46 protein-coding genes and 1 tRNA gene (1 of these 47 running past the window's edge) are annotated in these 57671 nt (G+C 51.1%); 33 read left to right on the forward strand and 14 right to left on the reverse strand.

Annotated elements, in window-relative coordinates:
* Window positions 1-119 precede the first annotated feature (119 nt).
* A tRNA-Phe gene (locus ACTZWV_RS12305) sits at window positions 120-195 on the reverse strand.
* 229 nt (window positions 196-424) lie between these two features.
* Between ACTZWV_RS12305 and ACTZWV_RS12310 the strand changes: the two genes are divergently transcribed.
* The gene (locus ACTZWV_RS12310) at window positions 425-3184 is read left to right on the forward strand and encodes an ATP-binding protein (RefSeq protein WP_444786827.1); all 2760 of its coding nucleotides are present in this window, start codon (window positions 425-427) and stop codon (window positions 3182-3184) included.
* 52 nt (window positions 3185-3236) lie between these two features.
* On the opposite strand, the gene ACTZWV_RS12315 is transcribed toward ACTZWV_RS12310, so the two are convergent.
* The 3 genes from ACTZWV_RS12315 to ACTZWV_RS12325 all read right to left on the reverse strand — a co-directional run bounded on the left by ACTZWV_RS12315 (window position 3237) and on the right by ACTZWV_RS12325 (window position 9545).
* Window positions 3237-5867 carry a PKD domain-containing protein gene (locus ACTZWV_RS12315; RefSeq protein ID WP_444786828.1) on the reverse strand — a complete coding sequence of 877 codons (2631 nt, stop codon included), beginning with the start codon at window positions 5865-5867 and terminating at the stop codon, window positions 3237-3239.
* A gap of 268 nt (window positions 5868-6135) precedes the next feature.
* On the reverse strand, window positions 6136-7743 hold the full coding sequence (locus ACTZWV_RS12320) for an endonuclease (protein WP_444786829.1): 1608 nt from the start codon (window positions 7741-7743) through the stop codon (window positions 6136-6138).
* A 206-nt stretch (window positions 7744-7949) separates the two neighbouring features.
* Window positions 7950-9545, reverse strand: a complete 1596-nt coding sequence (locus ACTZWV_RS12325) for an isocitrate lyase (protein ID WP_444786830.1) — start codon at window positions 9543-9545, stop codon at window positions 7950-7952.
* A 228-nt stretch (window positions 9546-9773) separates the two neighbouring features.
* Here ACTZWV_RS12325 and ACTZWV_RS12330 point away from each other — a divergent pair, with 228 nt between their 5' ends.
* Window positions 9774-10712 carry a LysR family transcriptional regulator gene (locus ACTZWV_RS12330; RefSeq protein ID WP_444786831.1) on the forward strand — a complete coding sequence of 313 codons (939 nt, stop codon included), beginning with the start codon at window positions 9774-9776 and terminating at the stop codon, window positions 10710-10712.
* Window positions 10713-10764: 52 nt separating this feature from the next.
* Here ACTZWV_RS12330 and aceB read toward each other — a convergent pair whose 3' ends face one another.
* The gene (aceB, locus tag ACTZWV_RS12335) at window positions 10765-12369 is read right to left on the reverse strand and encodes a malate synthase A (RefSeq protein ID WP_444786832.1); all 1605 of its coding nucleotides are present in this window, start codon (window positions 12367-12369) and stop codon (window positions 10765-10767) included.
* A gap of 238 nt (window positions 12370-12607) precedes the next feature.
* Between aceB and ACTZWV_RS12340 the strand changes: the two genes are divergently transcribed.
* The gene (locus ACTZWV_RS12340; RefSeq protein ID WP_444786833.1) at window positions 12608-13261 is read left to right on the forward strand and encodes a DUF2726 domain-containing protein; all 654 of its coding nucleotides are present in this window, start codon (window positions 12608-12610) and stop codon (window positions 13259-13261) included.
* 152 nt (window positions 13262-13413) lie between these two features.
* Window positions 13414-13608: a hypothetical protein gene (locus tag ACTZWV_RS12345; RefSeq protein WP_305555012.1), complete on the forward strand. Its 195-nt coding sequence runs from the start codon at window positions 13414-13416 to the stop codon at window positions 13606-13608.
* A gap of 83 nt (window positions 13609-13691) precedes the next feature.
* Here the strand turns inward: ACTZWV_RS12345 and ACTZWV_RS12350 are convergent, their stop codons facing one another.
* Window positions 13692-15245 carry a methyl-accepting chemotaxis protein gene (locus tag ACTZWV_RS12350; protein ID WP_444786834.1) on the reverse strand — a complete coding sequence of 518 codons (1554 nt, stop codon included), beginning with the start codon at window positions 15243-15245 and terminating at the stop codon, window positions 13692-13694.
* Between the two features lie 220 nt (window positions 15246-15465).
* On the opposite strand from ACTZWV_RS12350, the gene ACTZWV_RS12355 reads away from it, so the two are divergent.
* From ACTZWV_RS12355 to ACTZWV_RS12370, 4 genes are all read left to right on the forward strand, one after another.
* Window positions 15466-16812 (forward strand): hypothetical protein, encoded by a 1347-nt coding sequence (locus ACTZWV_RS12355; RefSeq protein ID WP_444786835.1) that lies wholly within the window; start codon window positions 15466-15468, stop codon window positions 16810-16812.
* A 19-nt stretch (window positions 16813-16831) separates the two neighbouring features.
* Window positions 16832-17524: a response regulator gene (locus ACTZWV_RS12360; protein WP_444786836.1), complete on the forward strand. Its 693-nt coding sequence runs from the start codon at window positions 16832-16834 to the stop codon at window positions 17522-17524.
* A gap of 4 nt (window positions 17525-17528) precedes the next feature.
* Entirely contained in the window at window positions 17529-18683 is a 1155-nt protein-coding gene (locus tag ACTZWV_RS12365) for a sensor histidine kinase (RefSeq protein WP_444786837.1), read from the forward strand.
* A gap of 82 nt (window positions 18684-18765) precedes the next feature.
* Entirely contained in the window at window positions 18766-19149 is a 384-nt protein-coding gene (locus ACTZWV_RS12370) for a response regulator (protein ID WP_444786838.1), read from the forward strand.
* Window positions 19150-19193: 44 nt separating this feature from the next.
* Here the strand turns inward: ACTZWV_RS12370 and ACTZWV_RS12375 are convergent, their stop codons facing one another.
* Window positions 19194-21116: a phytase gene (locus ACTZWV_RS12375; protein WP_444786839.1), complete on the reverse strand. Its 1923-nt coding sequence runs from the start codon at window positions 21114-21116 to the stop codon at window positions 19194-19196.
* A gap of 14 nt (window positions 21117-21130) precedes the next feature.
* Window positions 21131-23896, reverse strand: a complete 2766-nt coding sequence (locus ACTZWV_RS12380) for a TonB-dependent receptor (protein ID WP_444786840.1) — start codon at window positions 23894-23896, stop codon at window positions 21131-21133.
* A gap of 202 nt (window positions 23897-24098) precedes the next feature.
* Between ACTZWV_RS12380 and ACTZWV_RS12385 the strand changes: the two genes are divergently transcribed.
* The 5 genes from ACTZWV_RS12385 (at window position 24099) to ACTZWV_RS12405 (ending at window position 28955) form a co-directional block, all read left to right on the forward strand.
* Entirely contained in the window at window positions 24099-24995 is an 897-nt protein-coding gene (locus ACTZWV_RS12385) for a GGDEF domain-containing protein (RefSeq protein WP_444786841.1), read from the forward strand.
* Window positions 24996-25000: 5 nt separating this feature from the next.
* Complete coding sequence (locus tag ACTZWV_RS12390) at window positions 25001-26026, forward strand: helix-turn-helix domain-containing protein (protein WP_444786842.1); 1026 nt, start codon at window positions 25001-25003, stop codon at window positions 26024-26026.
* A gap of 27 nt (window positions 26027-26053) precedes the next feature.
* The gene (locus ACTZWV_RS12395; protein WP_444786843.1) at window positions 26054-26959 is read left to right on the forward strand and encodes a metallophosphoesterase family protein; all 906 of its coding nucleotides are present in this window, start codon (window positions 26054-26056) and stop codon (window positions 26957-26959) included.
* Between the two features lie 107 nt (window positions 26960-27066).
* A complete protein-coding gene (locus ACTZWV_RS12400) occupies window positions 27067-28479 on the forward strand; it encodes a tetratricopeptide repeat protein (RefSeq protein ID WP_444786844.1) in 1413 nt (470 codons plus the stop codon).
* A 17-nt stretch (window positions 28480-28496) separates the two neighbouring features.
* The gene (locus tag ACTZWV_RS12405) at window positions 28497-28955 is read left to right on the forward strand and encodes a hypothetical protein (protein WP_444786845.1); all 459 of its coding nucleotides are present in this window, start codon (window positions 28497-28499) and stop codon (window positions 28953-28955) included.
* 34 nt (window positions 28956-28989) lie between these two features.
* Here ACTZWV_RS12405 and ACTZWV_RS12410 read toward each other — a convergent pair whose 3' ends face one another.
* The 3 genes from ACTZWV_RS12410 to ACTZWV_RS12420 all read right to left on the reverse strand — a co-directional run bounded on the left by ACTZWV_RS12410 (window position 28990) and on the right by ACTZWV_RS12420 (window position 31873).
* On the reverse strand, window positions 28990-30075 hold the full coding sequence (locus tag ACTZWV_RS12410) for an AI-2E family transporter (protein ID WP_444786846.1): 1086 nt from the start codon (window positions 30073-30075) through the stop codon (window positions 28990-28992).
* Between the two features lie 42 nt (window positions 30076-30117).
* Window positions 30118-31356: a DUF819 family protein gene (locus ACTZWV_RS12415; protein WP_444786847.1), complete on the reverse strand. Its 1239-nt coding sequence runs from the start codon at window positions 31354-31356 to the stop codon at window positions 30118-30120.
* Between the two features lie 169 nt (window positions 31357-31525).
* Window positions 31526-31873, reverse strand: coding sequence for a HopJ type III effector protein (locus tag ACTZWV_RS12420; RefSeq protein WP_444786848.1), 348 nt, complete (start codon window positions 31871-31873; stop codon window positions 31526-31528).
* Window positions 31874-32061: 188 nt separating this feature from the next.
* Between ACTZWV_RS12420 and ACTZWV_RS12425 the strand changes: the two genes are divergently transcribed.
* Both ACTZWV_RS12425 and ACTZWV_RS12430 read left to right on the forward strand, forming a co-directional pair.
* Window positions 32062-33429 carry an AlkA N-terminal domain-containing protein gene (locus tag ACTZWV_RS12425; RefSeq protein WP_444786849.1) on the forward strand — a complete coding sequence of 456 codons (1368 nt, stop codon included), beginning with the start codon at window positions 32062-32064 and terminating at the stop codon, window positions 33427-33429.
* Window positions 33430-33431: 2 nt separating this feature from the next.
* Complete coding sequence (locus ACTZWV_RS12430; RefSeq protein ID WP_444786850.1) at window positions 33432-33881, forward strand: methylated-DNA--[protein]-cysteine S-methyltransferase; 450 nt, start codon at window positions 33432-33434, stop codon at window positions 33879-33881.
* Window positions 33882-33909: 28 nt separating this feature from the next.
* Here the strand turns inward: ACTZWV_RS12430 and ACTZWV_RS12435 are convergent, their stop codons facing one another.
* A complete protein-coding gene (locus ACTZWV_RS12435; protein WP_444786851.1) occupies window positions 33910-34446 on the reverse strand; it encodes an outer membrane beta-barrel protein in 537 nt (178 codons plus the stop codon).
* A 207-nt stretch (window positions 34447-34653) separates the two neighbouring features.
* Here ACTZWV_RS12435 and ACTZWV_RS12440 point away from each other — a divergent pair, with 207 nt between their 5' ends.
* From ACTZWV_RS12440 to ACTZWV_RS12495, 12 genes are all read left to right on the forward strand, one after another.
* Window positions 34654-35544, forward strand: a complete 891-nt coding sequence (locus ACTZWV_RS12440; RefSeq protein ID WP_444786852.1) for a pirin family protein — start codon at window positions 34654-34656, stop codon at window positions 35542-35544.
* Between the two features lie 77 nt (window positions 35545-35621).
* On the forward strand, window positions 35622-36332 hold the full coding sequence (mtnN, locus tag ACTZWV_RS12445; protein ID WP_444786853.1) for a 5'-methylthioadenosine/S-adenosylhomocysteine nucleosidase: 711 nt from the start codon (window positions 35622-35624) through the stop codon (window positions 36330-36332).
* A 1-nt stretch (window position 36333) separates the two neighbouring features.
* Window positions 36334-37290: a cobalamin biosynthesis protein gene (locus tag ACTZWV_RS12450; protein ID WP_444786854.1), complete on the forward strand. Its 957-nt coding sequence runs from the start codon at window positions 36334-36336 to the stop codon at window positions 37288-37290.
* 140 nt (window positions 37291-37430) lie between these two features.
* Entirely contained in the window at window positions 37431-41921 is a 4491-nt protein-coding gene (locus ACTZWV_RS12455; RefSeq protein WP_444787223.1) for an EAL domain-containing protein, read from the forward strand.
* Between the two features lie 110 nt (window positions 41922-42031).
* The gene (locus tag ACTZWV_RS12460) at window positions 42032-42880 is read left to right on the forward strand and encodes a DMT family transporter (protein WP_444786855.1); all 849 of its coding nucleotides are present in this window, start codon (window positions 42032-42034) and stop codon (window positions 42878-42880) included.
* Between the two features lie 89 nt (window positions 42881-42969).
* Window positions 42970-44403 (forward strand): tRNA (N6-isopentenyl adenosine(37)-C2)-methylthiotransferase MiaB, encoded by a 1434-nt coding sequence (miaB, locus tag ACTZWV_RS12465; RefSeq protein WP_444786856.1) that lies wholly within the window; start codon window positions 42970-42972, stop codon window positions 44401-44403.
* Between the two features lie 45 nt (window positions 44404-44448).
* The gene (locus ACTZWV_RS12470) at window positions 44449-45453 is read left to right on the forward strand and encodes a PhoH family protein (RefSeq protein WP_444786857.1); all 1005 of its coding nucleotides are present in this window, start codon (window positions 44449-44451) and stop codon (window positions 45451-45453) included.
* The gene (gene ybeY, locus ACTZWV_RS12475; protein ID WP_444786858.1) at window positions 45453-45914 is read left to right on the forward strand and encodes an rRNA maturation RNase YbeY; all 462 of its coding nucleotides are present in this window, start codon (window positions 45453-45455) and stop codon (window positions 45912-45914) included. The genes ACTZWV_RS12470 and ybeY overlap by 1 nt, the downstream gene beginning before the upstream one ends.
* A gap of 33 nt (window positions 45915-45947) precedes the next feature.
* Window positions 45948-46820 (forward strand): HlyC/CorC family transporter, encoded by an 873-nt coding sequence (locus ACTZWV_RS12480; protein ID WP_444786859.1) that lies wholly within the window; start codon window positions 45948-45950, stop codon window positions 46818-46820.
* Between the two features lie 5 nt (window positions 46821-46825).
* The gene (gene lnt / locus ACTZWV_RS12485; protein ID WP_444786860.1) at window positions 46826-48373 is read left to right on the forward strand and encodes an apolipoprotein N-acyltransferase; all 1548 of its coding nucleotides are present in this window, start codon (window positions 46826-46828) and stop codon (window positions 48371-48373) included.
* Between the two features lie 300 nt (window positions 48374-48673).
* Window positions 48674-50323 carry a S8 family serine peptidase gene (locus tag ACTZWV_RS12490; protein ID WP_444786861.1) on the forward strand — a complete coding sequence of 550 codons (1650 nt, stop codon included), beginning with the start codon at window positions 48674-48676 and terminating at the stop codon, window positions 50321-50323.
* A 112-nt stretch (window positions 50324-50435) separates the two neighbouring features.
* Window positions 50436-51014 carry a GNAT family N-acetyltransferase gene (locus ACTZWV_RS12495; protein ID WP_444786862.1) on the forward strand — a complete coding sequence of 193 codons (579 nt, stop codon included), beginning with the start codon at window positions 50436-50438 and terminating at the stop codon, window positions 51012-51014.
* A 137-nt stretch (window positions 51015-51151) separates the two neighbouring features.
* On the opposite strand, the gene ACTZWV_RS12500 is transcribed toward ACTZWV_RS12495, so the two are convergent.
* Window positions 51152-53545, reverse strand: a complete 2394-nt coding sequence (locus ACTZWV_RS12500) for a Lon protease family protein (RefSeq protein ID WP_444786863.1) — start codon at window positions 53543-53545, stop codon at window positions 51152-51154.
* A gap of 146 nt (window positions 53546-53691) precedes the next feature.
* Here ACTZWV_RS12500 and ACTZWV_RS12505 point away from each other — a divergent pair, with 146 nt between their 5' ends.
* The 6 genes from ACTZWV_RS12505 (at window position 53692) to ACTZWV_RS12530 (ending at window position 57406) form a co-directional block, all read left to right on the forward strand.
* Window positions 53692-53967 (forward strand): hypothetical protein, encoded by a 276-nt coding sequence (locus ACTZWV_RS12505; protein ID WP_444786864.1) that lies wholly within the window; start codon window positions 53692-53694, stop codon window positions 53965-53967.
* Between the two features lie 107 nt (window positions 53968-54074).
* A complete protein-coding gene (locus ACTZWV_RS12510) occupies window positions 54075-54677 on the forward strand; it encodes an HvfX family Cu-binding RiPP maturation protein (protein ID WP_444786865.1) in 603 nt (200 codons plus the stop codon).
* Window positions 54677-55351 carry a sigma-70 family RNA polymerase sigma factor gene (locus tag ACTZWV_RS12515; RefSeq protein WP_444786866.1) on the forward strand — a complete coding sequence of 225 codons (675 nt, stop codon included), beginning with the start codon at window positions 54677-54679 and terminating at the stop codon, window positions 55349-55351. The genes ACTZWV_RS12510 and ACTZWV_RS12515 overlap by 1 nt, the downstream gene beginning before the upstream one ends.
* A complete protein-coding gene (locus ACTZWV_RS12520; protein WP_444786867.1) occupies window positions 55344-56042 on the forward strand; it encodes a DUF3379 family protein in 699 nt (232 codons plus the stop codon). Before ACTZWV_RS12515 ends, ACTZWV_RS12520 begins: the two co-directional genes overlap by 8 nt.
* A gap of 13 nt (window positions 56043-56055) precedes the next feature.
* Window positions 56056-56889 (forward strand): helix-turn-helix domain-containing protein, encoded by an 834-nt coding sequence (locus ACTZWV_RS12525; protein WP_444786868.1) that lies wholly within the window; start codon window positions 56056-56058, stop codon window positions 56887-56889.
* Between the two features lie 61 nt (window positions 56890-56950).
* Window positions 56951-57406: a carboxymuconolactone decarboxylase family protein gene (locus tag ACTZWV_RS12530; RefSeq protein ID WP_444786869.1), complete on the forward strand. Its 456-nt coding sequence runs from the start codon at window positions 56951-56953 to the stop codon at window positions 57404-57406.
* A 13-nt stretch (window positions 57407-57419) separates the two neighbouring features.
* On the opposite strand, the gene pnuC is transcribed toward ACTZWV_RS12530, so the two are convergent.
* Window positions 57420-57671, reverse strand: the 3' portion of a protein-coding gene (gene pnuC, locus ACTZWV_RS12535) for a nicotinamide riboside transporter PnuC (protein ID WP_444786870.1). The gene runs 318 nt beyond the window's last position; 252 of the gene's 570 nt are visible here — the last part of the coding sequence; its start codon lies beyond the right edge, outside the window; it ends in the stop codon at window positions 57420-57422.

Consider the following 57671-nt stretch of genomic DNA (forward strand, 5'->3'; position numbering starts at 1 on the left):
AACGGATGACCTACTGATTACAAGTCAGTTGCTCTACCAACTGAGCTAAAGCGGCTGCGACAACATGGAAAAAGTTATTTAAGTTTGATACTTTACAACAACTTTAGCACCGAAATTAATGGTGCCCAGACCCGGAATCGAACCAGGGACACGCGGATTTTCAATCCGCTGCTCTACCGACTGAGCTATCTGGGCAACGCGGGTCGTATTAAACGGATTTTACGATCCTAAGTCAACAGATATTTTAGTGCACAAGGTGCGTTAGCTTATTAGTTGAACAAAAGCCCGCAAGATCTGTATCACGGCTGAAAAATGCGGCTACTTTTTGCTTAAAAACCAGGCCGCTACCTTATTTAGCAAAAGTTGTTAGAATGCCGGCTATCAGTGTTAATCTGCGCTGTCGGCAGCTATTATTGGATCACTAATGGAAAACACGTCGTTTAGTAAACCGATTTTTAAACGCCTGGCTTTATTGTCAGTGCTACTGTTGTTAGTCCAGGCTGCACTGTTGCTGCTATGGCATAAACCTGAGCCGGGCCTGGTTAATAAACAGCTGGAACGGCTGGCAGCCGATACCCGGTTAGTTGGCCGCGTAGTGCAACCTTTACTGCGCCGAAACGATTACAGTGCTATAGAACAAATACTGGCGCAAGCGCGCGATGGCAACACCGACAGAGCTATGTACCTGTACCGCACTACCGACAGCAACGACACAGAACTGGTTGCCAACACTAACAATGTGCAGGGCTTTGTACCACAACCGGCCTGGCAGGAAACTGCAGTGCAGCAATCGGGTTATCTGGTAGTACATCACCTGATAAACGTGGGCCAGCAAAAAGCCTTGCTGGTGTATGTACAGCGCTTAGAACTTAAACCGCTGTGGCCTTACGCGGCCATTTTCGCCATTAGTTTGCTAATTGGTCTGTTGCTCAGCGGCTTCTTTGCCTCTGCCATCTCCGGCTTTTTCAGCCGTCGTATTAAGCCTTTACTGCAGGGCACTAAACTGGCACTGGATAAAAATCAATTTAACAGCAGCCTCGACAGCCACGCGCGTGACAGCTACGGCACCCTGGGCAGCTATATTAACCAGTTATTTCGCAAAATTGAGGCAGCACAACAAGGCCTTGCAGAATCAGAGCAGAATATTAAAACGCTGAAACAGGAAGTCGACACTCGGATTAAAGAGCGTACTGACGCCTTGGAAACGGCAAAACTGACGGCGGAAAAAGCCAACGAAGCCAAATCTACCTTCCTGGCTACCATGAGCCACGAAATACGCACGCCGATGAACGGTATTATCGGCACCATAGATTTACTGCGTAAAACCCAGCTGTCTACCTCGCAGTTTCGCATGACAGATACCGTACGGGAGTCGTCTTTCTCACTGCTGCGCATTTTAGACGACATTCTGGATTTCTCTAAAATTGAAGCCGGCAAGCTGGAACTGGAAACCATACCGCTGTCACTGGTGGAAATTATTGAAGCGGTAGGCCGTATTCTGGTGTCGGTAGCGTATCAGCGCCAAATTGATTTAAAGCTGTTTATCGACCCGCGCATTCCGGATGGCCTGGTGGGCGACCCCGTGCGGCTGCGGCAAATTCTGTATAACCTGGCCGGTAATGCGATTAAGTTTACCCAAACTACGCCGGACACTACCGGTCTGGTGGTGATTAAAGCTGAACTGCTGGAAGAGAATATGGATTTCAGCCAAATTCAGTTCAGCATTATCGACAACGGCAAAGGCATGACACAGCGTCAGATCAGCTATGTATTCCAACCATTTAATCAAGCAGAAGGCTCCATTACGCGTAAATTTGGCGGCACCGGACTGGGCCTATCCATCTGCCAGCGCTTAACCACGCTGATGTACGGCGACATTAACGTTGTAAGTGAAGTGAATAAAGGTACGGAATTTAAAGTACGGGTGCCGATGCGCCGCTCAGACGAAATTCACTACCTGGATAAAGAGCTGTTACGTGATATTCATCTGTGTCTGTTTACGACAGATGCACATAACCAGGCGCACTTAAAGGCGTACTTTGCCTATGCCGGTGCCGAGCTTAGCACAGAGCACAGCTTCGAGGCGCTGCAGGCCAGAGCGGCTGCAATTAAGCCGCTACCGCCCAAGCAAGCCGCAGTCTGGGTGCTGGATGCGACCTATGAGCAAATTTCTGCCAATGAAATTGACCAGTTGCAACAAGCGCCGGGCATGAGCCAGGTACAGTTTGTTGTCATTACCAATCAGGTTGAGCTATCGGAGCGCAGTAATGACAAAGTCTATTATCTGCACAGCTCGCCTATTTGCCGAAGCCATTTATACGATGCAGTGTTAATTGCAGCCAAACGTAAAGCTAAACCAGTGTACGCCGGTGAGAAAACCGCAACTGCCGCAGCGCCGTCGATTGAGCAAGCACGTAAACAACGCCGGCTGGTGTTACTGGCCGAAGATAACCTGATGAATCAACGGGTGATTGTCGACCAGCTCAACGCCCTTGGTTATGCTGTAGAAGTCGCCGACGACGGTGCCATAGCACTGGAAAAATGGCGCCGCTACCACTACCCGTTGCTGTTGACTGATCTACATATGCCGAACATGAGCGGCTATGATCTGGCAAGCGCGATACGTAAAGAAAGCCTGCACCTGAGCGAAGGCGCAGAGTTTACCCGCATTATCGCGGTAACTGCCAACGCACTCAAAGGTGAAGAGCAAAAGTGCCTGAGTATTGGCATGGACGGTTATATTACCAAACCGATAGAGCTGGCCACGCTGGAACTGATGTTAACGCGTTGGCTGCCCCACCCGCAAAATGATAAAAAAGCTGCGCCGGCCGGTAGCGACAACGGCCAGAATAGCTCACCGATTTGTTTTACCACCATCGCCAATTTCCTTGGCAATGACCCGGCCAAACACGAAGAATACCTGAACTATTTCGTCAAACATGCCGCTGAACTGTTAACCAACCTGAGCAACAGCGCAGAGCAACAAGATCGCAGTACAGCTCGCTCCATTGCGCATCAGTTTAAGTCGGTAGCAAAAAGCGTCGGCGCCCTCAGTTTGTCCGCCGATGCCTTGAAGCTGGAAAAAGCTGCAGAAGAAAGTGATTGGTCGGTTATCAACGAGTATATCCGCCAAATGCAGGAAAAATATCAGGAAGTAGTGACTTACGTGAAGCAGCGCTACTAAACACGGAGCTGAGCGACCGGAGCACAACGTTATGCTCCGGTCGTACCTTTAGTTAAATCCCGGCAGATTGAGCTTTGCTTGACTTAAGCACTTTACGTGCAGTCGACTTAGCTTTTAGTGCCTGACTGCTCACCACATTTTGCGGCGCAGTATCATTCCAATATTCGTAATCAATCTCTTCATACATACCAATACGGCCGGCGATTATCAGCGCACCGTCACGGAATGACTCCTCTCTGACATATAAACGACGCCCCAACAAGCCATCTTCCAATTTTAACACTGTCCATTCACGCTGTTGCTGTAAAGGCTCGTAAAATAATGTCATGCCGTTATCGCCATTGAGCTGCCAGCTTAATGGTGGCGTGTTCACTTTCGGGTTAAACGCCGGTGGAAAATCTGTCAACGGAAATGGGGAAATTACCCGGTTACCGCTATTGTCAGCGTTAAGTTGCCAACCAAAAAATGGAGAAAAGACGTTTTCTATGTCACTGCAATCAGGATCCCCCGGACAAAATAATAACCGGCCGTTATCCCAGCTTTCTTTAGTCCAGGAGTTAATCATCGTTTGCCAATATTGTTCTTCAGCATTGACCAACAAGCTTGCATCAACATTAACATCGGTTTTAAAGGCATACTCTGCCTCAGCAGCAATAATGTTATCGTCTGCATTATACACAGTCGTAAACACCTGCAAGTCTGTACCGGACTGGTCAATAATTTCCAGTTTAACAGCAGTGCCATCTGATATCGCAAGGAATAGCTGGCCATCAGTTACCTGCCAATTGAAGGTTCTGTCGGTGGCAGTTCCCAAACCGGTTCCGTTAGCATTAAACAGCAGCGGATCCAGATAAAAATCGGTCACATCACCATTTTGGAATGGCAGGTTTTGCGTATAGTAGGTGTTAATTGCCCAGGTTCCGGCCATTTGCTCTGCAGCAAAAGCTAACTCAGAGCTATTCTGCTTACGCATCAAAACGTTGCTGCTAAACTCAATCGTATCTGAAGCCTCAACTAAACCCTGGCTCGTTTGCACAGGTACAACTTCACGCCTTTGTATACCTGCTTGACGGTATGTATCAATGAGTTGGCCTTGTGCAACTCTGGATAACTCAACCGAATCGATATAATACATAACTGCAACCTGAGAAATATTATCAGCAGTTAACCAATCAACTTGCTGTTGAGTCAGGCCTGCAGATCCAACTGCTACCCCCACAAAGCTGGTGAAACTTGAAGCTGCAGTAATATAATCAATGCTGATTTTGCCGTTTATCAGCTCCCATTCAAAAGTAGATTCACCTCTACTGATTGCATGTGAACCTGTGCCATCCTCATTAAACTGCCAACGCTCACCACCGCGGGATAAAAAGCCCGGCGCAGCGGCATAGGTGCGAAAGTACAATGGTGCAATTGCATCAGCAGTTACCGGTGGTGTTAATGCCGGGTCTGCGACAATCGCCGCGATGGTCTCTTCAATTAAGCCAGGCTGCTGTGCTTCAATTTGCGTAACCAAAGTGTTGTAAGCACTAATATTGGCCAGCAGCGCTACTATATCTGTAGTTCCGTCCGGCAGAGCAACATCAGGGTTGTCAGTAAGAATTTTTACAACGGCTGCAGCTTCAGCCAATTCATCAGCATCAATAGATTTTTCTATGAAGGTCAGATCGTTGATATTCGCCGGCACCACTCCGTTATTGGCGCTAACTAATAAAGAGTACAGCGCGGTGGATACAGCTGTCACCGACACAGTGTTAGAGCCATCTGCTGCCACATTGACTTGAGTATCTGCAGGCCTGCTTTTTACGGAAGCTACAGAAACTACTTCTGCCACAGCAAAACCGGAATAAACAGCACTGTATTTTACGCGACTGTTGGCAACTGATGTCACCTCTACAGCCACTACGCTGTCAATCAGGTCATCATCTAGTTCCATTTCAATTACAAAAGCACCATTTGCATCCACTACAGCAGTTGCCGGCAACGCCGCACCGCTCAAAACAGCCTCAGCCCCACTGAAATCAGCACCGCTAACCTGCCCTTCCAGCGTAAACGCTACCAATGCAGGTGCAATATCGACCGTTAGCTCTAATTCGGCAGTTTCATCATCATCATCGGTCACCGTTAGCATAAAGCTAAGCGAAGTAAGCTCTGTAACTGCTGGTGTAGTGAAACTAACCGTATCAGTGTCGCTTCCGGTTAAGGCTACAGTTGGCCCTGCTGTTTGCTGCCAACTAACAGCAGTAATCTCGCCGTCATCAGTAAGCGGGGCTGTTAATGAGATATCTGCTTTCTCGGCTATCGCATCAGGTTCAGCACTTAACTGCGGCAGGAGGTTATTTAAAAGAGTAACAGTGACATCATCCGTTGCCGTCTGCCCTTTGGCGTCGGTTACCGATAGCCTTAACACAGCGACACTGTCAGTATTTACCGATGGGGCGGTTATCGTCGGCGACAACGTATCCACGGCTGAAAAGACCACGTCGGGCCCTGATACCTGAGACCAGCTAACCGTCAATTCTCCCTCGCCACCGGCAGAGCTGGCTTTGATTTGCACTGAGCGTCGCTCTTTCAGGCTAACGTCTTCGCCGGCATTTGCCACAACATCATCGTCAGACGAACAGCCCCCTAACAACATAACTGCGACAAGCACAGCGGCCACTTTTTTACACCATACAGCCATAATAACTATCCTTATATCCGTCTAATTCACATGAATAAAACGCTTACATTCAGCAAAAGTTCATAATCAACTATACCTGCAACTTGATAAACAGCCGAGGACATTCATTTATAGCGGATAATTTGCAGCAAAAGATGAGTAAAAAAGAAATAACGAATATATCGGTCAAATGCAGGAAAAATATCAGGAGGTGCTGAGGTACATGAAGCAACGCTACTAAGCATTAGTTGTTAAGGTAAAACGCCGGCGCAAACCGGCGTTTCTGATTTTAATTGCCCCAAATGGCACTGACAAATTGCGGGTGATCGATAAAGGGATTACGGTTGCCCTGATATTGATAAGCTGCATCGTTACGATCGCGCTCTTTCTGGCTAACCGGGTCCTGCTGATGCCACTGCTTTAACAGCTGCAACAGCCAACTTTCAAATACCTGAGTGGTGCTGCCATTTAGCGCCGCATTGGCTTCACTGCTGTTATTCTGCCAGTTAGCCAACTGATGCTGATAACGCGTTGCCATATAAAAATATGCCCGTGCTATATCGCCTTTAAACTCATCTATCGGTTCAAATACTACGCCACTGTAACCGGTGCCCGCAGCGGCACTGCCAAGTTTGCTGCCATTGCTTGAGGTAAAACTGGCACTGCCCACTTCACCAAACGGATAACTGCCGCGTTTGGCATTGACGAAACCATCGGTGGCGAATATATGGTGGATATCCGAGTTCATTGGCTCTATTGCACCGCCAAACCAGCTGCGCGGAAAACTGTGTTCCCGATTGTAACAATCACCTTCTTTACTATAGTTGCCACACTGATCACTACCGGCAGCATAGACATAGCTGTCGCTTGCAGATGGCTTTTCAGAGTAAATATCTAAAATGGAACCGTCATTCTCATAGTAGTTATCCAGCTCGTAAACATTATAAAAGCCCCAAATTGCACTGTAGCCCTGCGCCGTATGGGTTTTAATAATATTATGCAGTGCGGTTTTCAGGTTGTAGCCGGTTAAGCCGGCAGCATCTGCATAGTAGCTGCCTAAATCACCGCCACCGCCCGTGCTGCCCAATGTAAAGCTGTGGCTTTGCTGGCTGGCAAAAGCACCGCCGCTAAACACCGGCTGACCACCTAAAGTCAGGCTATAGCTGCCATTGCCATAGCTGCAACAAATGCCATCACCGTAGCTGTCAAAAATGCTAAAGGTGTAGTCAGCATCTGCCAGGCACCACTGCTCAGTGTAACTGCTGTTAGCGGCATAGCCGTCGCCGCTGTACACAGTACCGCTGACATTTGATACCAACTGCCAACTGGTTTCAGCACCATAGTTATCGGTGTTCAGCACAAAGTCTACGCTGGTATTGGCACAGCCGGTTGGCGGTGGTGCCTCAGTTGTGGCAGGTTCAAACTGGTCAACATACACCAGCTCTGCACCATCAAAACCGGCTACATCATAAAAGCGCAGACCAATTTCGATATTACCGCTGCTGCCAGCGGTATAGCTGTAACTCAACGTTTGCCACTGTCCGGTTAGTTGCTCATTGGAGTACCCCTGGTAGCCGTTAACATATAGCCTGGCTCTGACATTGCCTTCTGTATGATATACCGCGGTACTGAAGTTATAGGTTTGGCCGGCCGTAACGCTGACCAGTTGGCGCAAGTCGGTATTGGCCTGGTCAGTAGTGTTAACGCTGATGGCCGCCGCGCTGTTGCCGCTCAGTTTAATACCGGTGGATGGTGTCAGCGTAATACCGCTGTCAATCAGGCTCCAGCTATCCGGCAGGTTAGCGCTCCACTGCTCAAAACCGCCGTTAAGCACCGTGGCCTGCGCCGTTATACTGAGGGTAGCAAGCAGACCCGACAAGATCGTAATTTTTTTCATGCTGTTTGTCCTGTGGCTGAAAAACTGCCGGCCGAACAGCCAACAGTGCCATTACACTATTGCAAATAAATTGTATAAAAATAAAGCGGCGATGAATTTTTTATGAAAAAATCAATAAAAAAGGGCAGCACAAGGCTGCCCAAACTGTCAGTTACCTGACCACGTAGTGTAAAACTAAACTTAACTCAACACTTAACACTAAAAAGTTAAAACTGATTCATAGTGTTATGCGCGCCACCGGCTTTTAATGCAGCCTCGCCGGAGAAGTATTCTTTATGGTCATCACCAACATCAGAGCCGGACATATTCTGGTGTTTAACACAGGCAATACCCTGACGAATTTCTTTGCGTTGTACACCCTCAACATACCCCAGCATACCAGCCGCACCAAAGTACTCTTTTGCCAGGTTATCGGTAGACAACGCCGCAGTATGGTAAGTTGGCAAGGTGATCAGGTGATGGAAAATACCGGCCTCACGCGCCGCGTCAGCCTGGAAGGTACGGATGCGGTTATCCGCTTCCAGCGCCAGCTCTGTCGCATCGTAATCGGCACTCATCAGCAGCGCGCGATCATAAGCTGATACATCTTTACCGGCAGTTTTCCACGCATCAAATACCTGCTGGCGGAAATTCAGTGTCCAGTTAAAGCTGGGGCTGTTGTTGTACACCAGCTTGGCATTGGGCACTACTTCGCGGATGCGGTTTACCATTTCAGCAATCTGGCCGACATGCGGCTTTTCCGTCTCAATCCACAGTAAATCGGCGCCATGCTGCAATGAGGTAATACAGTCCAGCACCACACGGTCAACGCCACTGCCCTGCTTAAACTGGAATAAACCACTGGCCAGGCGTTTTGGCTTTAACAGCTTACCATTGGCTTTTACTACTACGTCACCGTTGGCAATATCATCGGCACCGCTGATAACGTCGCCGTCCAGGAAACTATTGTATAAGTCTCCCAAATCGCCGGGCTTGTTGGTAACAGCAATTTGTTTGGTTAAACCGGCACCTAACGAGTCGGTACGGGCAACGATAATACCGTCGTCCACGCCCAGCTCTAAAAAGGCGTAACGCACAGCGTTAATTTTCGCCAAAAAGTCAGCGTGTGGCACAGTAACCTTACCGTCCTGGTGACCACATTGTTTTTCATCCGATACCTGGTTTTCAATCTGAATAGCACAGGCACCGGCTTCAATCATTTTCTTCGCCAGTAAATAAGTGGCTTCTTCGTTGCCAAAGCCGGCGTCGATATCGGCAATAATCGGCACGACATGGGTTTCAAAGTTATCAATTTTGCTTTGCACTGCAGCGGCTTTGGCGCTGTCACCGGCGGCTTTAGCGGCATCCAGCTCACGGAACAAGCCGCCTAACTCACGGGCATCGGCTTGCTTTAAAAAGGTATACAGCTCTTCGATTAACGCCGGCACGGCGGTTTTCTCATGCATTGATTGATCCGGTAACGGGCCAAACTCAGAACGCAGTGCCGCTATCATCCAGCCGGACAAGTACAGGTATTTTCTTTTGGTAGTGCCGAAATGTTTCTTGATGGCGATCAGTTTTTGCTGGCCTACAAAGCCATGCCAGCAACCTAACGATTGGGTGTATTGGCTGCTGTCAGCATCATAGGCTGCCATATCAGCGCGCATAATTTTGGCGGTATATTTGGCAATGTCCAGCCCGGTATGAAAACGGTTCTGCGCCCGCATTCTGGCGGCAGACTCCGGGTTTATCGCACTCCATGCGTCGCCGTTTTGCTGACGTAACTGCGCGATTTGTTGTATTGCATCTTGGTAAGCTGACATAGCAGTATCCTCTTGTTGCTTATTGCCCGGCTTGCCGGACGCTGACTGTTCCCAGGCTGATGTGTTACCTGTTGCCTTACACTATAGGTTTCATTTTGATAATTCATAAAGGTGATTTTTGTGATGCCGGCCATTCATAGCATTAATACCAAACCAGGCTTGACGCTGGCCTGGTGGCTAATGCTATGATTCAGTTTAGTTATGAAAAATTGCCGGGCTATTTAACTAATGAATATTAATAAGATGGATTTGAACCTGCTGGTGTACCTGGACGTACTGCTGCGCGAGAAAAATGTTACCCGCGCGGCCAACCAGCTGAACATTACCCAGCCGGCGATGAGTAATGGTTTAAAGCGGCTGCGCGATTTACTCAACGATCCAATCTTAGTACGCACCTCAGATGGCATGGTACCGACCGAGCGCGCGCGTGAACTTGCACCAATAGTACGCGGCGTATTACTAACGCTGGAAGAAACACTGCAGCCGAATAAAGACTTTGAGCCGCTGCACAGCCAACGCGTATTTCGCATTATGGCCAGTGACTATGCCGCTTCAACCTTAATCCCGGCGCTGCTGAAAAAGATGCGTGTACAAGCCCCGCATACCAGCCTGGATATCATGACGCCATCCGATGTGACCTTTCATGATGTTGAAAACGGCAAGGTGGATATGGCGATTAACCGCTTTGATCAGTTGCCGCAGTCGTTTCACCAGAAAACAGTATGGCGCGACAGTTTCTCCTGTTTGATCAATGCACAAAACCCGGTACTGAAAAACTTTAATTTAGACAGTTACTTAAAAGCACAGCATATTTGGGTGAGTAAAACCGGCTTTGGTGTCGGCGTAGGTATGGACCCGAAAGACGTGCAAAAGCTGGGCTGGGTAGATGAAGCCCTCGCCAAGCTGGGTAAGCAGCGCAGCATCTCGGTATTTACCCGTAACTACCATGTGGCGATGCACCTGGCGGTAGGCATAGATTTAATTGCCACCCTGCCCAGCCGCGCTGCTAAGTTGTACGAGAACGACACTACTATGGCCATTATGGACCCGCCATTTGCCATACCGTCGATTGAGCTGAAGATGATTTGGAGCCCGTTACTGCATCAGGATGCCAGTCATATCTGGTTCCGCCGGCTGATTGTTGAAACTGCAGATGAGCTGAACTAAAAAAAGGCGCTGTCAGCAAGTCAGCGCCTTTTGCATTGGTGGTTTACTCAGGTTAATCAAGTAACTGATAAGCCGGCAGGGTCAGGAAATCTACCAGCTGATCAGAAGTCGTGATATCAAGCAGTAAAGTTTGCGCTTTGGCAAAATTTTGCTCTGCCCATAGCGTTTCACCTACTTCTGCCCGCACCACTTTTGCCTCTTCTTCTAACATAGAAGCAAATAGGGTTTTGGTAATCAGCTTGCCGTTGCTTAAGCTTTTACCGTGTTTAATCCACTGCCAAATCGACGTACGCGAAATCTCCGCCGTAGCAGCATCTTCCATCAAACCATAAATCGGCACACAGCCTTTGCCACTGATCCAGGCGGCAATATATTGCAGCGCCACGCGAATATTGGTGCGCATGCCCTCCTCCGTGCGCTCACCGTCACAGGGTTCCAGCAACTGTGCTGCGGTAATGTCTTCATCTTCTGCGCGGCTGATATCCAGCTGATTCTGCTTGCCACCAGGCAGATACTTAGCAAATACCGCATTGGCGGTAGCTGCAAGCCCCGGGTGCGCGACCCAGGTACCGTCGTGGCCGTTAACTGCTTCCAGCTCTTTATCTGCGGTTACTTTGGCCAGAATAGCTGCGTTTTGTTCAGCGTCTTTGGCCGGTATAAAGGCCGCCATGCCACCCATTGCCAAAGCACCGCGTTTATGACAGGTTTTTACCAGCAAGCGCGAGTAGGCATTTAAAAACGGTTGTTTCATGGTAACTACCTGCCGGTCCGGCAGTACACGGTCAGCATGATTTTTTAACGTTTTGATATAGCTGAAAATATAATCCCAACGGCCGCAGTTAAGCGCCACTATGTGATCGCGCAGCATATACAAAATTTCGTCCATCTCAAACACGGCCGGCAGGGTTTCAATTAACACAGTAGCGCGAATGGTGCCAATTTTTTGGCTGAACTTTTGCTCGGTGTAACGAAACACATCATCCCACCATTTGGCTTCCAAATGGCTTTGCAGTTTCGGCAGGTAATAGTACACACCGCTGCCATTGGCTAAGCGGGTTTGGTAGTTGTGCAGGAAATACAGCGCAAAATCGACCAGCGACCCCGGAATTTGCTCGCCATCTACCAGCAAATGTTTTTCCCACAAATGCAAACCCCGCACCCGCGCAATTAACAGGGCCGGCTTGTCAGCCAATGCATAGTGTTTGCCGTTTTGCGGATCGGTATAGCTGATAGTGCCCAGGTTAGCGTCGCGCAGGTTAATCTGCCCCTCGATAACGCCGGCCCAGCTGGGCGCCTGCGAGTCTTCAAAGTCGGCCATAAACACTTTTACATCAGCATTTAACGCATTAATAATCATCTTACGGTCGACCGGGCCGGTAATTTCCACCCTTCGATCCTGCAAATCCGCCGGTATCGCTGCTACCTGCCAGTCAGACTGGCGAATATTGGCAGTTTGCGGCAGAAAATCCGGCAAGGTGCCTTCATCAAAACGCTGCTGTGTGGCCTGGCGGGCCGCTAACAATGCAGTTAAGCGCGGGCGAAACTCACGGGTTAGTTCAACCAGTAAGGCACAGGCCTGTTCCGTCAGAATGCTGTCATAGCCATCATGTAACGGCGCGTTAATCGTTAAACCGGCACGGCTGATGCTTGTTGTCATAAGTCTGTCCTTTTTGCTGCTAATACCCTGGCGGCCAATACAGCAACCCGGGATCAGGGATACCCGGTAACTATAAGCGCTTTCAATTATAAAATGTATCAATGCAAGCAATGCCTGCCATTCGCAGCATAAATACTCAACCCCGCATAACACCCCTAATGTTGGCACAACTTATGCTTTAACTATCACAGTGTTGTGGTGTGTCAGACACCGGGTCAATTTTCTGTCGGAGGTGCGCATGGAGTTTGTCCTGCTATTAATTTTACTTTTGGTAATAGTGGTCGCGATGGTAGCCAGCCGTTTTATTGACAGCGGTAACCCTTTTCCGCTGCAGAAAAGAGGCAGCTTATTTAGTCCGGTAGAACGTTCTTTTATGCAACTGCTGGAAAAAGCCGTGGCGGATGACTACAAAGTTATAAACAGGGTGCGGCTGGCCGACGTAATGGAGTTAAAAAATGGCACCAGCGATAAAACCCGCGTCAGCACCATGCAAAAGCTAAATGCCAAGTATTTGGACTTTGTGTTATGCGACCCACAAGATTTCAGTGTTATAGCGGTATTAGATTTGGTAAATAACAGTAGTAAAGAGGGCCACAAAGCGGTGCCGGATTGGTTCGTTAACGGCGCTTTAGATGCCGCCGGTGTGCCTTATCTGCGGATGAAAATAAAAGCCGGTTATACTGCCGCCGATATTCAGGCCGCTATTGCCGCCCGCTTAGGCAAAACGGTTACCAAACCCGAACCCATGTTTAAAGGTTTAGTGAAAACAGGCCCCACCCGGCCGGTGCGTTCATTAAAACCGGCAACAGCCAGCGGCAATACTTTGCCGGTACCGGCGTTGTCACACTCACAAATTAAGGCGCAGCAAACTGCGCTGATCCGGGCTTCTTAACGCACATGGAGAAATGAGTCACTCCGCGCTAAGTTGGAATGCCGCCCGCTGCAACGGGCGGCATTTTTTTATGCTTAAAAGATTTTAAATAAACGCTAAAGGTATTTATCTCCCGGCCGTTACAGTCTTGAGGAATTGGCAAAGGAGGTTCTATGAGTCAATCCGTTGGCGCTTTGGCGTCGAACCAGGGCTTTGAAGTACTGGGGGCCGTAATGGCCAAAAAGCAACAAAACCAGGAAGCTAAAATGGCGACCATGCTGGTACAAAGTGCTATGCAATCGGTTGAGCAGGTACAGGCTTCATCCCCTGTAGGCAACCTGGGACAAAACATCAATATCACGGTTTAACGGATATTAATGTAGTAAAAACACAGGCCGGCAAATGCCGGCCTTTTTATCTGTCTCACTGCTTATTCTGCTTAACTGCCGCGCTAGCGGGCAAAGCGCACCACTAATTCATGCAGCTCATTTGACACTAACTGCAACTGCTTAATGCTGTCGGCAGAGTTTGCCGCTTCGGTCAGGCTGTTATTGGCTAAACCGGAAATATTCACCACCTGCTGGTTCACTTCTTCCGCCACATTAGCTTGTTGCTCCACCGCTGCTGCCATTTGAATAGACATATTGGCGATATTACCCACTGCATCTGAAATGCCATTCAACATCTCTTCGGTTTCTTTTACTCTGCTAAGTCCGGTGTCAGCACCGGCGGTGCCGCTTTGCGCCACACGTACGGCGGTGTCAGCACGGCTGGTTAAATCACTGACAATCTGATGAATTTCTTTGGTGGACTCCTGCGTGCGCTGCGCCAGGTTGCGAACTTCATCTGCCACCACGGCAAAGCCGCGGCCCTGCTCACCGGCGCGCGCAGCTTCAATAGCGGCATTGAGCGCCAGCAAGTTGGTTTGCTCGGCAATTTGTTCAATCATTTGCGCTACTGTGGCTATTTTGCGGGTTTGCTCCGACACCTCGGTAACAGAGCTGCTGATAGCATTCACGGTTTCGCGCAGCTCTTCTATCGCTTTGCGCGTTATACCCGCCGTTTGCCGGCTTTTACCGGCCAGTTCATTAGATTGCTCGGCTTGCTGCGCGGTTTCCTGTACATGTTTTGATACTTCAGCGATGGTGGTAGTCATTTGATGCATCGCGGTTGCAGCTTGTTCGGTTTCCTGCTGCTGGCGCTCGATTAACTTCATTGAAGACTGCGCCAGTTGCAAGCCCTGGTCCGACTGTTTCGACACACTTCTAGCTGCATCTTCCATCCGGCTTAACACCGCACCAAGGTGCGCTTTAGAGCTCATCACCGCCACTTTAAGCTCACCGACGTCCGGTGAATCATCGGTAAAGGTTTGCACCGCCAACTCATGCCGGAAGGAGTTAGCTAACAACATTTTGACGCTATCCAACGCATTATTTTTACTGACATTGGCCCACACCACATAGCCAATCAGCGCCAGCAACAGCACCAACTGCGATATCCCGGCAAAGCCGCTAAAGTAGAGTCCGGCGGCCATAAGCAAAACAAGCACCAACACAACATTAGCCGCGCCGAGGTGAAAATTCCGTGCGCGAAACTTGCCGTTGTTAATAGCGGCATAAAGTTTTTCTGCCCGTTTGATATCGTCGCGCGCCGGACAGGAGCGCACCGATTCATAGCCAATGACGCGGCCGTTTTCCGTCACCGGCGTCACATACGCATCGACCCAATAATAATCACCATTCTTGCTGCGGTTTTTTACCAGCCCCATCCACGGTTTCCCGGCTTTTAAATGCTCCCACATTATTTTATATGCCAGCGGCGGCATGTCCGGATGGCGCACGATATTGTGCGGCTGACCAATCAACTCCGCTTTGCTAAAACCGCTTATTTCAATAAACGCATCGTTGCAGTGCCGGATATTACCGTTTAAGTCGGTGTTGGAAATCAGTTTTTGTTGTGGCGGGAAAGTACGTTCAGTGTTGGTAACCGGCATATTACGACGCATAACAGGGTGCTCCTTGCGTTAACAATTAATCAAGTTCTGCCCTAAAAATAGCAACAGTTAGCAATAAGGCAACGAAGTTTAAAGAATATAGTTTAAATAGCGCCAGGTTACGGCGAAAACGTTAAGTAAGGTTAAGCAAAGTAAAGCAGGGTAAATTATTGAACCGTAGCACTGCTAACGCTTTCTTAGCCCCGTTATATCATCCACTTAATGAGGCGTTATGCGTATTTTTTTAACTGTATCAGCACTTGGCAGCTTAATGATGTTAACCGGTTGCGGTAGCAGCAGCTCTGATGACACTTCAGACACTTACACCAGCAGCTATATCCAGCTGTATAACGGTTCTGCCAACAGCACCTCCACCAGGTTATTACTCACCGACAGCGATGACAACACGGTATTGGCCGGCTCTGCCGTTTATACCGACGCCACATCCCTGGTCACTTATACCCCGGCTACCTATGACATTTCCCTTAGTCGCCTGAACAGTGACGGTGATGACATCAGCATGCTGGACAGCAGCATTACCTTGCGCCAAAGCTATAAGCATTTATTGTTTTTAACCGGTGATTACAGCAATCCTGAGCTGCTGACACTGCAATTTTTGCGCGATGACAGCCTGACAGACAGTTTTAAGCTGTATGTAGTCAGCTTATTGCCCGACAATAATACCTATGATGTGTACTTAAGCACATCAGACACCGGCTTCGACGATGCCACCCTGGCGGCAACCCTAAGTTACAGCCAAATAAGTGCTGTGCTGGAATTTGACCGCGGTAATTATATTGTTTACATCACCGAAGCCGGCAGCCGCGACATATTGTTTCAGTCATCAAAATATAACTTTGAATACCTGACAGAGTACGTGCTGGTACCCCGCATTGCTTCGGGCCCGCTGGCAGGTAACATGGCTGTGGATGTTATTAATAACACTACTACCGTTGCCAATTTGACCGATCTGACCGCAGCGGCGCAATTCCGGCTGTACAACAGTGTCGACAGCGCCGGCAGCAGTGATATTTACCTGGATGGCGATATAGCAGTAGCGTCACTAACCACAGACAGTTTGTCGGACTATGTAGAACTGGCAGCGAAGGACTACCGCTTGTCGGCAGCCGATGAACAAGGACAATTGTTTCTGAATAACGCCCTGCTGACGTTAAACCAGGGAGAAAGTAAGGCTGTGGTGTTATATCAAAACGCCGCTGCTGCAACCGTTGTTATGGTGGTAGAAGAAAGCAATACGCCACAAATTTATGATTTTGATTTGAATGTGGTAAATACCATTTTTGATTACAGTGCCTTAAGTGTTTATTTTGTACCGCCCAACGAAACCATTGACACTACAGAGTATTACATTACGTCGGTTAACCGCGGCGCACAAAAAGAAATCAACCTGCCGGACGGCGAATACACTATTTTTCTGCTTTATACCGACGACAATAAGAACAAAACACTATTGGCAGAGTCTGACATGCAGCAGTTTGTTGCCGGCAGCAACTATTTGCTGGTTGCCGAACCCGACAATGGCAGCAGCAGCGGGTACAAATTGAGCTTATTGCGTTAAACAACTTACTGAGGTAGCCGTGCTGCACATACTGTTAATTGATGATGATGTTCAACTAACCGCCCTGCTGGCAGAATACCTGCAAAAAGACGGCTTTAAAGTTACCAGCGCCAATAACGGCGCGGTCGGACTGGAGTTTTGCCAACAGCAGATGGTTGATCTGGTTATTCTGGATGTAATGATGCCGCAGCTGGATGGCATCTCGGTATTAAAACAGCTACGCCGCGACAGTAATATCCCCGTGATAATGTTAACAGCACGGGGAGAAGATCTGGATAAAGTGATTGGCCTGGAATTGGGCGCAGATGATTATATTGCCAAACCCTGCTTACCACGGGAGCTCAGTGCCCGTATTAAAGCAATATTGCGCCGTGTGCAGCAAAACAACAGCCAGACTGAACTACAGCTTGGCGCTTTACGCATCAAACCGGTTAACCGCAGCGTGTCACTGCAACAACACAATATTGAGTTAACCGGCGCAGAGTTCAGTATTCTGTATATCCTCGCACAAAACGCCGGCAATATTGTCAGTAAGATTGAGTTGTCACAACAGGCATTAGGTAAACCCCTGGGTAGCTACGACCGTAATATTGATGTGCATATCAGCCATATCCGGCAAAAACTGGGCAAACCACCGCAGGGGCAACAATGGATCACTTCCGTACGGGGCAAAGGCTATCAATTCACTTATCCGTTTGGTGGCGGAGCATAACCCGATGAACAACTTATTCTGGCGCTTTTTCCTCGTATTTTGGGCCACGCTGTTAATGGCGGTTATCTTAGTGCGCTTAACCTTTAGTTGGGACGACACACCGCGTTGGCTGCCGCCGGAAAAGATGCTGGCGGCCGGGACCGGCTTTTTCAGCCAGCCGGCGATACCTGCGCAGCATATAAACACCATGGATCTATCTGCAGCCACCGCTGTTCCGACGCGCCCTGTGCCGCCATTTTGGCGCCGGCCGCTATTACACCTTGCTGTGTTGCTGGCGGCCAGCATCTTGTTCAGTTGGGTATTGGCGCGCAATATTGCCGCCCCGGTACGCCAGCTAAAGCTGGCCCTGGCCGGGTTAGCTGCGAATAACTGGCGTACCCAGCTTGGCCCGGAGCTGATAACACGGCGGGATGAATTTGGCAGCCTGAGCCGGAATTTTAACCAAATGGCCGGCCAGGCAGCAGAAGCCATTGCCTCACAGCGCCGTCTGTTACACGATGTCTCGCATGAACTGCGCTCGCCGCTGGCCAGAATGCAAATTCTTACCGGGCTGGCAGCACAGTCGCCGTCTTATGCTGCGATGGCGATGGAAAAAATCGAGCAAGAGGCCAGCAAGCTCGATGCACTGGTTACTGAAATTCTGACCTTTTCCAGGCTGGAGAGCGGAGCTGTCTGTGCCGAACATATTGATATTAACCTGACGGAGTTAGTGGCTTCGGTCTGTGATGATGCGCAGTTGGAGGCCGGCAGCAGCAATAAGTCGTTATGGCTGCACCTGGAAAATGTACCGTTAATTAAAGGCGACCCGTCACTGCTATACAGCGCAATAGAAAATGTGATCCGTAATGCGGTGAAATACACCCCGCCGTATTCAGAAGTCAGTGTTTGCCTGCGGCAACATCAGCAGCAGCTGAGTTTACAAGTTCGCGACCAGGGCCCGGGCGTTGCGCCGCAATATCTGACTAAATTGTTTACGCCGTTCTTTCGCGCTCAGAGCAACCACAACGGTATAGGTTTGGGGCTAAGTATTGCCAAGCGCGCTACTGAGGCTTGCAATGGCAGCATAGCCGTAGCTAATATTATGACGAATAACGAAATTAGTGGCTTTAGCGTGGTCATTACCTTACCGCTCAGTTCATCTGCCGTTCAGGCGGAATAAATAAACTGCAGCGCTGTTTTTTCCGTTTTAGTTAATTTTTGCATTACACTGTAATTGCATCTGCGACCGCAAAGGATCTGCCATGACACAACAACAGTGCTCAATATTGATAATTGATGACGCCTACACCGTACGTGAATACTTGCGCCAAACGCTGTTGCATTTAGGCATCAGTAATGTGCAGGAAGCGTCCAGTGGCAGTAAAGGCTTGTCAGCTTTTAAACAAAAACAGCACGACCTGGTGTTTCTTGATATTGAGCTGCCTGATATGAACGGCCAGCAGATATTGCAGCAAATTAAATTACATGCCGACAAAACGCATGTGGTGATGGTTACAGCGCATAACTCGGTGGACAATGTACAACAAAGTATTGCTGCCGGTGCCAGCGGCTTTATTGCCAAACCTTTTTCACCACAAAAGATTAAAAATATTGTCGACCGTTGCCTGGCAGCAAAATTAAATTAAACACCATTTAATAACAAAGGCCGCACTGCTGCGGCCTTTCGTTTTTATAGTGGCTTAAGCTGTTGCAAAATATGCTGCCACGGCACCAGTTTCAGGTTTTGGCCCTGTTCCGGCATGCGGTTGCGGCCATCCTGCACGATAAAGGCACCCTGCTCAAAGCCCGGCCCCAGCGAACGGGTGGTAACATCAATGCCATCAGTTTCAGAGGCGCCATCTATGCCCGGCACCGGGTTAGTGCCGATACGAAAGTGTAACCGCTGTGCATAAGGCGGCGCGGCGTCAAACACCAGGTAGCTGTCATTACCCTGGCTTGATACCAACAGATAACTGTTGCCGTTATGCTCTGCCAACGTAATACCTTCAATATCATCGACCAGCCGCTCCCCATCAACGCGGATTATTGCTTCACCTGTTGTCGCCGCATCCGCTTCAGCGGCAAAACGCCAGATGGCTGCATCTTCCTCGCCAACAAATAACAGGCCGCGTTTATCATCGGCCACACAACCTTCCGGCTGCGACGGTACTTGCAGGGCACGCACTAAGCTACCCTGCCAGTTGCTGCCATCTGTGTCGATACGATACTGCTGAATTAAACCGGCTTTATCATTAACGAACACATAGTGCTTATTGCTTTGTGCACTGTGATACATACAGAGGCCGTAAATCTCACTCATGCCGGTTGCGACCTTACCGGCATTATGCAGCGTGCCGCTGTTATCAATAGCAAACAATTGCAGGCTGTTGTCATCGCGCAAACTGGCTGCGGCAATATCGTGCGCACTGCCCTGCCAGTTAAGGCCGTAGCGCACATCGACATTATTTAACCGGCCCACGCTAAGCTGCTGCACGCGCTTACCCTGCATATTGTACACATCCAGCCCGGCGCGTTTGTCAGTGCCAAGCAGCAGGCTAAGCTCAGGCTTGTTTGGATGATGCCACACTGCCGGGTCGTCCATTACATCACCGCGCTGACTGGCCGGCTCGGTCTGTAAGGTTGGCATCAGCTGCACTATCGCAGGCTTTGCGGCAACAGGGGCTATACTGCTTAACGGCAGCGACAGCTGCTGTACTGCGCCGGCATCCTCAGTGCTGATATAGGCTGTCGCCGTGTTACCCTGCATACTGACAGCTAACCCGCTGGCTTCAGCCAACGCCGGGACAGCTATGGCGCTGCGCAGCTGGCCGTCGCTGCTGATATGTAACAATCTGGCCGGTTCTTCCTCCAGCGCCAGCAGGCTGCCATCGCTTAGTAACCGCAAGGCTTTCACTTCGCCCTGCAACTGACCAAAAGGCTTATTTACCTGCACCAGACTGCGCCCCTCATCAGCTTCGGGTTCGGCCTGATAGCGCCAAATAGCGCGATCAGCTTCGGCGATATACAGCGCACCAGCAGCTTGATCCACTGCACAAGCCGTGCTGTCGTAAGGGATATTTAACTCGCGTATTACCACCGGTTGCGCCAGCCACTGTTGCTGCTGTTGCAACAGCAGCTGATCGGCACCGCCGCGGCCACCGAGTAAAAACAGACTGAGCTGCTGGTTCTCACTACTGTGATAAAAGCATAAATCGTCTACTACCCGGCTGTTTATCAACTGTTGCTGCACCAGCTGCAGCGGCGTTGGCTGTGCCGGGGCAAAACGCCATATATACAGGCTGTTGCTGTTGTCTTCTATCGCGGCCAGTAGCACGCTATCGTCGCTAAGCGGCTGTGCAGTCAGCCGGATAAAAGCACCGTCGTACCGGCTTAGCACAGCAGCGCCCTGTTGCACTTGCAAGCCTGTAGCGTCAGTAAGCAGCTGGTAAGCTGTGCCGGCCAACTGCACCTCCTGATAATGGCTGGCATTAACAGCTACTGTCTGTGGCTCCGGCATTGCTGAACCCGGCTTATCTGCCTGGCAGGCGCTTAACAAGCCGGCCAGCGCCAGGCTAACCACGCTGAGTTTAAACATGTTTTTATTGCTTAACATTGTGCTTTCCTTGCTTACCAGTTGGTGATCTGCACGCCCAGCACAAAGGTGCGGCCATATTGCTCATACTGGAAGTTATAAGGCTTGCGCCCGGTGTAGGCATAGTAAGGTTCGTCATTCAGATTTATCACGTTAAAGTACAGTTGCATACCACGCCGAATGGTCCACTTACCGGTAAAATCAAGCTGCATATGGTCATCAGAATACACATCATAAGCTGCATCGGTTACATCCCCCACTTCAGCCAGATACTTCGACTTATAATTGGCAGCCATGCGCAGGCTAATCACATCGGTTTCATAACCCAGGCTCAGGTTAGCGGTTTTATCCGACTGGCTGGGCAGCGCCACTTCGCGGCTTAGCAAGGCGCCATCGTCAAACCATTCAATATCTGCAGCAGAATCAGTTAACGTCAGGTTAGCGGATAACAGCAGGTTATCCAGCCAATTACCAAAACCCGACACTTTGTGAACAGCATTCAGTTCCAGGCCATACAAATCGGCCTTGCCACCGTTAATATAGGTTTCGGCTTTGGCAAAGTTGCTATAAGCACCACGGCCGGCTAAATCGGCTTCGTAGATAAAATTATCAATCTGCTTATAGAACAGCATGGCAGACAGCACGCCAAGTTTGTCGGCGTAATGCTCAATACCCAGATCGAAGTTATTCGAGGTCAGGGCTTTTAAGTCCGGGTTACCAAAGGCGGCCTCCAGCTCATCGTCATCCTCCTCCAGAAGAAAGGCCGGCGACAGTTGTTCAAAGTTAGGCCTTACCAAACCGGTGCTGAACGCCGCCCGCACTATACTTTGCTCCGACAGGTTATAGCGCCCTACCACCGCCGGTAACCAATAACCTTCAGAGCTGTTTACGCGGTTGGCACTGAACACTTCGTCAATGGCATCATAGCGGCTACCTGTTGCTTCACGTTTCTCGTGCTCATAACGCACACCGGTAATCAACTGCCAGTTATCACGCTCCCACTGCGCCATAAAGTACGCCGCGCTGATATCTTCATCTACCTGGTAGTCGTTAATTTGTGACTCAACTTCATCAATAAAGTCATCGCGGTTTAAACTACTAACCAGCTGATAAATACTGCCGCTATTGATGGCCGGCCCCATAGTACTGAGGCTATAATCGACATTGCCAGCGGCATAATCGGCCAGGCTTAACGCATTAATGCCCAAATCTTCAAAGTCTTCAAACAGCCAGACATCCTCTTCAGCACTTTTCTCGCGCTGGCTGAATTTGGCACCACCTTTTAGCAGCAAACTGCCGTGGCGCTGAATAATCTCGCGGCTTAGATCAAACTTAATATTGCGTTCGGTTTCTTTGGCGTAAGTATCGCCCATCTCTACTTCTTTCAGCGCATAGCCGTTAGCCACGAAGGCTTCTGCCGGTGCCGTTAAGCGTAAAATATTGCTGCCGCTAAAGCCGACGCCGTCGTCAAACTCTTGCTCAAAATCGGCAGCAGCAATATTAAACGGTGTATCTTCATCTGCCTGGCTGGCACCGGCTTCCAGCAACCATTCCCAGTTAGCGGAAATTTGTTTGGTACCAATCACCACTGCGCTGATGCTTTGGGTTTCCTCACGCTGCTTTAGCGAGCGAATAAGCTCTGCACCGCCACTGTTACCGGCAAACTGCGCATCAGCCAGCTCTACTACCATGCCCTGGCGTGTTTCGCTGTCACTAAAGCGGCTGTACAGGCTGCGCAGGTAATATTCGTTGTTATTACCCGGCCGGTAATCCAAATTCAGCGCCAGGCCAAGCCGCTCGCGGCTGATAACATAATCGCGCAGTTCAAACTCTTCCAGCCCTTCATCAAAATCCCAGCTGCCGCCGGTTTCGACGTTTTCCGAGCCAAACTTACGTTCGGCGTAACTGGCGGCAATAGCAATACCTACACTGTCGGTTTCACCAGCGGCATCAAGTATCTTGCTGAACACACCGGAGACCTTCGGGCTGGTTTTGCTTTGTTGTTCGTTATAACCGGCTTCTGCAGTAAAGGAATAAAAATCGTTGCTGCGATCAAAAGCCGATAAGCTTTTAATTTCAACCGTACCGCCTAAGGAGCCGGCCGGCATATCCGGTGTCAGGGTTTTGTTTACTTCTACTGATTCGAGCAGATCCGATGGGATCACGTCCAGTGCTACTGCGCGACGGCCCGCTTCCGGTGCAGCTAATTGAGTACCGTTATAAGTTACCGCGTTATAATCCGGCGCTAAACCACGCACGCGGACAAAGCGGCCTTCGCCCTGGTCACGCTCTACCGATAAACCCGCCAGCCGTTGCAGCGCTTCGCTGACATTGCTATCAGGAAACTGGCCCATTTCATCGGTGCTGGCCACGGTGACAATACCGCCGGCATTGCGCTGGCGGTTCAGCGCTTTACTTACTGCACCGGATTGCCCTACTACTTCAATATGTTCCACTGCCTCACTGGCTGACAACAGTTTAATATCGCCGAGGCGCTGCTCAGTATCCGCTACCACTAATACTCTGGTCTCCGGTATAGCACCCAGATAATTTACCAACAGGGTGTAAGTGCCGGATGGCAGCTGGCCAAAGTGGAAACGGCCATCTGCTGCGGTAGTGCGGCGCAGCTTCAGCTCCGGGATACTCACTTGTGCACCGCTTAGCAGGTTGCTGCGGTTGTCAGTAATGCGGCCCTGTACATCGGCATCTGCCAATGCAGGGGCGGCTAAGGTGGCGAACGCCAGGCTGACGGCGCAGGCCAGCATGGTACGTGGGTTGTTTTTCAGGTAAGTCAGCTTCATCGGGTGCTCTTCAGTTTACGGCCAATAACTGCTGGCAGTGTGCCGCTGCTGTGTGACAAAACGCCGTTTATTAACACAACGCACTGAGCGCTGATGACCCGGGTCTTAACGGTGCAGCGCAGTGCTGCAACGGCCAGAGCTTGTCATCCAACTGTCATACAGGCAGCGGAAAATTGTGTTTATTTGCGCGGATAATCTGACTATGTGGCGACAACATCGCTATAAACTGCTGTTCAGCTTGCTGTTACTGTTAAGTGGCCTGCTGCTGGCTATTGATACCGGCGGCGCCAAACACAGCAGTGAATTTGACGCTCTGGATATTTTGGGCGAAGGCACCACCTTACTGGTTGCCTGTGGCTGGCTGGGGCTGATTATCAGCAGCCGGCCAACCGGACGGGTAACCGAGTGGCTGTACTATGGCAGCCTGCTGTTGGTGTATTCGTATTTTCTCGACTTGCTGGACGAATTTATCCGCTACCCGGAGCATATCCGGCTGATGAGCTGGCTGGAATCTTTACCGGCGCCGGTGGGCATGCTGATCCTGACCTACGGCCTGATGGGTTGGCACCGCGAACAGCGGGCTATTAACCGTCAACTGCGCGGCCGCGAGCTGTTTTTACGCGATCATCAGCTTATTGATCCGCTCACCCAACTGTACGGTATCGACTATTTGCAAGCCGTGCTGCAACGCGAGATAGAGCTGCATCAAAGTCAACACAAAGCATTGAGTTTACTGGTACTGGACATTGATAACTTTGCCGGCGTTAACCGCCGCTATGGCATGGCGGCCGGCGATGCTTACCTTAGCCAACTAAGTGAATTACTCAGCAGCCAACTGCGGCACAGCGATGTGGTGTGCCGCTACGCCGGTGACCGTTTTATTGCGCTATTACCCAATACCGCCCTGCAACAGGCACAGATTATGGCGCAGCATTTACGCCAACAGCTATCCCAATTAGCGCTGGGTCAAGATGAGCCACAGCTGACACTGGTAGAAATGGCGGTACAACACACTACTGCAAAAAGTGCCTTGCAAGCCGCCGACCAGGCTATGGCGCAGGCGAAAAAAGCCACCACATTGAAGTTGCAGCCAAGCTGATGACTATGCGCCACTTCGGCTATCAGGACAAAATCCTGCTGTTGCAGCATGGCAGTACTGAGCTGCTGGCGCTGGCACAACGGCGCGGTGCACAGCTGCATAAGCTGTTAAGTGGCACCGGCATTTTTGAGCAGGACTTACACAAACCGCATGGCCGGCTGCACCACAGCGACTGGCTGAAACTGCTGCAAAACTGCCAACAACAGCTCAGTAGCCCGGAGCTGCCTTATTTGCTGGGCAGCGCCTTACTGAACAGCCGCTATATTTCGCTGTGCCAAAGCCTGCAATATGCGCAAAACCTGCGCCAGGCACTGGCACAGCTGTACTACTTCCGCCATCAGCTGTTTCCTTGCTTCTACGTGCGGCTGTACCAACAACAGCATTGTATCGTTATTGAGTTTAAGCCGGCGCTGGGGTTAGCTAATCAGCAGGCGTTTATGCTGACAGTCGTCTGTTCACTGCTGTTAGAGTTGATAAAACAACAGCTTGGCACGGTGGCGGGTATCAGTCTGCAGTTGCAACATAGTGCGGCATCACTTCAGTTGCAGCACCAGCGGTATTGGGGAGTGGAGGTCAGCTTTAATCAGAGCGCTGACAGCATCAGTATTCCGCTTCAGCTGTGGCAACAAGGCTTTATCGATGCTGACGTGCAAAAGTTTAGCGCCAGCCGCCGCAGCTGTCGCCAGCTTAACCGCGTGCTGAGCAAACAGCGGGCTTTGCCGGAGAGCATTTGCCGGTTGCAGCGCCTGGCTCTACCGCAACTGCTGAATCAGGATCAGGTTGCCGCCAGCCTGGGGCTAAGCAGTAGCAGCTTAAAGCGCCAGCTTAGCCAACATAACACCAACTTTGCCACCCTGCTTGATGAGGTACGCCGCGATGCGGCCCGGCGCTTATTACAACAAGGCCGGTATTCTAACCGTCAACTGGCGTTAAAGCTGGGTTACTCCGACGAGCATAACTTTCGCCGTGCCTTTAAACGCTGGACTGGCTTAATCCCCAGCAGCTTTAAAGGCCTGTTCAATTTCAACTAACCCCAACATAGCTACCAAGGATCTTCGATGAAACTGATTAACACCCTGTGCCAGGCATTATTACTCAGCACTGTGCTGCTTGCCTGCTCACCGGCTGAAACACCGAAAACCAGCCAGACACCAGCCGCAGCAAGCGAAAATGTGGTACTGCGTTTTGCGGTACTGGGTGACGCCGAGCCTAAACCCGAGCCGCAATTTCCGCATCTGGCCGCAGCAGTAGCCGACGTAAACCAGCTGGCAACACAAACTAAACTGGATTTTGTAGTTGGCGTGGGTGATATTGCCCACAAGGGCACGTTGGTGCAGTACGACAATGCCACACCGGTGCTGCAACAGTTAACGCTGCCGTTTTATCCGATTATGGGCAATGAAGAGCACGGCAGCAGCGTTGAGCGCTTTATGCAGTACGCCAACAGCTGGAATGCCGGAAAAATCACGCTGGACTCACCCAGCTATGTGCTGGAATTTGACACTGTAGCGCTGGTATTTGCCTCGCCCGATCACGGCCGTGATTTTAACGATGACGGCATAGCCTGGATGCTAAACCAGCTAAAACAGCTGCAACCCAAGCCTGTGCTGTTAATCGTGCACGGCGCTCAAACCGGCGTATATCCGGAAAATGCCGATAAAGGCATTCAGCACCCCGGCTTTGCCGACGTGATTGCCCAACCCAACCTGGCCGCCGTTATCTCCGGTGATTTACATATGGATATGCACCGCGTTGAGCATTCAAAACAACTTGGCAAAGTGCATTACCTGCATATCCCGGCGCTGGAACGCACTAAAATTCCGGATGAAACACAGCACACTGCCATGTTTCGCGTATTTAGCCTCAACAACAACGGTGTAATGCAGGTAGACACCTACCAAACCGGCAACGCTACCCCGCTGGCACAGCATAGCTATAGTTTTAACATCAGCCGCCAGCCATAACTGTCCATACCTGCAGCAGGGCTTGCTTGTAACATAGTTTGCAGCTATGTTACGCAGCTTTATTAAAGCTGCCGTTTGTGTGAGCCCTGCTTATATCCAAGGATGTTATGAAGTTACTCCCTGCCTCTGCTAAAACACTTTCTGTTGTAACTATATTGCTCACCCTGCTACTGAGCGGCGCAGCAAAAGCGGAACTATCAGCGTTGGAGCAGCTGTTTGAACAACAGCAATATGACACTTTCTTGCAACAAGCACAGCTGCAGGCCAGCGAAAACAATGCTGAAGCATTATTCTTACTGGGTAAAGCTTACGATCTCGGCCGCGGCGTTACAGCAAACCCCGGCACTGCCAGTCAATACTATCAGCAGGCCAGAGCTTTAGGCTCTGCCCGCGCCAGCCACAACCTTGGCAATATGGCACTACATAACGGCAGAAAAGCGGAAGCAATCAGCTTGCTTGAAGAAGCCCTGGCTGGTGGCCTTAAACTACCCACTTTATACAACCTGGGGCTGGCGCACAGCCCGGCAGACCCTACGTCCATATTTAATCTGGCGCCCACCATAGAGGCCGCGCAGCTGGCTGGCAGTTACTTTGGCCAGGCCTATGAATTGGAAACAGATAGTTTATTTCTGGATAAAGCATCACGCGAATACTTACGTGCCTATTTAATAGCTTTACAAACTTACGGCAGCGAAAGAGAACAGTTCGACATGGCGCAGTTACGCCAGCAAGCTGTGCAATGGCTGGAACGCGGTATGGCGGCGGATCAGGGCACAGCCTGGACAAACTACGGCGCCCTGCTGCTGAACGAAAAAGACTATAACGGCGCTAAAGCAGCCTTTTTACAAGGTGCACAGCGCAATATTGCGGTAGCAAACTACCATCTGGCCACTATGGCAGACAAAGGCCTGGGCGGGCAAGTCGATAAAAAGCAAGCGCTGGCATATTATGAAGAAGCGGCTTTAGCCGGGATGGAACAAGCCAAAGTTCCGGCTTACCGGTTGCTTAAAGATCAGCTTAAGTACGAAGACGACATATTAGTGCTGGAGCAGGGTATTGCCCGTTTTGAAGCGCTAAAACAGCAGGAAAAATATCCCCCTGTTTCATTGGATGTCGCCATTCGCCGGCTGGCATGGGGCAAGTTTTTGGCACAACAACGGCAGCAGAAAATAGCCCTGCCCGCCTCAAGTGAAGCACAATTAGCCCTGGAGGCCTGTGGTTTAGATCTTGGCCAACAACATGGTGCGAAATACAACCTGGGTATAAACTCGCGCTGGCGTTTGGCTGCCTACCTGACGCTGGCAGACAGAACCCCTTTACCGTTCGAAGGCAGAGTTGACGCGCAAGGCTGCGCCCGTTTTACCATCGCAATCACAGAGCAGTTGCAGAGCTTGTTACAACAAGGCGCGGTATTTGGTTTGCGCTTTCCTAACTATACCTTACCGCTGGCACTAAGCCGGCAAGGCAATATGCTGCAGCTATCGCTGTTGCCTGTAGGCACGCCATTACCGGCGAATTAAAACCTGCAGGAGCGATGATGAGCGAACATGAAATTATTATTCTGCTGCGGGACCCGCAGCTGCTGCCAAACGCGGATATCATCGCCGCCACTAAACAGTTTATCGCCGGGCTGTTTCCGGCGGCGGAATATATAGATGTTACTTGTACAGATGAGGCGCATTATTACGACTGCGGCGGTAACTTTGAGCATATTCATTGCCCGGCCTGCCAAACAGAGCTTAGCGTGGCGCAATGGCAATCAATGATGGAAGCAGACTACAATGCTGAGCATAACAGCTTCGCCATGCAACAGCTGGCCTTGCCGTGCTGTGGCAAGTTCTGCAATTTAAATCAGCTGCAGTACTCTTTTGAGCAGGGCTTTGGCCGTTTTGCCATCATTATGAACAACAGTGTTGGTATTGTTGATGCGGCCATGCAGGCAGCAATAGAGGGATTTTTAGGCAATCAGCCGGTAAAAATTATCTACCGGCATTAGTGGATTCCACCTGATAAGCGGGCTTTAATCCTGTTTAGCTTCTGTCCTGCTTTTCCAGAAAGTCTTTAAACTCAATGGTGTAGAGCTTGATCAACACATGGGTCAGCGCAAATATAATAGGGCCGTAGATCAAGCCAATAACGCCAAATAACTGCAAACCACCAATAAGTGACAGGAAAAGCACCAGGGTGCTCATATTGGACGTACCCTGCATCAGAATGGGCCGTAAAAAGTTGTCAATGGAACCAACCAGTATCGCGCCCCACAAGGTTAAAAATAATGCCCAAGGCCAGTCACCCGTGAGTAATAAATATAAACTGGCAGGAACCCAGATTAACGCGGCGCCGACCAACGGAATTAATGACGCAAACACCATCATTGTGCCCCAGAACAACCCCGGCATACCGACAATTGCCATACCAATGCCACCCGCAGCCCCCTGAGCTAACGCGGTCAAAAAAGTGCCCAGTACTGCGGAGCGCGCAACTGTGTTGGCTTCAGTTAGCAATTTTTCTTCCTGCGAGCGGGCCAGTGGTAATATCCAGAACACGCTTTCAATAATTTTTTTATGGTCGCGCAGCAAAAAGAAAAGCACAAATAACATCAGGAAAAAACTGATAACTATTCCGGTTACGTCCCCAACAACTTTAGTGCTTATATCAAGCAGTTCTTTACTAAAGCCTGAGGCAAACCCGGTCAATCTATCAATAATGTCTCTGGTACTGAAATCACCAACCGGTAGGAAGTCGTTTAGTCTTTCGATGCCATTTTTAATAAACGGCTGCTGCAACAGTGTTTCAGCCCCGCCCTCTTCAACCCATTGGTAACTTTGTTTAGCAAACGTAATACTTTGCTGGACTATTGCCATTAACACTACAGTAGCCGGCACCAGGATCACCACCACCAGCAAGGAACAGGTTATGCTCGATGCCAGGTTAGGTTTATCAGGAAATTTACGCACAATTTTCTGATGCACCGGAAAACACAGTAACGACAGTACGAATGCCAATACTACCGGGCCAATAAAGGGTGCTATCAGCAGATAACTGGCATAAAACGCCAGTAATAAGAAGATAATCAACACCCAATGACCAGGCTCGATTTTAACTTGGTTACTCACAGGTAAAACTCCCTTTTCTGCTTACTGCACGGCTATTTTATGTTACGGCGCAACCTGCTGCATAATCAGGCCGCAAATATAAGCACCATAAGTACCAAGGCCATACCCAAGCACTGCCAGTAATACACCAACAGGGGCTAAGGATGGATGAAACGCTGCCGCGACCACCGGTGCTGAAGCTGCACCACCGACATTAGCCTGGCTACCCACCGCCATATAAAACATCGGCGCTTTTATCAACCGGGCAACAACCAACAACAATACCGCGTGCACCAACATCCAGATTATACCGACTAAAAACATCAGCTTATTACTGAGAATAGCCGTAACATCCATATGCATACCTATGGTGGCCACCAATATGTACAAAAACGCCGAGCCCACCTTAGATGCGCCTACTGCCTCAAGTTTACGTACCCTGGTAGTAGACAAATAAAGCCCCACGGTAGTGGCAATAACCACCAACCAAAAGAAGCTGCTGGTTAAACTGTAATATTTAAGCTGTGGCGCTACCTGCTCAATCCACGGCGCAATAATATCTGCCAGCGCGTGTGATAAACCGGTGACGCCAAAGGCTACCGCGATAATAAACATCAGGTCGTTCAGCTTGGGAATACGGGCATTCTCTGCTTCGTACTGCTCAATTTTACGCCGCAGGTTTACTATGCCGCTGGTATCAGCGCCGTTTTTACGGTCGAAGAACTCTGCGCGGCTGGCAATAAACAGTAATACTGCCATCCAGACATTGGCTACCAGTACGTCAACCGTAATCATGACAGAAAAAATATTGCCATCAACACCAAACACTTCCTTCATCGCCGCCTGATTCGCGCCCCCGCCAATCCAACTGCCGGCAATGGTTGTCATACCGCGCCAGACATCACCACCCAGTTCCTGTGGAAAAAAGTAGCCAACACTCATCAGTGCAATGGGCCCGCCAATAATAATACCCAGAGTACCGGTTAAAAACATAATCAGCGCTTTGGGGCCAAGGCCAAGTATCGCTTTAAAATCTACGCTAAGAGTTAACAACACTAAGCTGGCCGGTAATAAATACCGCGACGCCATCTTATACAGTGATGAGCCTTCACCGTCGATAATACCGAAGCTGTTAAACAGCGACGGAATGAAGTAACACAGCAACAGCGCCGGGACAAACTTGTAGAAGGCTTTACAGTAGCGGTTGTCGCTATGGCTGGTATAAAACACCGCGCCTAAAATAACCGCCATTAAGCCCAACACCACCGCATCGTTGGTGATAAGCACACTGGATTCTTGCATACGGGACCCTGAAAAATGAGTGACTGGTTGTCGTTTTACTGACAACACTTTTTTGCGCCAACATAGCACAGCCCCCGGGGTTAACAAAGCGTCGACCGTTGTTTTACTACTTAGCTGCGATAATCTGCTGCGTTCTGTTTATCTGTCCCACACTCACTGACCTGGCTTGTTATATTGCGGCTTTGGCAGTCAATGCCGGCGTATCAAAGGCGACACCATCCCAGCCATTGCGGATAAAATTGCGGATATTCTGATGATCAGTACCTTTGGGGGTATCAAGCACAGCACGGTAATAATCGCCGAATAAATGTAAAGTTTGTGGCGCTGACAATTGATGCAGCAGGCCAAAGGCCAGGATTTTACAGGAACCGTTATTTTCACCGGCGCTGTTGTATAAATCACCGTTTTTAAAGGCTACCGGCGTAAACAGATACAAACTGTCAATTAAGTTGATGCTTTGTTCAAAGCTGATGGTATCCGGCTCAGTACTTAACTGAATAAAAAAACGTTCTAACATATGAACTCCTGTTCTGCGACTGCCTCGCTGGCAAAGTGTTATAGCCCAGATACTAAGCGTTGATACCGCGCTTAGCAAGATGCAGCCTGCCAGCGGCAGATAAATTTATTATTCAGTACCGGATCCGGCCGGCTTTTGCCCGCGCTGTTGATATACTGCCGTCATATCCTGTTGTCAGCGGAACCACTATGCTTAACAACTCTATTTGCCAACAAGCCCGGCTGGCACGGGATGCCCGCTTTGACGGCTTGTTTTTTACCGCCGTCAAAAGCACCGGCATTTATTGCCGGTCGGTTTGCCCGGCCAGAGCCCCGGCAGAGCATCAGGTAAGTTACTATTTCAGCGCGGCGGCGGCCGTTGCCGCCGGTTACCGCCCCTGCCTGCGCTGCCGGCCGGACAGTGCACCGGGCTCTGCGGCCTGGCAAGGCAGCCAAACCACCTTACAGCGGGCATTACGGCTGATTGATGAAGGCGGATTACAACAGCAGAGTCAGGCCGCTCTGGCGACACGGCTGGGTATCAGTGAGCGCTATTTGCGTAAATTATTTCAGCAACAACTGGGCTTAGCGCCCAAGCAATATGCGTTAACCCAACAGGTATTGTTTGCAAAAAAATTGCTGCACGAAACCGCCCTGCCGGTCAGTGATATTGCGTTTCAGGCCGGTTTTAACAGCGTACGCCGCTTTAACGATGCCTTTAAACAGCAACTGCAGTTAAGTCCTACGGCTATTCGCCGGCACAACAAGGCAGCAAACGACTGCATTGAATTGGAGCTGAGCTACCGCCCGCCGCTGGCATGGCAGCGCATGCTGCAATTTTGGCAGGCGCGTACCCTGGATGGCATAGACTGGGCAGACGCACCGCAGTACGGTCGCACCTTTAATTACCACGGCCAGCCCGGTTGGTTTGACGTGGCCCCCTGGCGTGATAGCAGTTTAAAATTGCGCCTGCATTGGCAAGGCAAACAAGGCTTGTTTAATCTGGTACAACATATTCGCCGCCTGTTGGATTTAGATGCCAATATGCTGCAAATTGAACAACAGCTGTCAGACAGCCCGTTGTTTGCCGGCGGTATTATCAGCGGCCTGCGCATTCCCGGGCTATGGGACAGCTGGGAAGCCGGAGTACGGGCGGTACTGGGCCAGCAAGTCAGTGTCGCCGGGGCCAGAACCCAGTTAAACCGCTTAGTGCAGGCGCTGGGCGAACCACTGGGTACAGATAAAAAACTGTTTCCCACGCCGCAAGCGGTACTGGCAAGCGACTTACAGATGATTAAAGTGCCAAATGCCAGACGCGATACGTTAAAAGCGCTGGCAGAGTTGGTTATTGCGCAGCCGGAAGCTGAGCCGCAGCAATGGTTGGCGTTAAAAGGCATCGGCCCCTGGACCGTTAACTATGCCAGATTGCGCGGTTTATCTGACAGCGATATTTGGCTTGGCGGCGATCTGGGCGTACAAAAAGCGCTGGCCAAAACCGGTCGTGACACCGATAACAGCAGCCTGGCGCCCTGGCGCAGCTACGCCACTTTTCAGTTATGGTTTAGTTTAGGAGACTGACTATGTATATGCAGTTTATCAACAGCCCGCTGGGGCCGGTAAAAATAACCGCTTCAGACAGCGGCATTACCGCCATCAGTTTTGTCAGCACAGCACAGCCATCGCAGCCCTCGGCGCTGACCGACAGCGCCGCCGCCCAGCTTAGCGCTTATTTTGCCGGCCGCCTGAGCCGCTTTGATCTGCCGCTGGCAGCGCAAGGCACCGCCTTTCAGCAGCAAGTATGGCGCACGCTGTGCACTGTGCCCTTTGGTACAACCTGCAGTTATGCCGACATTGCCCGCAGCATCAGTAATGTGAAGGCCGTGCGCGCCGTCGGTGCAGCCAATGGCCGTAACCCTATTGCGATAGTGGTGCCCTGCCACCGCGTTATCGGCGCTAACGGTACCCTAACCGGCTATGCCGGCGGTTTGGATAAAAAAGCCTGGTTGCTGAAACACGAACAGCGCCCTTAGGCGCTGTTCTTTTTACCACTAAGTCTGCTTAGAACTGGTACGACACACCAAAGCGGAACTCGTTTTTAGTGTCGCCACTGTTCAGGGCAATATTGCTACGGATAGCCCAGTCCGGGCTCAGATAAAACGCAATACCACCGGCTAAGCTGCCGTGATCATCACCAATAGAGTGGTAAGTTGCTTCAGAGTACAGCTCTACCTGCGGCGTTAACGGATGGCGTAAACCCACACCACCGTAACCACCGGTATCATCGGCATCGCCTGAGGCATGCTCAATACCGGCCAGGATATAAGTTTGCGTAATGGGTGAAAAATCCAACTTAAAACCAGTAAGATAGTTTACCCCGGCCTGAACAAAGTTCACATCAAAAGGGCCGCTGGATAGGCGGGAGAAAGTACCATCTATAACCCAACTGCGATCTAAACGATAAGAACCTTCAACATAAGGGCCATCGCCACCGGCATCGGTATAGCCGGCACCGACATAGTCCCAGTTAATATTAGCCTGTGCACCACTTGCAAATGCTGCCGCGATAACTGCGGCTAAAACCAGTGATTTTTTCATTATTATGACTCCGTTGTTGCTCTGGGGTAGTTGTTACTTCAACTGACTATGCTTAAACACAGCCAGCTTAACCTGTGCGTCTTAACGCCGCCTGAACTGGCAAGAGCAGAAAATGTTCTATTTTTTAGAACAATTTCACGCGAATAATGCCATTTTCTTTTCATTTGAAACGCAGTTTAATAGCTAAAACCTGAACAGGAGCAGCTGATGAGCGCACGCACTTTGCAACGATTAATCCCCGCCGTACAAACATCGGATGGCGCCGGGGTCACCATAAAACGCAGCTTGGGCCAAACGCCGCAAACACGGCTGGACCCGTTTTTAATGTTGGATTTTTTTGGTTCAGACCAGCCGGGCGACTACATCAAAGGCTTTCCGCCGCACCCGCATCGCGGCTTTGAAACCGTGACCTATATGCTGGACGGCCATATGCTGCATCAAGACCATCTGGGCAACCAGGGCCATTTGAAAAGCGGCGGCGTGCAATGGATGACCGCCGGGCGCGGTATTATTCATTCCGAAATGCCGCAGCAGGACCAGGGCCTGATGCAGGGGTTTCAACTGTGGCTGAATTTACCGGCGGCAGAAAAAATGCAGCCGGCAGCTTATGTTGATATCCGCCCCGAGCTGATCCCGCAAGTTACTTTGTCAGAGGGTAACAGTGCCAAAGTTATCGCCGGCCTGTTGCAAACCGACAGCATACAGCAAGGCGGCCCGATCCGCGGCCTTACTACAGATCCGCAATATTATGATCTGCAGCTGCGCGCCGGCAGCCGGGTTACGCTGGAATTACCGGTAACGCACAACGCTTTTGTTTACCCTTACAGCGCAGATATTTATGTGCAGGATGACAAAGAGCAACGCAAAGTGCCGCAGCACCATGCCGGCGTGCTGACTCACGGCAACAGCGTAACCCTGGTTGCTACTGAGGATACTAAAGTACTGCTGTTAGCCGCCGCAGCCATTGGTGAACCGGTAGTGCAATACGGCCCCTTTGTGATGAATAGCACAGCGGAGATCGAACAAGCCATCAGTGATTATCAGCAAGGTAAGCTTACCGCAAACACGGCCGCCGGCAGTATTGAACTGGCGCCTTAAGGTTAACGCAATGAAAAGCGGGATTTTGTCAGCATAGCGTTTTATACTAATGCCTTTGTAATGACAGAGACTGCAGCATGCAATTAATCGGTATTATCGGCGCCATGGAGCCGGAAGTGGCGCTGCTGCGCCAACAAATCACAGAGATTAACAGCACCGAACTGGGTGGCTATGTGTTTTACAACGGCAAACTGGCCGGCCAGGCCGTGGTGCTGGTGCAATCCGGCATTGGTAAAGTGGCCTCGGCGCTGGCAACAGCTTTGCTTATCCAGCAGTTTAAACCCGATGCGGTAATTAACACCGGTTCAGCCGGTGGTTTTGACCCGCAGCTGAATGTCGGCGATGTAGTGATCAGTACTGAAGTGCGCCATCACGATGTCGACGTGACGGCCTTTGGTTATGAAATGGGCCAGGTACCGCAAATGCCGGCCGCCTTTAGTGCACACCCGGCGCTGGTCAATGCTGCAGAGCAAAGCATACAGGCGCTGGGTTTCTGCCAGACCAAAAAAGGCTTAATCGCCACCGGCGACAGCTTTATTTGTGACCCGGCACGCATCGCTGTTATCCGCCAACAATTTCCAACTATGCTGGCTGTGGAAATGGAAGGCGCCGCCATCGCCCAGGTCTGCCATATGCTGAAAACCCCCTTTGTCGTGATCCGCAGCCTGAGTGACATTGCCGGTAAAGAATCGCCGCAATCTTTTGAGGCTTACCTGGAGGTGGCTTCCAAACACAGCTCAGCCATGGTCACAGAGCTGTTAACTCGTCTGCACGGCGTAACGCTGTAACGTGGCGTGGCCGGACGGGCTGGCTGTCTATCCACTGTTGCTGCTGGTTACCCTGCTGGCAGCACGGCTGTTGCCGTTACCGGCGGCTTACCACCCGTTAACCGCATTTCGCTACTTTGCCCGCAGCCTGGGTAATAAAGTTAACCCTGATCCAGGCCGCGCCAAAGGCCAGCAATATATTTCCGGTAGCCTGGCGTTGCTGGTCGGCTGGCTACCGGCTATGGCATTGTTGTACAGCCTGTATCAATTTTCAGAATTGCCATTAGTGCTGGATGCCTTATTGCTGTTTTGCAGCCTCGACTGGCAAAGCCGGCGTAATCAGGCACTGCAGGTATACCACAGCTTGCAACGTAATCAATTAAGCCTGGCAAGAGAGCAGGCGCAACCGCTGCTGCTGCGTAACTGCAGCAAGCTAACGGCAATGGGGCTGAGCAAAGCCGTAATTGAAAACCTGCTGCTGCAAAGCGCTAAGCAGCTGATTGGCGTGGGCTGTTTTTTCCTGCTCGGCGGTGGTCTGGCCGCTATCGGTTACCGCTTGCTGCAGCAATTACAACAGCAATGGAACCCCAAGCAGGACGGTTATCAACTGTTTGGCCGGCCCACTGCGGTTATCGCCATGCTATTGAGCAGCCTCCCTATGCTGTTGAGTACCAGCTTTATTGCGCTGCAACATGGTGTATTGCGCTTTTACCGTCGCAGCAAAACCACACGCCACCGTTTCAGCCGGCCGGCATTTTATCTGTTATGTGCCGGTTCTGCCGCACTGCGTTGTGATTTGGGTGGGCCGGTCTATTATAGTGAGACCAAATACCGCCGCAGTCGTATCGCCGGGCAACGCCCGCCCGGCGCAGCCGATATTAAGGCTTGTCTGCGGTTGTTGGGCTTTTTGCACCTGTATCTGATGCTGCTGACCGGCAGCTTCAGCTTGCTGCAATTTGCATGGTGGCTGGCAAACTGAATATGGCTTTATCAGCGCAGACAGAACGCTGGACAAGGCCGGTGTTCTCGTTATATGTTTTGCCATCACGCAAGGTGTAGCACCTATAATATTGATAAAGCTACCGAACGGGAGTTCCAGTGAATTTTTTGCCGCATTTTATGCGCTACGCAGCTTTATTTTTGCTGTTTACAGCATTTTGCCTGCCTGCGGCTCCATTACTACGGCCGCTAACCCCCGATCAGGGTTTGTCGCAGGGGTCAGTCCAGGACATGTTATTGGATGACGATGGATTCCTCTGGCTGGCAACAGAGGGTGGCCTGAACCGGTATGATGGACATCGGGTGCTGCATCTTAGCACTGCCGATTATGGCTTACGCGAAGTGACATTCACCCGGTTATTACAAGACAGCGGAAACAAGATATACGCAACCACTGCCGGTGGCGATCTTTACCGTTATGACAGTCAGTCAGGTTTGCTGGTATTGTTCACGCAATTGCGCCAGCAGTTTGAAACGCTGCACTCAAGCTCTATTGTCGGCTTACAACAGTATGATGAACATAGTCTGGTGTTGGCTACAGAGTATGCCCTGTTTTCCGTATCCCGGCGGGACGGCACAGCGACGCAACTACTTGACCTGATAGACTTGGCTGAACCTGATGGCTGGTTCCGCGATATCTATGTCCATCAGCAGTATGTTCTTATCGCCAGCTATAACCGGGTACTCGTGTACAACATGCAAAGCGGGCAACATCACTCGCTATATCATACAGATTTGCAAAGTGCGACTGAGGATCAGCAACACACTAAAGTCCTCAGTATTAAGCACAATAAATTATGGATAGGCACAGTTGAGGGGCTTTACAGTATTGAGCTGGATGCGCTTATGGCCTATTTGGAGCACGACCAACCGTATCAGGTGAAAACAGAATTGCCGCAGCTGAATATCTGGAAGATATTGTGGCAGGGAGCACAAGCGGTTATTCCCACGGAAAGCGGCTTATATCGTTTTACACCAGATACCGCAGAGCTTACTTCTCTGGTCAAACTCACCGACAGCAAGCTTGAGTTAACAGACAATACTATTGTTGACACTATTGCCGACAATGACGGAGGCTTTTGGCTGGCTACCCGTAATGATGGCGCTTATTACTGGCATCCGCGCAGTGAAGCATTCAGTCAGATTAGTAGTACTCGCCATGCTTCATCAACACTTAGCAATGATAAAATTTATAATGTAGTTTATGAGGATGGCACGTTGTGGGTAGGGACTCTCAATGGCCTGAATAAGCTTAACCCGGACAGTCGGAATATTACCTCGTACTTTGTGTCGGACGATCCGAAAGCGGTAACTCACGCTGGCACCATTTATCACATAATGCCTGCCGGCAAAGGACAATACTGGTTGCATACCGGCTTGGGTCTGCGTTTATTCGACAGTAACAGCGACCAGTTAATGCCGTTACCGGGAGTTAGTGCAGAAAACTATCCTCTGTTCGATCACTTGAGCCACTCCTACTTCGCCTATCGACACTACCTGTATTTTTTCCGCCGTGATAAAGCGCTCAGGTATAACACACAATCCGGTGAGGTCATCGACGTAACCGATAAACTGCAGCAGATAGGCTATGACAATAATGTCGTTTTTGTCGCCGCGCTACCAGAGACGCGCGGCAGTATACTCCTGACGAAACCCGATGAACTCTGGCTATGGCAACCGGAAACCGGACAAAGCCAACTGTTGTATCGCCATCACAACTTCCTGCCACAATCTAATCGATATGCTGATACAGCTTTGATTGATGAGCAAAATCGCTTGTGGGTTGGCATGTCTGGCATTGGCTTACTCGGGTTTGATTTAACTGACCTGAAGTTGGTCGTGCAGTTTCCGGTTGGCGAAACGTTATTGTCAGACGCTATCTACTGCCTGCAACAGGATAATTTTGGTGATATCTGGTTCTCATCACATAACGGCTTAGCGCGGTTAAAACCAGACACCTTACAAATTGAGTTCTTTACCCGGGATGACGGGCTGGACACCCATGAGTACAATGCCGGGGCAGGTAGCCGCCTGGACAACGGTACTCTGGTATTTGGCTCGATGCGGGGATTGACACTGGTAGCACCCGAACTATTGCAACAACCTCCGCACCAGCCTGATGTTACTATAACCGGTATAAGCGTATTAAATGGCGACCTGACGCCGCTTAACGCCAATTTGAACAACAGTAATTTTACGTTATCACATAATGACTTAGGTTTAACGCTACAGTTTAGTGCGATGAATTTTAACAGTAACCACAAAATGCAGTATCGTTACTGGCTAACCGGAAGCAGCAATATTAACTATCCGTTGCAAACCGGTAATTCTGTTGTTTTCCCTCAACTTAAACGTGGTGAGTATCAGTTTAATGTAGTGTCAGTATCACCTCAGAGCGGCATTGAAAGCATGCCGGCAAGTTTGACCTTAATTATAAAACCTGCGCCCTGGTTATCAAATTGGGCGATTTTGCTTTACTTCAGTCTGGCTTTGTTGCTGCTGCATCGCTTCTACCGCTTCCGGCGCCATCAAGTCCACGAGGTGCGCGCGGCGCATTATAAAGTACAGCAAAGCGAACAGAGGTTAATGCAAGCACTTACCTCTGTTAACAGTGGTGCCTGGGAGTGGAATGCCCATAATAATCAACTGTTTGCCGCCAGAATTTATACCATGCTGGGTTACAGCGAGCAGATGAACCCGCTAACGATGCAGCAGCATATGACATTGATTCACCCCGATGACAGAGCCGGCTTTGCCAGCCAATGGCAGCGCTTTTTGCAAGAACCGGATGCCGGCTTTGATTGCACCTACCGTATGCAGCACCAGGCCGGGCAATGGCTGTGGTTTCGCGATCTGGGTAAAGCCACTGCGTCAGACAACGGTAATAACGTTACCAAAGTTATCGGCACCTTCAGCAACATCACAGAAACCCGCGCTAATATGGAAAAAGCGCGGCTGTTTGGCGAAGCCTTTCAGCAAACCCGTGACTGGGTGGTTATTCTGGATAACCGCCAACGCGTGGTGGCAGCTAATCAATCCTTTGCTGCCGCTTTTGGCAATATGGAGCAGTACCTCGATCAGCCGCGTACTCACCACCTGGGCATCAGCCTGGTACGGCGGCGCTTCTACACTAAGTTACTGCGCGAACTAAAACCCGGCCAACACTGGCAGGGCGAAGAGCTGGTGATTACCCCGGATGGCCGCGAGCGCCCTACGCTAATCAATATCAGCGCCATAGGTGAGCAGCAACAACACACCTTTTATGTGCTGGTGTTTACCGACATTACCGCGCAAAAACTGGCTGAAGATGAGCTGCGCTACCTGGCCAACTATGATGCGTTAACCGGCCTACCCAACCGAGCCTTGCTAATGGACCGTATTTACCATGGTATTGATCAGGCCAAACGGGATAAGCGCTCTTTGGCACTGTGTTTTATCGACCTGGACAAGTTTAAGCAAATTAACGACTCGCTGGGCCATGACATCGGCGACTTACTACTCAAAGAAGTGGCACGGCGCTTAACCCTGACGCTACGTGACAGCGACACTGTCGCCAGGCTGGGCGGCGATGAGTTTGTGGTGCTGCTTGAAGGCTACAAAGCCGAAGATAATATCAGCCATGTCGCGCGCAAAATGTTGGCGATTGTTGGCGAGCCGATGCAATTTGGTACCCATACCGTTGGCGTTTCGCCCAGTATCGGCATAGCGGTATATCCGGAAGATGCGCTGAATGCCGCTGAACTGCTGAAACATGCCGACGTGGCCATGTATCACGCCAAAGAAGCCGGACGCAATAATTACCAGTTTTTTACTGCCGAGATGAACGAGAAAGCCCATATGCGGCTGGCGCGGGAAACCAGGCTGCGCCAGGCGCTGAAAAACGACGAGTTTGTTAACTTCTATCAGCCTATCGTCAACAGCCAAACCCGTCAGGTGGTGGGCGCTGAAGTGCTGCTGCGCTGGCACAGCTCCACTGGCATCATATCGCCGGTTGAATTTATTCCGCTGGCCGAAGAGCTGCGGTTAATTATTAATATGACGCATCAGCTGTTGGAGCGGGCTCTTAGCGACTTAAAACAATGGCATAACGACGGCCACCAAATTTACCTGTCGATAAATTTATCCACCCAGCATCTGGAGCAGCCGGCACTGGCCGGCCACATCCGCTTTTTACTGAGTAAATACCAGTTGCCGGCCAGCTGTCTGCGCTTTGAAGTCACCGAAAGTGCGCTGATGCGCGATCACCAAAGCGCGATAGAAACCATGCAGGCGCTGAGCAACCTTGGCGTGCAGCTGGCATTGGATGACTTTGGCACCGGTTACTCATCATTGAAATACTTAAAAGAGCTGCCGATAGACGGCATTAAAATTGACCGCAGCTTTGTGCAGGATATCGGCATCGACAGCAGTGACGAAACCATTATTGATGCCATGCTGAGTATGGCTAACAGCCTTGGCATGTACTGCGTGGCCGAAGGCGTGGAAACCGAGCAGCAGCTGGCATTCTTTTCGCGCCGGCAATGCTACCTGATCCAGGGCTATTTGTTCGCCAAACCGATGCCGGCCAACGAACTGCTGCAGTTTTTACACCGCGAAAACCTCAGCGCCTGACGCCGGCACGCCGGGCGGTTGCCCGGCTGCGATAATTGCCAGGCTCACAGGGCACAGCCACCGCCCGCTCTGCTATACTGGCCGCCTTATCCTGTTACCCGCGGAATACCATGCTGTCGCCGTTAGTCAAAGGGGCTTTGCTGTTATTGCTGGCCGAAGCCTGCTTCGCCGGTATTGGTGCTATTGTTAAATTTACCAGCGGCACTGCCTCTGAAGTGCAGGTGGTATTCTTCCGCAACTTTTTTGCCCTGCTGTTGATGCTGCCGTTTTTGTATAAGCACGGCTTTAGCCTGTTAAAAACCCAACGCTGGTACCTGCACCTTAGCCGCGCCTTAACCGGGCTTATTTCAATGTACTGCTTTTTCTATGTGCTGGCGCGTTTGCCCCTGGCGCAGGGCATGTTGGTATTGTTGCTCTCGCCCTTTATTGTGCCGATTATTGCCAGATTCTGGTTAAAAGAGCGCCCCAGCCGCCTGACACTGTTTGCCATAGCACTGGGTTTTGTTGGCGTAATGCTGGCACTGCCCGGCACCGCCGGTACTGTTGACGCCATTATGCTGGTGGCACTGGTATCGGCGGTGTTAGTGGCGGTAACCAAAACCACCATTCGCTATATGTCCGATACCGAGCCGGCGGTACGTATCGTATTCTATTTTTCGCTGCTCACCGCCATTTTGTCTGCCATACCGCTGCCGTTTTACTGGCAGCCACTGAATAACGAAGTATGGCTGGCTTTTATTGGTATGGGTGTACTGGCAGCGATTGGCCAACTGGCGATGACCCGCGCCTACGCCGTGGCGCCAGCCAGTGATATTGGCATGTGGACTTACAGCAGCGTAATTTTTGCCGGCTTGTTTGGTTATTTATTCTGGCAGGAGCCGGTCACTATGGCGTGGTTTGCCGGTGTGCTGGTTATTTTTTACGCCGGGTATATCACCACCCGGCAAAGGCTGTTATAGCCGTTTTCCGGCAGTGCTGGCAACGCGGGCCCGAACAGGCTAAAATACGCTCCCTTTTTTCCAAGTGACAATACAGGTAACAACGCGCAATGGGCAAAAAACTGCACATTAAAACCTGGGGCTGCCAGATGAACGAATACGATTCATCCAAAATGGCCGACCTGCTGGATGCTACTCACGGCTACACGCTGACCGAAGAGGCAGAAGAGGCAGATGTTATTCTGCTGAATACCTGTTCTATCCGCGAAAAAGCACAGGAGAAAGTATTCCATCAGCTGGGGCGTTGGCGTCCGCTTAAGGAAAAGAACCCTGATTTAGTCATCGGTGTCGGTGGCTGTGTTGCCTCACAGGAAGGCGCCGCCATTCGTGAACGCGCGCCCTATGTTGATATCGTGTTTGGCCCGCAAACCCTGCACCGCCTGCCGGAGATGATCAACGCCGTGCGCGGCAATAAATCACCGGTGGTGGATGTCTCGTTCCCGGAAATTGAAAAATTCGACCGCTTGCCGGAGCCCAAAGCCGATGGTCCAACCGCTTTTGTGTCGGTAATGGAAGGCTGCTCTAAATATTGTACTTTCTGCGTGGTGCCTTATACCCGCGGTGAAGAAGTCAGCCGGCCGCTGGATGATGTGTTATTTGAAATTGCCCAGTTAGCCGAGCAAGGCGTACGCGAAGTCAACCTGCTGGGGCAGAATGTTAACGGCTACCGCGGCGAGAAGTTTGACGGCACCATCTGCCATTTCTCCGAGTTGCTGCGATTAGTAGCGGCGATTGACGGCATAGATCGCATTCGTTACACCACGTCGCACCCGGTCGAATTTACCGACGATATTATCGAAGTGTACCGCGACGTACCGGAATTGGTTGATCACCTGCACCTGCCGGTACAAAGCGGCTCCGACCGTATTCTGAACCTGATGAAACGCGGCCACACGGCGCTGGAATATAAATCGCAAATTCGTAAGCTGAAGAAAATCCGGCCGAATTTAAGTATGTCGTCTGATTTTATTATCGGCTTCCCGGGCGAAGACGACGCCGATTTCCAGGCCACTATGGATCTGATCCAAGCCATCGATTTTGATATGAGCTTCAGTTTTATTTACAGCGCGCGGCCTGGCACACCAGCGGCAGATTTGCCGGATGATGTCAGCGAAGAGGCGAAAAAACAGCGTTTATATATTCTGCAAGACCGCATTAACCAGCAGGCACTGAAAATTGCCCGTGGTATGCTGGGTACCGAGCAGCGTATTTTGGTCGAAGGCCCGTCGAAGAAAAGCATTATGGAGCTGACCGGCCGTACCGAAAATAACCGCGTGGTAAATTTTGAAGGCTCACCGGATATGATTGGCGGTTTTGTCGATGTGAGAATTACTGACGTATTCAGTAATTCTCTGCGCGGCGAGCTTATTCGTACCGAGCGCGACATGGGCCTGCGCCGTGAAATATCGCCGCAGCAAATTCTGGCGCGGCAAAAAGCCGACGCCACACCTGATGTACTGGGCGTAACCACCTTTACACCCTGACTAATCCGGGGGCATAACAGCCCCCTTTTACACTGAGGCAGGCATTTGAGCACATCTTTACATACTGCAGACTTAACCCTGGAAGGGGCGGACAACCGGCGGTTAACGCTGTTATGTGGCCCGTTCGACGATAATTTAAAGCATGTAGAGCGCCGGTTGTTGGTTGAGATCAGCCATCGCGACAACCAGTTAAAAATTGCCGGTCCGGCTGATAACGTCGCGGCAGCGCTTGATGTACTGCAACAATTGTATGATGCCACCGCCACCCCGGCCGCAGAGCTGACGCCGGAGCAGGTGCATTTGCTGATCAGTGAAAACTACGACATTCAATACCAACAGCACGACAACGAGCCGCATGATTTCAGCCTGAAAACTAAAAAAGGCCTGATTAAACCGCGTAACCCGAATCAGGCCGCTTATGTCGGCAATGTGCTGAGCCACGATGTTTGTTTTGGTATAGGCCCGGCCGGTACCGGTAAAACCTATTTAGCCGTAGCCTGTGCCGTTGACGCGCTGGAACGTAATCTGGTGCGGCGCATCGTACTAACCCGCCCCGCAGTAGAGGCCGGTGAAAAGCTGGGCTTTCTGCCGGGTGACCTGGCGCAAAAAGTCGACCCTTACCTGCGGCCCTTATACGACGCCTTATTTGAAATGCTCGGCTTTGAAAAGGTGGAAAAATACCTGGAGCGCGGCATTATTGAAATTGCCCCGCTGGCTTATATGCGCGGCCGCACGCTGAACGATGCTTTTATTATTCTCGATGAAAGCCAAAACACCACGGTGGAACAGATGAAAATGTTCTTAACGCGGATTGGCTTTAGCTCCAAAGCGGTGATCACCGGCGACATTACCCAGGTAGATTTACCGCGCGGCCAGTATTCCGGTTTAAAACACGCCATAGATGTACTGAGCGACGTAAAAGAAATCAGCTTTAACCACTTTACCGCCAAAGACGTAGTGCGCCACCCGATAGTGCAGCGTATTGTCATGGCCTATGAAGCCTTTGAGGCAGCCAAACTGGCCGCCGACAACGCGGCTAAAGGGCAATAATGGCGATTATTCTTGATTTACAACTGGCCAGCACAGCTGACAATTTGCCGACAGCTGAACAAGTGCAGCAGTGGCTGGACGCGGCCATACTGCCGTTTCAGGCAGAAGCCGAAGTTACCGTACGTATTGTTGATAACAGTGAGAGCCAACAGCTGAATTTTGACTATCGCGGCAAAGATAAACCCACCAATGTACTGAGTTTTCCGTTTCAGTGTCCGCCGGGCATCGAACTGGCGCTGTTGGGCGATTTAGTGATCTGCGCGCCGGTGGTAATGACAGAGGCCGCAGAACAGGGCAAAAGCTTAAGCGCACACTGGGCACATATGGTCGTACACGGAAGCTTGCATTTACTCGGTTTTGACCATATAAATGACGACGATGCACAGCAAATGGAAGCTGAAGAAGTGACCATATTGCAACAACTTGGCTTTACAAATCCCTATTTGTTGGATAACGAATAGACTCTTTTAATTGTTTGGAGCAACAGTTCACCCATGAGTGACGACAACCCCCACTCTAGTCGCGGTTCTGCCGGTAAATCCTGGTTAGATCGGATCGCCGGAATTTTCAGTGCAGAACCACAGGACATTTCAGAATTACAGGACATCATCAGCGAAGCCGAAGTGCGCAGCCTGATTGATGCCGACACCAAAAGTATGCTGCAGGGCGTGCTGGACGTATCCAGCATGCGGGCCCGCGATATTATGGTGCCCCGCTCGCAAATGGCCACCATTGACATTGACGACTCTGTCGCCGACATGTTGCCCATTTTAATGGAAAACAATCACAGCCGTTATCCGGTAGTGAATGAAGACAAAGACCATATCGAAGGCATTCTGCTGGTAAAAGACTTACTGCAATATGCACTGGACCCGAACGTCAGCGACTGGCATCTGCGCGATTTACTGCGCCCGGCGGTGATCATCCCCGAGAGTAAAAGGGTTGATGCCCTACTGAAAGAGTTTCGCCAGAAACGCTACCATATGGCCATAGTAGTTGATGAGTACGGCGGCGTGTCTGGCTTGGTTACCATTGAAGATATTCTGGAACAAATCGTCGGCGAAATTGAAGATGAGCACGACGATGAAGAAGAAAACGATATCAAGAAAATGGCTTCAAGGGTGTTTCAGGTTAGCGCCTTAACGCCGCTGGATGAATTTAACGAGTCGTTTAATACCCGCTTTGATGAAGAAGATGCCGACACCATCGGTGGCATAGTGCTGCATGCCTTTGGCCATATGCCGGCCAAAGGCGAAAGCATAGAACTGGAAGGCTTAACCTTCAAAGTCAGTAAAGCCAACAGCCGCCGCCTGGTGCAGCTACAGGTTATCCGCGCCAAAGAAACCGCCGATACTGAGGAAAACTAGCCATCTTGCCTGCTGCCGTAAAGCGCCTTGCTAAACTAAGCCTGCCCCACCTGCTGCTGATCGCAGCCGGTGGCGTTACCACTTTAGCCTTTGCGCCTTATACCTTATGGTGGCTACCGCTACTTAGCGTGGCCTTGCTGGTATTGCTATTGCAACGCGCCGGCTCTGCCAAACAAGCCGCCTTACTCGGTTTTAGCTATGGCGTAGGCTGGTTTGGCGTTGGTATCAGCTGGGTGCATGTCAGCATAGCCCAGTTTGGCGGTTTACCGCTGGCCGGCAGTTTGGGCTTAATGGCGCTGCTGGTGGGCTATCTGGCGTTGTTTCCGGCACTGGCCGGCTGGCTTAGCGCTAAACTGCGCAACCCTGCGTTTACCCCGCTGTTATTTGCTGCCTGCTGGACCTTTAGTGAATGGCTACGCAGCGTGCTGTTGACCGGCTTTCCCTGGTTGTCTTTGGGTTACAGCCAAACCAGCCATGGCCTCAGCGACTTTGCACCGCTGATCGGCGAAACCGGTATCAGCTTTTTGCTGGTGTTTGCTGCCGCGGCGCTGGCGCAGCTGTTTAGCCCGCAACGTGCCGCCGCCCGGTACAGTTATCTGCTTATCGCCGGGCTGCTGTTTACGATTGCGCCGCAGCTTAGTGCACTAAAAGGCTGGCACTACAGCGATAACGCTATAGACGTCGTCTTGGTGCAGGGCAATATTAAGCAGGATTTACGCTGGGCACCGGAGCAGGAATGGCCCACCATGCTGAAATATATGGACCTGACGCGGCCGTATTTTCAAACCGATTTAGTTATTTGGCCCGAGGCCGCTATTCCGCAACTGGAACCGCTGGCAGAGGGCTACCTGGAAAACCTGAACCGCGCCGCACTGTATGCCGACACCGCCGTGATCAGCGGCATTTTAGATTACAACTTTAAAACCCAACAAGCGTGGAATAACCTGATCGTGCTGGGTAAACGCCAACCGGACTCAACCGACGGCGACTATTTTTATGGCCACGGCAACCGCTACAGCAAACACCATTTGCTGCCGATTGGAGAATTTGTACCGTTCGAGAGCTGGCTACGCCAATTGGCGCCGATTTTTGATCTACCGATGAGCTCGTTCAGCCGCGGCAGCTATGTGCAGCCTAATCTGGTGGCAAATGGCTATCATTTATTGCCGGCTATCTGCTTTGAAATCGCCTTCCCGGCACAAATAAGCGCCAATATGACCGCCGACACTCAGCTGCTGCTAACGGTAAGTAACGACGCCTGGTTTGGCGACAGCATAGGCCCGCAACAACATTTACAAATAGCGCAGATGCGCGCGCTTGAATTTGGCCGGCCGCTGCTGCGCGCCACCAATAACGGCGTTACCGCTACCGTCGATGCTGCCGGCAACATCAGCGCCAGAGCAGCGCAATTTACCGACGCAGTACTGCAAGACAAGATGCGCTTAACCCACGGCCAAACCCCCTACGCCCGCTTTGGCGATTGGCCGCTGGCGGTGTTATGCACAATGCTGCTGGCCGGCTTGTGGCTCAAACGCCGCTTTAGCCGCAACTAACCCCCAATCACACTTCCAGACATCTGCAGCTCCATACTTATTTAAGGCTGCACGCCTGCTAAAAATCAGCCTGATTACATTTTGTAACAGATATTTAGTTAACTAATTTCACAAAAATCACATAAAACAACGCTTTTGGGAAACTTTTCAGTTGTCGTTGCAATGGCGCTTTTTCTGTGGCAAAACATTTTGCATGCTGAATAAAACAGCAATGCGATAAAGCGTCGACAGAACGCGACCAACTACAAGTAAAATCAGCAACAACGACTGATTAAAGCAACATCCAGAGGAAGTAAATTAATGAAATATAATAAATTATCCACGATTGCTACTGCTACCCTGCTGGCAATGGGTTTCACCGCTGCCGCAACTGCATCAGACCGCGTTATTATCCAGCTTGATAACAGTAAAAAAGGCGTGGTTAAAGCGCTGACTAAACAGCTTGGTGGTGACGTGAAAGTTGATGCCGATGGTTTTATCGCTGCACAGTTCAGCGGTAAATCATTAAGTGAAATCAAAGGTCTGTTAAACAATCCACATATCAAGCTGGTGGAAGAAGACGCGCTGCGTAAGCCACTGGCGATCTACAACGACGACCAGGGTAACCCGATGACAGAGCAGTTAACACCTTATGCGGTGTATCAGTCTCAAGCCAATCAGGTAGCTCTAAACCACGGCGCCGGTATGAAAGTTTGTGTTATCGATTCAGGTCTGGACCGCTCTAACGTCGATTTTGACTGGGGCAATATCACTGGTGATAACGACTCAGGCACCGGTAGCTGGGATGTTGCCGGTGGCCCGCACGGCACGCACGTTGCCGGTACTGTTGGCGCTGCCGATAACGGTGTTGGTGTAGTGGGTATGGCGCCGGGCGTCGCCATGCATATTATCAAAGTGTTTAATGCCGAAGGCTGGGGTTATTCATCAGACCTGGCTTACGCCGCGCAAAAATGTACCGCCGCCGGTGCCAATATCATTACCATGAGCCTGGGCGGCGGCGGTGCCAACAGCACCGAGTCTAATGCCTTTGCTACTTTTACCAACAACGGTGGTTTAGTGCTGGCAGCAGCAGGTAACGACGGCAACAACGTACGCTCTTACCCGGCCGGTTACCCGTCAGTGATGATGGTTGGCGCTAACGATGCAAATAACGCCATCGCCGATTTTTCTCAGTTCCCAAGCTGTACCACCGGCAAGGGTAAAAACGTGACTACCGACGAAACCATTTGTGTAGAAGTCACCGCCGGCGGCGTTGACACCCTGTCGACTTACCCTGCTGATGGCGCGACCTCCTCTTCACTGTATGCCGGCAGCACGGCTTTTGCCTCTTCGGCGATGGAGAATGCCGGCTCAGCATCTGGCAGCACCTATTTTATGGGCCTGGCTACAGCAACTGACAGTGGCGCAGCCGGTAAAGTCTGCGTAATTGATCGCGGTACTGTTTCATTCCATGACAAAGTAAAAAATTGCCAGAATTCAGGCGGTATCGCTGCAGTTATTATCAATAACGAAGCGGGCATGCTGTACGGTACTTTAGGTGAAGGTTCAGCCAACACCACTTCTATTCCGGCGGTAGGTGCGGCACTGGAAGATCGTTCTGCTTTGCTCGCCGCCGGTACCATGTCGGTCACCATTGAAAGCAGCGACTACGGCTATATGAGCGGCACCTCAATGGCAACGCCGGCAGTGGCTGGTGTAGCGGCCCTGGTATGGTCTAACTTCCCTGGCTGCAGCGGTACTGAAATCCGCAATGCGTTAAAAGTAACGGCACAAGATGCCGGTGCAGCAGGTAAAGATGTGTACTTCGGCTATGGTATCGTTAAAGCCAAAGCGGCATATGACTATCTGACTGCAAACGGCTGTGCCGGCTCCGGTGGTGACACTGGCGGCGGTGATACCGGTGGCGACACCGGCGGCAGCTGCAAAGGCGGCCCGAGAAAGTGCGGCTAAGCCGTAACGATTAAAAAAGCCGGCTTGATGCCGGCTTTTTGTTAACATTTAACTTGAGAACACAGCTAAGTCCGGTAGACTAAAACCACCTGAGCGTCAGTCGGCCTTTGCCATGACTTTACTGCACAATATCAGCCGCACTTTGCAGCGCCGCCGCAACAGCACCTGGCATGCACTGGGCTATGACACCACTGTACGGCCCGAGACCCCGGCCGACTACGCGGCAATAGCCCGCCTTACCCACACTGCCTTTAATAATGCTGCCGAAGCAAACCTGATCGCCACACTGCGCTGCCAGGCTGAGAATTATATTGCCTTAGTGGCGGAGCAGCATGGCGAAATAGTCGGCCATATCTTGTTTTCGCCGGCAACCATAGATAATGCCCCTGGCATTACGTTGATGGCACTGGCACCAATGGCGGTGAGCAATGTATTACAACATCAGGGCATAGGTTCAGCCCTGGTACGGGCCGGGTTGGAGCAATGTAATAAACAAGGCGTGGCCGCAGTGGTGGTACTGGGCCATCCGGGTTATTACCCGCGCTTTGGTTTTACCCCCGCCAGCCGTTTTAACATCAGCTGCCCGTGGCAGGCGCCGGATAATGCCTTTATGTTACTGGAGCTGACGCCGGGTGTGCTGAAGGGTAAAAGTGGCCAGGTGGTGTATCATCCGGCCTTTACTGCGCTTTAATCAAAGTTAGCGATGCAAAGAACCGGCTTACCTTAAGCTAACCGTTGAAGCCCCGGATGGGCTGAGACGAGCCCCCAGGGAAGGGTTTACGGCGTGTTAGCGTGGGTAAGCCGGTTCTGCAGATTTGCAGAGACAGCCTAATCCTCATCCATGGCGCCGTTTACTATTTCGGCAATTTTCGCTAACCGCACCAGCGCACGGCCGTTGACCGATTTTTTCGGATACTGGCCGCGACTGTTTTTCTCGCCGGCTTCTACGCCGGTAAGCAGCGTTAAGGCTTCATCCACTGTTTTTACTACGTAGAGATGAAACTTGTGCTGCTTCACGGCGTTAATTACTTCGTCATTTAACACCAGGTTAAGCTGGTTGCTGGCCGGAATAATCACGCCCTGCTCGCCGGTTAAACCACGGCTTTGGCACAAGCGGAAGTAACCTTCTATCTTCTCGTTTACACCACCAATAGCCTGTACCTGGCCATGCTGGTTAATTGAGCCGGTTACCGCCAGGCTTTGCTTAATGGGAATATCGGTAATGGCCGATAACAGCGCGCACACTTCTGCCAGCGAGGCGCTGTCGCCGTCGATATGGCCATAGCTTTGTTCCATGGCAATATTGGCCGATAACGTCAGCGGAAATTCCCGCGCGTATTTGGCCCCCAGATAGCCGGTAAGTAACAATACGCCCTTGGAGTGAATGGCTTTGCCCAGTTCAACTTCGCGCTCAATATCAATAACACCGCTGGAGCCGGCAAACACCGTAGCACTGATCCGCGCCGGGGTACCAAAGGCGGTATCGCCGATTTCCAGCACCGTTAAGCCGTTAACTTTGCCCACCGCCAGGCCGTCGGTATCAATTAAAATCTGGCCTTCCTGAATATCTTCCAAAAAGCCTTCGCTAATACGGCCGGTACGGTGTTGTTTGCCTTTTAATGCTTGCTGAATATGCTCAGCGCCCAGGCTGTCGCTGTGCTGCTGGCCGGCGTAAAAGCAGGCTTCGCGCACTAATTCCAGCACATCAGCAAAGCGCGCCGACAACTTACGCTGGTGCTCTGCCTGACGAAAACTAAAAGTCAGCAGTTGTTTAAAACCGGCAGATGTTAACTCGTTAACGTTTAACAAGCGCATTTGTTCGCGAATTTGCATCGCCATATAGGTTACGGTTTGTTCGTTATACGGCAAATAATGCTCAAAATCGGCTAACACCCGAAACAGCTCGTTAAATTCGTCGTCTACGTCCTGGATCAGGTAGTACAAGTCGCGCGAGCCCAGCAGCACCACTTTGACATTCAGCGGTATGGCTTTGGGGGTAATAATGGTGGAATTGGTTACCGCATGCTCAGATAAGGTATCAATCAGCAACTCACCGGACTTCAGCGCCAGCTTCAGTGCATCCCACAGCTGCGGTTGCGTCAGCAGCCGGTCGGCGTCGAGAATTAAATAGCCACCATTAGCACGGTGCAAGGCCCCCGGGCGGATCATGCGGTAATTAGTGTACAAAGAGCCACTGTTAGAATTGTATTCCACCCGGCCAAACAGGTTGCCGTAGCTGGGGTTAGGTTCAAACACTATCGGCGCGCCGGACATGCTCTCGTAATGCACCAGTACGTTAGGCACAAATTCTTCAATAAAAATTTCGCGGTTATCGGCCTCTTCCTGCTTCTCTGCTTCAGACTCGTCCGGCATCAGCTCCAGCACGGCTTTTACCAGATGGCTGCGCATTTCGCGGATATAACGCTGCACGCCAAGCTCGGCCACATAATCGTGTTCCAGCTGTTTTAACAGCGGTTTAATCGCCTGCTCTATGGTGTCTTTACGCAGCGCCCGTAAGCTTTCCGACAGCTCGCGTTTCCACTGCGGCAGCTCCAGCAACTGCTCATTTAAAATGGTTTCCAGCTCGCTGACCAGGCCGTAGAAATACTGCCGCTGCTCTTCGGTCAGTTTAGAGAACTCCTGGTCGTCCAGTGGCTTGCCGTCGATAATCGGCGAAAAACTCACGGCGCCGTTCTCTTCGTACAGCACGACATTTTTTTCCAGCGCTTTGCTCTCTACCAGCTCTATCGCTTGCTCGTATTTGTCGTCAAAGGCGCGGGCGATGGCTTTTTTCTTGCGCTGATAGCCAGGGTTATCAAAAGCTGCCGGAAAGGTATCCAGCAACTCGTCAATCAGGCCTTCAATTTTTTTCACCAGCACTTTGCCTTCACCGGGCAACAGCCGCAAGGTGCCCGGCACCCGCTCGTCGTCAAAGTTGTTCAGGTAACACCATTCTTCCGGCGTGGCTTTTTCACTGGCGGCTTGCTGCAGTATGTCCTGCACCAGGGTAAAGCGGCCCAGCGCCGGTTCACCCATTACGTACAGGTTGTAACCCGGCATATCCATGCCGATGGCAAATGCCAGTGCCGATTTGGCCCGCTCCTGGCCGATAAAGGCCGGGATCAATTGCTTTACGTCCAGTGCTTGTTTAAGCAGTTTACTGTCCAGATGCGGGCCCAGTTGTTGTATTGTCAGTGCCAGAGGATTTGGGTGTGCGGTCATGTAGTACCTTAGCTTAACCAGCTGTTATAGCGGCTATACTAGCAAAAAGCCGCCCTGCTGTGCTGGTCAATTTCATTGTTTCGCTAAAGAATTCCCCGGCCTTGCCGTTACAGTGTGTATCAGGCAAACAGGACACGGGGCACATTATGAACGAGACTAACCGCTTACAGAAAATCCGCAACCTGGGCGTACGCCTGCAGGAGCTGGAGTTAGTGTCGTTAACGCCGGGTAAATCTTATACCGGTGCCGCGCTGAACTTTTTATTTGCTGATCACCAATTAGAGCGCCCTGCCGGCTTGCCGCTGGAACACACACTAAAAACCCTCGGCGCTGCCATAGTGGACCAACGTAAAGTGCGTTTCGCTAACCTGGATGCCGATGCCGTAATCGACTTTTTCTGCCGGCTGTACCGCGTACATTAACCACCCCGCCTTTACTTACACGGTGCAGCAAAATTAGCGCTGCACTGAAATATTCCCGCCGGCCGGCCGTTCTTATAGCGTAATCAGTAGCTATATGAGCCGGATCTATGCCAGCCGTTATTAGTTTTTACCATCGCCTTATTGCACACAGCCAGCAGTTGTCAGGCCTGGCACCATTGCTATTACGTTTGTATCTTGCCCCGGTGCTGTTGCAGGCCGGCTGGAATAAATATCAGCACTTTGACAATACTGTTGCCTGGTTTGGCAATGCTGACTGGGGCTTAGGTTTGCCGGCACCGGCGTTGCTGGCTGTGTTGGCCATCGCCGCTGAAACCATCGGCGCACTATTTTTACTGCTGGGGCTGTTTACACGGCTGGCGAGCATACCGCTGCTGGTAACCATGCTGGTGGCGATTTTTGCCGTGCACTGGCCCAATGGCTGGCTGGCGATAGCCGACAGCAGCAGTTGGTTAGCGAATGAGCGCGTAATTAATTCATCAGAGCAACTTAGCGCAGCTAAAAGCCTGCTGCAACAACACGGCAACTATGCTTGGTTAACCGGCAACGGCAATATTGTGATTTTAAACAATGGTATTGAATTCGCAGCAACCTATTTTGTTATGTTGCTAAGCTTATTTTTCAGCGGCGGCGGCCGCTATACCAGCGTTGATTATTATCTTAACCGCCGCTACTGTGCAGGGCAGCACTAATGGCCAGCATACATTTTTTGCCAAGCCAACAAAATCGTGCCAGGCTGGCGCTCAACTCAGCAGCGATTAACAGCACTTCTATGCCAGAGCAACCTCAAACTGCCCACGCTGACAGCACAGACGTTGACAGCAGGCCTGCCGCCAGCGCAGCCGTATTTCAGCTGACAGACAGCAAAACCCGGCGATACGAGCAACTGGTGCAGCATTACCATGCCGATCTGTACCGTTATGGTTATTGGTTATGCAAAGACGCGGATATTGCGCGGGATTTGGTGCAGGACACCTTTTTGCGCGCCTGGAAACACTTGGACAGCTTGTTAGACCCGGCCGCAGCTAAAGCCTGGCTGGTAACCATACTGCGGCGGGAAAACGCCCGCCGTTTTGAGCGTAAGCAGTTTGACTATGACGATGCCGCTGAGCAAGATAACCTGGCCGATACCAGACAAAGCAGCCCCGAGCAGGATTGCGACAATGAGTTATTGCGCAAGCGTATAGCCACGCTGCCGGAAGAATACCGCGAGCCGCTGGTGCTGCAGGCACTGGGCGGCTTTAGCAGCGATGAAATTGCCAAACTGCTGCAGCTTAATGTTAATACCGTCAATACCCGGCTGTTTCGCGCCCGCAACTTGCTGCGCGACCAGCTTACTTTGCAGGGGGAGCCCGGCCATGGATAACACAGAATTACGCCGTATCTTGCTGGCCAACCCGTTTAGCCGCCACCCGGCGCTGCTGGCGGCTATGGCGCAGGACGCTGAGTTACAACAATTTGCCGACGAGCTGCAGCAGCAACAGCGCGAGCTGGAAGATGCACTGCAGGTGCCGGTACCGCCAATGCTGGCCGGCCACTTATTACAAATTCCGCAGCAACACAAGCCGCGCCGGCGCTGGTTTACGCCGCTGGCGCTGGCGGCCGGCATTGCGCTGGTATCCGTACTGGGGGTACAGCTGTATCAGGGCAGTTTTGCCACCGATCTTGGCAGCCACGCTCTGGCTCATGTGTACCACGAGCATGATTATTTGCAGCAGCATGCGCAAATGCAGCCGCTGGATGAAGTAAACCTGAAATTGGCCAGTTTTGATGCCAGCCTGCAAGACTGGCAGGACGAGATTATCTACGCCCGTTATTGCACCTTTCAGGGCGTGCGCTCATTGCATCTGGCGGTAAAAACCGCCGGCGGTTATGCCACGGTGTTTATTGTGCCAAAAGATGCTGAACTGGCGTTCAGTGCCCGCTTTGCCGATAAGCAGTATCAGGGCTTAACCCTGGCCATGGCCAACGCCAATGTGATAGTGGTGAGCGATAACGCCGCTGATTTACAGCAGCTGCCGCAAAAGCTGGCCGATAAATTGATTTTTTCCGCTTAATCCGGAGACGCTTATGCCTGCAATTATTGCCGACCCGGCGATAGCACCTGTCGGCAACCTGCAGCATTTGGGCTTGCAGGCCTTTAAGCCGCATCCTGTGCTGGCCAGCCGGGTACAATGTTACTGGGTCATGCGCCAGCCAACATTACCCGCTGGCGGCCACTGCCAAACTCTGTATCCGGACGGTGGCAGCAGCCTGAACTTTTATTTTCAGCCCGACCAGCCGCCACTATGCCAATTTAACGGCAGCCAAACCTTGAGCAGCATGCAGTTAACCGGCGCGCAAGACGCCATAGGCATCCGCTTTTACCCCGGCGGCGCCTTTCAGCTGCTCGGCGTTGACGCCCCGCAGTTACAGGGCAAGGCGATAAATGCCGCTGATTTTGGTATTCACTCCCTGACAGAGCTGCAACAGCAACTTGGTACTACACAGCATACCGCTACGCGGTTGCACTATCTGGAGCAGTGGTTATTGCGGCAACTGCAGCAACCTGCTGCTCAAAGCAGCCATATTCAACAGGTGCTGCCGCTGTTGCTGCCACAGCAGCAACTGACAACGCCTTCTGTCAGCGCGCTAAGCGCAGCAGTTAACCTGAGCCGGCGCCAGTTTGAGCGTAAATTCCTGCAACAGGTTGGCTTAACCCCGGGCCAGTTAAAACTGCTGCAACGGGTGCGCCACGCCAGGCAACTGATTAACCTGAATCCACAGCAGGCCCTGACTGATATAGCGCTTTGCAGCGGCTTTTATGACCAGGCGCATTTTATCCACCAGTTTCAGCGCATTACCGGCCAAACTCCGGGCCAGTACCGCCGCCGCAAGCAAAGCCAATTGGCCATGTCGCAATAATACAATTCTGTTTAAACGCTATGCGGCACTATAGCGGCTCCACCACCACGAGGAGCGCAACATGTCGCCACGCATAGATCGTACTGATGTTTTTAAACTGCAACCTGGCTTAGTAACCGCCCTTAGCAGTCTGGGCGAAGCCGCCGGACGGGTAATTGACGCCCCGCTGGTGCATCTGCTGCATCTGCGTATATCACAGCTTAACGGCTGTGCATTTTGCCAGCATATGCATGCCGCAGAAGCCCGCCACGACGGCGAACAGCAACAACGGTTGGATGTACTGGCGGCCTGGCAGGAGACCCATTTTTTCTCTGCCCGCGAGCGCGCGGCACTGCGCTGGGCCGAAGCGCTGACCTTGCTGGCCGGGCAACAGGTATCTGATGATGTTTACAGCGAACTGACAGCGCAGTTCAGCCAACAGGAAATTGTTAATTTAAGCGCGGTAATAGTAACGATGAATGCCTGGAACCGCATCGCGGTGGGCTTTCAGTTTCAACCGCAACTGACTGCGGGTTAGCACGTAGCGCAGATTAAACGCCGCTATGCTGGGCGGCATTTAACCGGCGCCACAGGTACCAACCATACCAGGCGTTAAACCAAAAACCGGTATACACCACGGCGGTAAGCTGTAACTCGCGGGAGAAATACAGCGGTACCGCCAGTGTATTTACAATAAGCCAGAACCACCAGGTTTCCAGCTTACGGTTCATCAGCAAAAACTGGGCAATAACACTGAACATTAAAATCGCCGAATCAACAAAGGGCGCGTAGGCATCGGTAAA

It is taken from the genome of Rheinheimera sp. NSM (genome assembly GCF_052380015.1).
Taxonomy (GTDB): Bacteria; Pseudomonadota; Gammaproteobacteria; order Enterobacterales; family Alteromonadaceae; genus Alishewanella.

Bases quoted from the DNA above. Each gene is read 5' to 3' on its own strand.
- ACTZWV_RS12345 (WP_305555012.1), top strand. From the start codon at position 13,414: ATGAGTCAATCCGTTGGCGCTTTGGCGTCGAACCAGGGCTTTGAAGTA.
- ACTZWV_RS12395 (WP_444786843.1), top strand. From the start codon at position 26,054: ATGAAACTGATTAACACCCTGTGCCAGGCATTATTACTCAGCACTGTG.
- ACTZWV_RS12505 (WP_444786864.1), top strand. From the start codon at position 53,692: ATGAACGAGACTAACCGCTTACAGAAAATCCGCAACCTGGGCGTACGC.
- mtnN (WP_444786853.1), top strand. From the start codon at position 35,622: ATGCAATTAATCGGTATTATCGGCGCCATGGAGCCGGAAGTGGCGCTG.
- ACTZWV_RS12530 (WP_444786869.1), top strand. From the start codon at position 56,951: ATGTCGCCACGCATAGATCGTACTGATGTTTTTAAACTGCAACCTGGC.
- ACTZWV_RS12500 (WP_444786863.1), bottom strand. From the start codon at position 53,545: ATGACCGCACACCCAAATCCTCTGGCACTGACAATACAACAACTGGGC.
- ACTZWV_RS12420 (WP_444786848.1), bottom strand. From the start codon at position 31,873: ATGTTAGAACGTTTTTTTATTCAGTTAAGTACTGAGCCGGATACCATC.
- ACTZWV_RS12400 (WP_444786844.1), top strand. From the start codon at position 27,067: ATGAAGTTACTCCCTGCCTCTGCTAAAACACTTTCTGTTGTAACTATA.
- ACTZWV_RS12415 (WP_444786847.1), bottom strand. From the start codon at position 31,356: ATGCAAGAATCCAGTGTGCTTATCACCAACGATGCGGTGGTGTTGGGC.
- ACTZWV_RS12515 (WP_444786866.1), top strand. From the start codon at position 54,677: ATGGCCAGCATACATTTTTTGCCAAGCCAACAAAATCGTGCCAGGCTG.
- ACTZWV_RS12385 (WP_444786841.1), top strand. From the start codon at position 24,099: ATGTGGCGACAACATCGCTATAAACTGCTGTTCAGCTTGCTGTTACTG.
- ACTZWV_RS12490 (WP_444786861.1), top strand. From the start codon at position 48,674: ATGAAATATAATAAATTATCCACGATTGCTACTGCTACCCTGCTGGCA.
- ACTZWV_RS12405 (WP_444786845.1), top strand. From the start codon at position 28,497: ATGAGCGAACATGAAATTATTATTCTGCTGCGGGACCCGCAGCTGCTG.
- ACTZWV_RS12455 (WP_444787223.1), top strand. From the start codon at position 37,431: ATGCGCTACGCAGCTTTATTTTTGCTGTTTACAGCATTTTGCCTGCCT.
- ybeY (WP_444786858.1), top strand. From the start codon at position 45,453: ATGGCGATTATTCTTGATTTACAACTGGCCAGCACAGCTGACAATTTG.
- ACTZWV_RS12370 (WP_444786838.1), top strand. From the start codon at position 18,766: ATGACACAACAACAGTGCTCAATATTGATAATTGATGACGCCTACACC.
- ACTZWV_RS12390 (WP_444786842.1), top strand. From the start codon at position 25,001: ATGCGCCACTTCGGCTATCAGGACAAAATCCTGCTGTTGCAGCATGGC.
- ACTZWV_RS12350 (WP_444786834.1), bottom strand. From the start codon at position 15,245: ATGCGTCGTAATATGCCGGTTACCAACACTGAACGTACTTTCCCGCCA.
- ACTZWV_RS12425 (WP_444786849.1), top strand. From the start codon at position 32,062: ATGCTTAACAACTCTATTTGCCAACAAGCCCGGCTGGCACGGGATGCC.
- ACTZWV_RS12440 (WP_444786852.1), top strand. From the start codon at position 34,654: ATGAGCGCACGCACTTTGCAACGATTAATCCCCGCCGTACAAACATCG.
- ACTZWV_RS12525 (WP_444786868.1), top strand. From the start codon at position 56,056: ATGCCTGCAATTATTGCCGACCCGGCGATAGCACCTGTCGGCAACCTG.
- ACTZWV_RS12355 (WP_444786835.1), top strand. From the start codon at position 15,466: ATGCGTATTTTTTTAACTGTATCAGCACTTGGCAGCTTAATGATGTTA.
- ACTZWV_RS12310 (WP_444786827.1), top strand. From the start codon at position 425: ATGGAAAACACGTCGTTTAGTAAACCGATTTTTAAACGCCTGGCTTTA.
- ACTZWV_RS12380 (WP_444786840.1), bottom strand. From the start codon at position 23,896: ATGAAGCTGACTTACCTGAAAAACAACCCACGTACCATGCTGGCCTGC.
- ACTZWV_RS12330 (WP_444786831.1), top strand. From the start codon at position 9,774: ATGAATATTAATAAGATGGATTTGAACCTGCTGGTGTACCTGGACGTA.
- ACTZWV_RS12340 (WP_444786833.1), top strand. From the start codon at position 12,608: ATGGAGTTTGTCCTGCTATTAATTTTACTTTTGGTAATAGTGGTCGCG.
- aceB (WP_444786832.1), bottom strand. From the start codon at position 12,369: ATGACAACAAGCATCAGCCGTGCCGGTTTAACGATTAACGCGCCGTTA.
- ACTZWV_RS12510 (WP_444786865.1), top strand. From the start codon at position 54,075: ATGCCAGCCGTTATTAGTTTTTACCATCGCCTTATTGCACACAGCCAG.
- ACTZWV_RS12375 (WP_444786839.1), bottom strand. From the start codon at position 21,116: ATGTTAAGCAATAAAAACATGTTTAAACTCAGCGTGGTTAGCCTGGCG.
- miaB (WP_444786856.1), top strand. From the start codon at position 42,970: ATGGGCAAAAAACTGCACATTAAAACCTGGGGCTGCCAGATGAACGAA.
- ACTZWV_RS12365 (WP_444786837.1), top strand. From the start codon at position 17,529: ATGAACAACTTATTCTGGCGCTTTTTCCTCGTATTTTGGGCCACGCTG.
- ACTZWV_RS12460 (WP_444786855.1), top strand. From the start codon at position 42,032: ATGCTGTCGCCGTTAGTCAAAGGGGCTTTGCTGTTATTGCTGGCCGAA.
- ACTZWV_RS12430 (WP_444786850.1), top strand. From the start codon at position 33,432: ATGTATATGCAGTTTATCAACAGCCCGCTGGGGCCGGTAAAAATAACC.
- ACTZWV_RS12520 (WP_444786867.1), top strand. From the start codon at position 55,344: ATGGATAACACAGAATTACGCCGTATCTTGCTGGCCAACCCGTTTAGC.
- ACTZWV_RS12315 (WP_444786828.1), bottom strand. From the start codon at position 5,867: ATGGCTGTATGGTGTAAAAAAGTGGCCGCTGTGCTTGTCGCAGTTATG.
- ACTZWV_RS12435 (WP_444786851.1), bottom strand. From the start codon at position 34,446: ATGAAAAAATCACTGGTTTTAGCCGCAGTTATCGCGGCAGCATTTGCA.
- ACTZWV_RS12325 (WP_444786830.1), bottom strand. From the start codon at position 9,545: ATGTCAGCTTACCAAGATGCAATACAACAAATCGCGCAGTTACGTCAG.
- ACTZWV_RS12495 (WP_444786862.1), top strand. From the start codon at position 50,436: ATGACTTTACTGCACAATATCAGCCGCACTTTGCAGCGCCGCCGCAAC.
- ACTZWV_RS12320 (WP_444786829.1), bottom strand. From the start codon at position 7,743: ATGAAAAAAATTACGATCTTGTCGGGTCTGCTTGCTACCCTCAGTATA.
- ACTZWV_RS12480 (WP_444786859.1), top strand. From the start codon at position 45,948: ATGAGTGACGACAACCCCCACTCTAGTCGCGGTTCTGCCGGTAAATCC.